The organism is Streptomyces aurantiacus (genome assembly GCF_001418335.1).
In the GTDB taxonomy this organism is placed as follows: domain Bacteria; phylum Actinomycetota; class Actinomycetes; order Streptomycetales; family Streptomycetaceae; genus Streptomyces; species Streptomyces aurantiacus.
Map to the genome: position 1 here is coordinate 1 of NZ_LIPP01000235.1, position 46,574 is coordinate 46,574.

39 protein-coding genes and 3 pseudogenes are annotated in these 46,574 nt (G+C 71.6%); 23 read left to right on the forward strand and 19 right to left on the reverse strand.

Translation table 11 applies throughout. The features are described 5' to 3' along the window. Positions 1-37: 37 nt before the first annotated feature. Positions 38-970 (forward strand): glutaminase, encoded by a 933-nt coding sequence (locus tag AOK01_RS28260; protein WP_055516605.1) that lies wholly within the window; start codon positions 38-40, stop codon positions 968-970. A gap of 109 nt (positions 971-1,079) precedes the next feature. On the opposite strand, the gene AOK01_RS28265 is transcribed toward AOK01_RS28260, so the two are convergent. Continuing rightward, on the reverse strand, positions 1,080-2,363 hold the full coding sequence (locus AOK01_RS28265; RefSeq protein ID WP_055516607.1) for a D-alanyl-D-alanine carboxypeptidase family protein: 1,284 nt from the start codon (positions 2,361-2,363) through the stop codon (positions 1,080-1,082). A gap of 210 nt (positions 2,364-2,573) precedes the next feature. Beyond that, the gene (gene rho / locus AOK01_RS28270) at positions 2,574-3,716 is read right to left on the reverse strand and encodes a transcription termination factor Rho (protein WP_055516608.1); all 1,143 of its coding nucleotides are present in this window, start codon (positions 3,714-3,716) and stop codon (positions 2,574-2,576) included. 452 nt (positions 3,717-4,168) lie between these two features. Here rho and AOK01_RS28275 point away from each other — a divergent pair, with 452 nt between their 5' ends. The 7 genes from AOK01_RS28275 (at position 4,169) to AOK01_RS28300 (ending at position 11,039) form a co-directional block, all read left to right on the forward strand. Continuing rightward, the gene (locus AOK01_RS28275) at positions 4,169-5,356 is read left to right on the forward strand and encodes a flavin-dependent monooxygenase (RefSeq protein ID WP_055516611.1); all 1,188 of its coding nucleotides are present in this window, start codon (positions 4,169-4,171) and stop codon (positions 5,354-5,356) included. An 80-nt stretch (positions 5,357-5,436) separates the two neighbouring features. Beyond that, positions 5,437-6,171, forward strand: coding sequence for a class I SAM-dependent methyltransferase (locus tag AOK01_RS28280; protein WP_055516612.1), 735 nt, complete (start codon positions 5,437-5,439; stop codon positions 6,169-6,171). 116 nt (positions 6,172-6,287) lie between these two features. Continuing rightward, complete coding sequence (locus AOK01_RS43740) at positions 6,288-6,464, forward strand: hypothetical protein (RefSeq protein WP_157871512.1); 177 nt, start codon at positions 6,288-6,290, stop codon at positions 6,462-6,464. Further along, positions 6,461-6,550, forward strand: coding sequence for a K(+)-transporting ATPase subunit F (gene kdpF, locus AOK01_RS28285; RefSeq protein WP_037896654.1), 90 nt, complete (start codon positions 6,461-6,463; stop codon positions 6,548-6,550). The genes AOK01_RS43740 and kdpF overlap by 4 nt, the downstream gene beginning before the upstream one ends. Before the next feature lie 8 nt (positions 6,551-6,558). Next, a complete protein-coding gene (gene kdpA, locus AOK01_RS28290; RefSeq protein ID WP_055516614.1) occupies positions 6,559-8,259 on the forward strand; it encodes a potassium-transporting ATPase subunit KdpA in 1,701 nt (566 codons plus the stop codon). 29 nt (positions 8,260-8,288) lie between these two features. Then, entirely contained in the window at positions 8,289-10,385 is a 2,097-nt protein-coding gene (gene kdpB, locus AOK01_RS28295) for a potassium-transporting ATPase subunit KdpB (protein ID WP_055516615.1), read from the forward strand. A gap of 24 nt (positions 10,386-10,409) precedes the next feature. Further along, the gene (locus tag AOK01_RS28300; RefSeq protein WP_055516664.1) at positions 10,410-11,039 is read left to right on the forward strand and encodes a potassium-transporting ATPase subunit C; all 630 of its coding nucleotides are present in this window, start codon (positions 10,410-10,412) and stop codon (positions 11,037-11,039) included. A gap of 47 nt (positions 11,040-11,086) precedes the next feature. Here AOK01_RS28300 and AOK01_RS28305 read toward each other — a convergent pair whose 3' ends face one another. Then, positions 11,087-11,680 carry a TetR/AcrR family transcriptional regulator gene (locus AOK01_RS28305; protein ID WP_055516666.1) on the reverse strand — a complete coding sequence of 198 codons (594 nt, stop codon included), beginning with the start codon at positions 11,678-11,680 and terminating at the stop codon, positions 11,087-11,089. A gap of 79 nt (positions 11,681-11,759) precedes the next feature. Here AOK01_RS28305 and AOK01_RS28310 point away from each other — a divergent pair, with 79 nt between their 5' ends. From AOK01_RS28310 to AOK01_RS28320, 3 genes are all read left to right on the forward strand, one after another. Then, a complete protein-coding gene (locus AOK01_RS28310) occupies positions 11,760-12,485 on the forward strand; it encodes an SDR family oxidoreductase (protein WP_055516617.1) in 726 nt (241 codons plus the stop codon). Between the two features lie 158 nt (positions 12,486-12,643). After that, positions 12,644-13,057: a VOC family protein gene (locus AOK01_RS28315; RefSeq protein WP_055516618.1), complete on the forward strand. Its 414-nt coding sequence runs from the start codon at positions 12,644-12,646 to the stop codon at positions 13,055-13,057. A gap of 158 nt (positions 13,058-13,215) precedes the next feature. Then, positions 13,216-14,301, forward strand: coding sequence for a magnesium and cobalt transport protein CorA (locus AOK01_RS28320; protein WP_055516620.1), 1,086 nt, complete (start codon positions 13,216-13,218; stop codon positions 14,299-14,301). 12 nt (positions 14,302-14,313) lie between these two features. Here AOK01_RS28320 and AOK01_RS28325 read toward each other — a convergent pair whose 3' ends face one another. Further along, entirely contained in the window at positions 14,314-16,422 is a 2,109-nt protein-coding gene (locus AOK01_RS28325; RefSeq protein WP_055516622.1) for an ATP-binding protein, read from the reverse strand. Between the two features lie 170 nt (positions 16,423-16,592). Between AOK01_RS28325 and AOK01_RS28330 the strand changes: the two genes are divergently transcribed. Together AOK01_RS28330 and AOK01_RS28335 are read left to right on the forward strand one after the other, a co-directional pair. Beyond that, on the forward strand, positions 16,593-17,498 hold the full coding sequence (locus AOK01_RS28330; protein WP_157871514.1) for an MEDS domain-containing protein: 906 nt from the start codon (positions 16,593-16,595) through the stop codon (positions 17,496-17,498). Further along, positions 17,495-18,496 (forward strand): sensor histidine kinase, encoded by a 1,002-nt coding sequence (locus tag AOK01_RS28335; RefSeq protein WP_055516625.1) that lies wholly within the window; start codon positions 17,495-17,497, stop codon positions 18,494-18,496. Before AOK01_RS28330 ends, AOK01_RS28335 begins: the two co-directional genes overlap by 4 nt. Here AOK01_RS28335 and AOK01_RS28340 read toward each other — a convergent pair. The 3 genes from AOK01_RS28340 to AOK01_RS28350 all read right to left on the reverse strand — a co-directional run bounded on the left by AOK01_RS28340 (position 18,441) and on the right by AOK01_RS28350 (position 21,184). After that, on the reverse strand, positions 18,441-19,205 hold the full coding sequence (locus AOK01_RS28340; RefSeq protein ID WP_055516627.1) for a GntR family transcriptional regulator: 765 nt from the start codon (positions 19,203-19,205) through the stop codon (positions 18,441-18,443). The two genes, AOK01_RS28335 and AOK01_RS28340, sit on opposite strands and share 56 nt — an antisense overlap. A gap of 235 nt (positions 19,206-19,440) precedes the next feature. Beyond that, positions 19,441-20,409 (reverse strand): acetylxylan esterase, encoded by a 969-nt coding sequence (locus AOK01_RS28345; RefSeq protein ID WP_055516629.1) that lies wholly within the window; start codon positions 20,407-20,409, stop codon positions 19,441-19,443. A 175-nt stretch (positions 20,410-20,584) separates the two neighbouring features. Beyond that, positions 20,585-21,184 (reverse strand): Rv1733c family protein, encoded by a 600-nt coding sequence (locus tag AOK01_RS28350; RefSeq protein ID WP_055516630.1) that lies wholly within the window; start codon positions 21,182-21,184, stop codon positions 20,585-20,587. Positions 21,185-21,430: 246 nt separating this feature from the next. On the opposite strand from AOK01_RS28350, the gene AOK01_RS28355 reads away from it, so the two are divergent. Next, entirely contained in the window at positions 21,431-23,797 is a 2,367-nt protein-coding gene (locus AOK01_RS28355) for a phosphoketolase family protein (protein WP_055516632.1), read from the forward strand. A 21-nt stretch (positions 23,798-23,818) separates the two neighbouring features. Here the strand turns inward: AOK01_RS28355 and AOK01_RS28360 are convergent, their stop codons facing one another. Beyond that, positions 23,819-24,628, reverse strand: coding sequence for a ferredoxin reductase (locus AOK01_RS28360; RefSeq protein ID WP_055516633.1), 810 nt, complete (start codon positions 24,626-24,628; stop codon positions 23,819-23,821). Between the two features lie 7 nt (positions 24,629-24,635). Further along, on the reverse strand, positions 24,636-25,253 hold the full coding sequence (locus tag AOK01_RS28365; protein ID WP_055516635.1) for a sulfite oxidase-like oxidoreductase: 618 nt from the start codon (positions 25,251-25,253) through the stop codon (positions 24,636-24,638). Between the two features lie 212 nt (positions 25,254-25,465). Between AOK01_RS28365 and AOK01_RS28370 the strand changes: the two genes are divergently transcribed. Together AOK01_RS28370 and AOK01_RS28375 are read left to right on the forward strand one after the other, a co-directional pair. Further along, a complete protein-coding gene (locus AOK01_RS28370) occupies positions 25,466-26,386 on the forward strand; it encodes a quinone oxidoreductase family protein (RefSeq protein WP_055516636.1) in 921 nt (306 codons plus the stop codon). Continuing rightward, on the forward strand, positions 26,383-27,102 hold the full coding sequence (locus AOK01_RS28375; RefSeq protein WP_055516638.1) for a GNAT family N-acetyltransferase: 720 nt from the start codon (positions 26,383-26,385) through the stop codon (positions 27,100-27,102). Before AOK01_RS28370 ends, AOK01_RS28375 begins: the two co-directional genes overlap by 4 nt. Before the next feature lie 79 nt (positions 27,103-27,181). Here the strand turns inward: AOK01_RS28375 and AOK01_RS41750 are convergent. After that, positions 27,182-27,510: pseudogene (locus AOK01_RS41750) on the reverse strand (hypothetical protein); the annotation flags it as partial. Between the two features lie 231 nt (positions 27,511-27,741). Between AOK01_RS41750 and AOK01_RS28385 the strand changes: the two are divergent. From AOK01_RS28385 to AOK01_RS28395, 3 genes are all read left to right on the forward strand, one after another. Then, the gene (locus tag AOK01_RS28385) at positions 27,742-28,524 is read left to right on the forward strand and encodes a putative protein N(5)-glutamine methyltransferase (RefSeq protein WP_055516641.1); all 783 of its coding nucleotides are present in this window, start codon (positions 27,742-27,744) and stop codon (positions 28,522-28,524) included. 182 nt (positions 28,525-28,706) lie between these two features. After that, positions 28,707-30,722, forward strand: a complete 2,016-nt coding sequence (locus AOK01_RS28390) for an NADPH-dependent 2,4-dienoyl-CoA reductase (protein WP_055516643.1) — start codon at positions 28,707-28,709, stop codon at positions 30,720-30,722. 40 nt (positions 30,723-30,762) lie between these two features. Continuing rightward, positions 30,763-31,320, forward strand: a complete 558-nt coding sequence (locus AOK01_RS28395) for a PadR family transcriptional regulator (protein WP_055516644.1) — start codon at positions 30,763-30,765, stop codon at positions 31,318-31,320. A gap of 5 nt (positions 31,321-31,325) precedes the next feature. Here AOK01_RS28395 and AOK01_RS28400 read toward each other — a convergent pair whose 3' ends face one another. Both AOK01_RS28400 and AOK01_RS28405 read right to left on the reverse strand, forming a co-directional pair. Then, positions 31,326-31,874: a hypothetical protein gene (locus tag AOK01_RS28400; RefSeq protein ID WP_055516646.1), complete on the reverse strand. Its 549-nt coding sequence runs from the start codon at positions 31,872-31,874 to the stop codon at positions 31,326-31,328. Between the two features lie 207 nt (positions 31,875-32,081). After that, positions 32,082-33,095, reverse strand: coding sequence for a fibronectin type III domain-containing protein (locus AOK01_RS28405; RefSeq protein WP_055516648.1), 1,014 nt, complete (start codon positions 33,093-33,095; stop codon positions 32,082-32,084). A 369-nt stretch (positions 33,096-33,464) separates the two neighbouring features. On the opposite strand from AOK01_RS28405, the gene AOK01_RS28410 reads away from it, so the two are divergent. Further along, positions 33,465-34,175, forward strand: a complete 711-nt coding sequence (locus tag AOK01_RS28410) for a glycoside hydrolase family 75 protein (protein WP_055516649.1) — start codon at positions 33,465-33,467, stop codon at positions 34,173-34,175. Positions 34,176-34,197: 22 nt separating this feature from the next. On the opposite strand, the gene AOK01_RS28415 is transcribed toward AOK01_RS28410, so the two are convergent. From AOK01_RS28415 to dhaK, 3 genes are all read right to left on the reverse strand, one after another. Beyond that, on the reverse strand, positions 34,198-34,647 hold the full coding sequence (locus AOK01_RS28415; protein ID WP_245702446.1) for a PTS sugar transporter subunit IIA domain-containing protein: 450 nt from the start codon (positions 34,645-34,647) through the stop codon (positions 34,198-34,200). Beyond that, positions 34,640-35,239 carry a dihydroxyacetone kinase subunit DhaL gene (dhaL, locus tag AOK01_RS28420; RefSeq protein WP_055516651.1) on the reverse strand — a complete coding sequence of 200 codons (600 nt, stop codon included), beginning with the start codon at positions 35,237-35,239 and terminating at the stop codon, positions 34,640-34,642. The genes AOK01_RS28415 and dhaL overlap by 8 nt, the downstream gene beginning before the upstream one ends. 100 nt (positions 35,240-35,339) lie before the next feature. Further along, positions 35,340-36,332: a dihydroxyacetone kinase subunit DhaK gene (gene dhaK / locus AOK01_RS28425; protein ID WP_055516653.1), complete on the reverse strand. Its 993-nt coding sequence runs from the start codon at positions 36,330-36,332 to the stop codon at positions 35,340-35,342. Between the two features lie 319 nt (positions 36,333-36,651). Here dhaK and AOK01_RS28430 point away from each other — a divergent pair, with 319 nt between their 5' ends. Both AOK01_RS28430 and AOK01_RS28435 read left to right on the forward strand, forming a co-directional pair. Continuing rightward, complete coding sequence (locus tag AOK01_RS28430; RefSeq protein ID WP_079103826.1) at positions 36,652-39,120, forward strand: tetratricopeptide repeat protein; 2,469 nt, start codon at positions 36,652-36,654, stop codon at positions 39,118-39,120. Continuing rightward, entirely contained in the window at positions 39,117-39,641 is a 525-nt protein-coding gene (locus tag AOK01_RS28435; RefSeq protein WP_055516657.1) for a hypothetical protein, read from the forward strand. Before AOK01_RS28430 ends, AOK01_RS28435 begins: the two co-directional genes overlap by 4 nt. Here the strand turns inward: AOK01_RS28435 and AOK01_RS28440 are convergent. The 4 genes and pseudogenes from AOK01_RS28440 to AOK01_RS28450 all read right to left on the reverse strand — a co-directional run bounded on the left by AOK01_RS28440 (position 39,549) and on the right by AOK01_RS28450 (position 45,792). Beyond that, positions 39,549-41,909, reverse strand: coding sequence for an ATP-binding protein (locus AOK01_RS28440; RefSeq protein WP_055516659.1), 2,361 nt, complete (start codon positions 41,907-41,909; stop codon positions 39,549-39,551). The genes AOK01_RS28435 and AOK01_RS28440 overlap by 93 nt on opposite strands. Before the next feature lie 92 nt (positions 41,910-42,001). Further along, positions 42,002-43,330, reverse strand: a complete 1,329-nt coding sequence (locus AOK01_RS28445) for a phosphatase PAP2 family protein (RefSeq protein ID WP_213862165.1) — start codon at positions 43,328-43,330, stop codon at positions 42,002-42,004. A 298-nt stretch (positions 43,331-43,628) separates the two neighbouring features. After that, positions 43,629-43,972 (reverse strand): annotated as a pseudogene (locus tag AOK01_RS41755) (helix-turn-helix domain-containing protein); the annotation flags it as partial. Between the two features lie 482 nt (positions 43,973-44,454). After that, positions 44,455-45,792: a glycoside hydrolase family 43 protein gene (locus AOK01_RS28450; protein ID WP_055516670.1), complete on the reverse strand. Its 1,338-nt coding sequence runs from the start codon at positions 45,790-45,792 to the stop codon at positions 44,455-44,457. A gap of 381 nt (positions 45,793-46,173) precedes the next feature. Here AOK01_RS28450 and AOK01_RS44485 point away from each other — a divergent pair. After that, positions 46,174-46,461: pseudogene (locus tag AOK01_RS44485) on the forward strand (four-helix bundle copper-binding protein); the annotation flags it as partial. Positions 46,462-46,574 lie beyond the last annotated feature (113 nt).

The following is a 46,574-nucleotide window of genomic DNA, read 5'->3' on the forward strand; positions in this document are numbered from 1 at the left end:
CCACCGCACCCCGCGGAGCGCCCCGCGCCCCGGCACAATGGCGATCATGAGCTCGCCCCTGACCTTCCAGCCGGTCCTCGACCGCATCGCCGCCGAGATCGGGCAGACCCCCGACCGCGGCCACCCCGCCGACTACATCCCGGCGCTCGCGGCCTGCGACCCGCACCGGTTCGGCATGGCCGTCGCGGAGCTGGACGGCACGGTGTACGGCGTCGGCGACTGGCGGCAGCCTTTCTCGACGCAGTCCCTCACCAAGGTCTTCACCCTCGCGCTGGACCTGGCCCGCGAGGCCGACGAGCTCTGGGAACACGTCGGCCGCGAGCCGTCCGGCAACCCCTTCAACTCCCTCGTCCAGCTGGAGTACGAGAACGGAATCCCCCGCAACCCCTTCATCAACGCCGGCGCCCTCGTCGTCACCGACCGCCTCCACTCCCAGACCGGCGACGCGGCGGGCACCCTCCTCGACTTCCTGCGCGCGGAGAGCGGCAACGACGGCCTCGCCATCAACGAGGACGTCGCCGCCTCCGAGTCCGCCCACGGCGACCGCAACGCCGCCCTCGGCCACTTCATGGCGTCGTACGGGAACATCTGCAACCCGGTCCCGGTGCTCCTCGACGAGTACTTCCGCCAGTGCTCCGTCGAGGCCTCCTGCGCCGACCTCGCCCTGGCCACCGGCTTCCTCGCCCGCCACGGCATCCGGGCCGACGGCACCCGCCTCCTGACGATGAGCCAGGCCAAGCAGGTCAACGCGGTCATGCTCACCTGCGGCACGTACGACGCGGCCGGAGAGTTCGCCTACCGGGTGGGCCTGCCCGGCAAGAGCGGCGTGGGCGGCGGTGTCATCGCCGTCGTCCCCGGCCGCTGCACGCTCTGCGTATGGAGCCCCGGCCTGGACGAGCACGGCAACTCGGTGGCCGGAGTCACGGCCCTGGACCGCTTCACCACCATCACGGGCCTGTCGGTGTTCTGAGCACCCACGTAGCACCGCCTTGGCACGCTGACCGAGTGTCGGCCAAGGGTTTCACCGTCGATCTGCGTCGCTGTCAGCTGCTCGGGCCAGCCGGCTCGGTCGTCCTTGCTCAGCCCCGGGTGGACCGCCCGTCGTGGAAGCGGAGGACCAGCGCCACGGCACCCGCGCCGAGACCGGCGGCCCCTGTGAGCGCACCCGCCACCATCATCCAGTCACCGGAGTCCTCGGAGCCGCCGGAGCTGTCGGAGCGGGCGGCGGCCGGGCCCGCGGGCGGCGTCGCCGGACCGGAGCTCGACGTCTCCGGACCGGGGGTCGACGTCGCGGACTTCGGGCCGGGCGCGGGCCGGGACACGGGACGCGGCAGGAGCGACCCGACCGGATCGACCCGGCCCGCGGCCTCGAAACCCCAGTCGAGCAACGAGCGCGCCTCCTCGTACACGGCGAACGCGGCGCCCTCCTGCGGGTCCATCACCGTGACCACGTAGGTGTGCCCGTCCCGGCGCGCGGCGGCGACGAGCGTGTTGCCGGCCTGGGAGGTGTAACCGTTCTTGATGCCGACGAGCCCTGGATAGGGCGCGACCCCGTCCGCGCCGGTCAGCAGCCGGTTGGTGTTCTGGATCTCGTACGCCCCGCCGGCGCCGGGGAATTCCGCGTGGGCGGTGGCGCAGTAGCGGGCGAAGTCCGTGTTGCGCAGTCCCGCGCGCCCGAAGACGGCCAGGTCGTACGCGGACGACACCTGCCCGGGCATGTCGTAGCCGTCGGGCGAGACGACCCGGGTGTCAAGGGCGCCCAGCGACTGAGCCTTGGCCTGCATCTGGGCGGCCGTGCCGCGCCAGCCGCCGTTCATCTCGGCGAGGACGCGCACGGCGTCGTTGCCGGAGTTGAGGAAGACGCCCCGCCACAGGTCGGACGCCCGGTAGGTACGCCCCGCGCTCACTCCGACCAGGCTGCTGCCGGGGCCGATGCCCGCAAGGTCCGCCTCGGTGACGGTGTGCCGGACCGCCGGTGGCAGCGTCGGGAGCACGGTCACGGCGAAGAGGGTCTTCAACGTGCTGGCCGGCGGCAGTCCGACGTGCGCGTTGTGTGCCGCCAGCACCTCGCCCGTGTCGGCGTCGGCCACCAGCCACGACCGCGCGGAGATGTCCCGTGGCACTCCGGGCGCCCCTGCCCGGAGCCGGGCCTGGGTCCCGGGCCGGTCCAGTGTCGAAGGGGGCGGGTTGGCGGTGCTCGGAGTGGGCCGGGTGTGCGCACCGCCCGTCCCGACACGGGAGCCGGTGGAGGCCGTGGCCGCTCCGCCGAGGACCGCGGCCGGTACCGGCGCGAGGGCGAGCGCCCCGACGGCGCAGAGGGCGGAACAGGAGACGGCAGTGCGGGCAGAGAATCCGATAGTCATACCGCAAACGTAGGAACGCCCAGGTCGCACGGCATGCTGCCCCCGCCGAACGGGGCTGTCGAACACCCGGATGCCGCAGCGACCGCTCGCCGACCGGCCTGAGGACGAGATCAAACGACGCGGGGCCGGGAAGGCGGGCCGGGAACGCGGGGCCGGGAACGGCCCGAAGGCGGATGCCTGAGCGGAGCCCGGCAGGCAGGATCTCGGGATCTACTGGCTCCCCGGCACGGTCTGCTGGACCTGCCTGAGGAACGTCGCGTTGTCCGGGGTCTGCCGCATCCGGTCCAGCAGGGTTTCCAGACCTGCCTGGCCGTCACCACGGGAGTGCAGTGCGCGCCGCAGACCGCGCAGGGCCGTCAACTCGCTTGCGGGAACGAGGAGTTCCTCGCGGCGCGTGCCGGACGGGGTGATGTCGACGGCGGGGAAGACGCGGCGGGAAGCGAGGGCGCGGTCCAGGCGGAGCTCCATGTTGCCGGTGCCCTTGAGCTCCTCGAAGTAGAAGTCGTCGGCGCGCGAGCCGGTCTCCACCAGAGCCGTGGCGAGGATGGTGAGCGAACCGCCCTCCTCGGCGAGCCGCGCGGCGCCGAAGAGCCGCTTGGGCCCGTGGAGCGACGCGGCGTCGACACCGCCGCTGAGGGTGCGACCACCCGCGGCGGCCGCGTTGTTGTGCGCCCTGCACAGCCGGGTGAGCGAGTCGAGGAGGATCACGACGTCCTGGCCCGCCTCGACGAGCCGCTTGGCGCGCTCTATGGCCAGCTCGGCGAGTGCGATGTGCTGCTTGGGGCTCTGGTCGAAGGTGGACGCGAGCACCTCACCGCGTACGGAACGGCGCATGTCGGTCACTTCCTCGGGACGTTCGTCGAGGAGCACCACCATCAGATGGGCTTCGGGGTGGTTGCCGGCGATGGCGGCGGCCAACTGCTGGAGCAGCACGGTCTTGCCGGTCTTGGGCGGGGCTACGATCAGGCCGCGCTGGCCCTTGCCGATCGGCGCGACCAGGTCGACGAGGCGGGTGGTCAGACCGCCCGCGGGGTGTTCGAGCCGCAGCCGCTCGCGCGGGTGCAGCGGGGTCAGGTCACGGAAGTGCGGGCGGCCGCGTGCCTCCTCGGCGGGGCGGCCGTTGATCCGCTCGATCTCGGTGAGGGCGCGCTGCCGGCCGCGTACGCCGTCGACGCGGTCGCCCTTGCGCAGGCCGTACCGGCGGATCAGCGCGGTGGAGACCTGAAGGTCGCCCGCGCCGGGGAGCAGTCCCTCGGCGCGCAGGTGGCCCTGTCCGTTCGAGGTGATGTCGAGTACGCCGGTGGCCTGCTCCTGTGTGACGGGAGTGGGCGGGCGTTCGAGTGTGGTGGTCATGATGGGTGTCCTTTCGCGGACGGGTGGTTCGCGTTCATGGGGTCATGGGATGGAATTGAGTGGGGGAGAGGCCGGAGCAGGGGCGGTGTTGTCGCGCCCCGCACGGCGGGAAAGCGTCACCTCTCGCGCCGTTGCCCGCCGGGGGCGGGCCAACGGCCGTACCGCTCATGCACGACGCACGACGCACGCTGTACGACGTACGCGGAGACGTAGAACGTCCCGGGGATGTACGTGACCTACATGCCGTACGGAGATGAGGTGGTGCGCAGAAGCTGTTGTGCCGGTCGGAATCGACGGGCTGATCAGCTGAATGAGAGGAACTCGGCACCGGCGCCTGGAAGCAGGCGTACACAAGTGCTGATGGCACTGTAGCACTGTCCCGGCCTGCGGTGGCCGATCGGCCGGATCCCGTGGCGTTGACAGCGGTGGTGCCTCGCGCCACGGTGGTCGGCATGTCCGATGCCGGGATCGTCGAACGCGTACGGGAACTACGGCCGTTGATCCGGGAGAACGCGGTGCGCGCCGAGCGTGCACGGCGCGTGCCGGACGAGGTCGTCGCCGCACTGACCGGCACGGGTGTGCATCGGATGAACGTGCCCCGGCGGTACGGCGGTTACCAGACGCCGCTGCACACCCAGATCGACGCCTTCACGGAGATCGCCGTCGAGTGCGCCTCCACGGCGTGGGTGACCCTGGGGCAGGCGGGGGTCTCGTACATCGCGGCTCTCTTTCCCGACGAGGCACAGGACGACTTCTTCACCGGACCGAGTGGCCCGGACGTCAGGATCGGCGGCACGCTGGTCCCCGGCGCCACGGTGGTGCCCTGCGACGGGGGCTATCGGGTGGACGGCGCCTCGGGTTTCGCCACGGGCTGTCACCACGCCGACTGGCACCTGCTGACGGCGGCGGTCGCCCCGGCCGACGGGCGGCCGCAGGAAGGGCCGCCGGAGATGCTCTGGGTCGCGGTGCCGATGTCCGAGCTGGAGATCCTGGACGACTGGGACGTCACAGGTCTCGCCGGTACCGGTAGCAACACGGTGGTGGCCCGGAACATTCCCGTCCCCGCACACCGGGTGCTGCCGGTCGGACCGATGCTCGCCGGGTGGACCCCGTCGAAGGCCAACGCGGACGACCCCTTCTACCGCATGCCGGTGCTCCTCCTGTTCTGCGCCTGGGCGGCGTCGGCGGCGCTGGGCCTGGGGCGGGCGGCGATGACGGAGTTCACCGGGCGCATCCACTGGCGCGGCATCACGTACACCTTCCACGAGCGGCAGAACGAGGCCACCGTCACCCATCTCCAGGCCGCCGAGGCGCAGATGAGGATCTCCGCGGCCGAACTGGTGGCCGCCCGGCTGATCGCCGAGATCGAGACCAAGGCCCGCGACGGCAGCGCGTACACCCCGCGGGAGCGGGCCAGGATCCGCGCCGAGAGCGGCTATCTCACCCGGCTCTGCAAGGAGGCAGTCGACCTGCTCGCCTCGGCCGCCGGCGCGTCCTCCCTCCGGCGGGATGTACCCATGCAGCGCATCGCCCGCGACATCCAGGCCCTGTGCCTGCACTCCTTCGTCAACCCCGCCACCAACCTGGAGATCTACGGCCGCGTACTCTCCGGCGTCGATCCCGGCACCCCCTTCCTGTGACAGCTTCCTGCGACGGCTTCCTGTGACAGCCCTCACGCGTCGGAGCGGTCCTGGGGGAGCAGGCCCTAAGCTGAGCCGCGATGTTCACCCCGCAAGGTCCCACGTTCCGCGAACTCGCCGTGCAGGCGTTGTCGTCCGTCGAGCACGGCTACGACCTGCTCGCGCCGAAGTTCGACCACACCCCGTTCCGTACGCCGGACCCGTTCCTCCGGTCCGTCGCGCGGGCCCTTGAGGGCATCGGTCCTTTCGAGAGCGGGCTCGACCTGTGCTGCGGCACCGGCGCGGGCATGGACGTGCTGGGGGCGGTGTGCCGCGAGCGCGTCACCGGCATCGACATCAGCGCGGGCATGCTCGACGTGGCGAGGCGGCGCGAGAGGTCCGGCGGGCCGCCCGCCACCTGGGTGCGCGGTGACGTCCGCGCCCTGCCGTTCGGCCCGGCCTTCGACCTGGCGGTGAGCTTCGGGGCGTTCGGCCACTTCCTGCCCCGTGAGCTGCCGGGTCTTTTCACGCAGGTCCACTCGGTGCTCCGGCCCGGCGGGCGGTTCGCGTTCCCGATCGTGGCTCCGGCCCGCCCCGGCTCGCTCGCCTACTGGGCCCTGCTCGGCTTCGACGCGGCGATGCGGGTGCGGAACGCGGTGTGGCGTCCTCCGTTCGTCATGTACTACCGGGAGTTCCGGCTCGGCGACGTCCGGCGGGAACTGGCCCGCGCCGGCTTCACGGTCGACCTGCACGTGCTGCCCGAGTTCGGCAGCCGGGACGACGGCAGCCCGCGCTGCCGGATGGTGGTCGCCACAAGGCCGGGACCAGCGGTTTAGCCCACTGACGGCCGAGATTTCGGCACCAGTGCGGCGCATCCGTGTATGAGATCCGTCAAGAGCGTGCGAAGCGGCGTCAGGGAGCCGTCAACGAACGCCGCGGGTGGTTCCCGCGGATGTTTCCTGAAGAGGTCAACGCGATCGACCTGGGCCCGGCGCAGTGCGTCGGGGCCCCGGCGCCGCATCCGCACCTCATCCAGGAGCTCACGATGGCCGATGTGGCCTTCGTCGTCACCACGATCGCTCTCTTCGCGCTGGTGGCCCTCGTCGCCAAGGGGGTGACGAAGCTGTGACCGCCGAGAACGTAGTCGGCCTGATCGTGGCCGTCGCCCTGCTGGGCTATCTCGTCCTCGCCCTTGTGTTCCCCGAGAGGTTCTGAGCGCAGACATGAGCCCCGTACTCGCCGGCGTGTCGCAACTGCTGGCTCTCGTGGCGGCGCTGGCGCTCGCCCACCGCCCCCTTGGCGACTACATGGCCAGGGTCTACTCCTCCGACAAGCATCTGCGCGTCGAGAAGTGGATCTACAAGGGCATCGGCGCCGACCCGGACACCGGGATGCGCCGGTCCGCGTACCTGCGCGGTGTCCTCGCCTTCTCGGCCGCCAGTGTCCTGTTCCTGTACCTGCTGCAGCGCCTCCAGGGTGTGCTGCCCGGTTCGATGGGCTTCTCATCGATCGACCCGGACCAGGCGTTCAACACCGCCGTCTCCTTCGTCACGAACACCAACTGGCAGTCGTACTACGGCGAACAGGCCATGGGCCACGTCGTGCAGACCGCCGGCCTCGCCGTGCAGAACTTCGTCTCCGCGGCCGTCGGCATCGCGGTCGCCGTCGCTCTCGTACGAGGCTTCGCGTCCTCCGGATCCCGGACTGCTGCGAGCGGAGGCACCCCCGTCCGCGCCGGTGAGCTCGGCAACTTCTGGGCGGATCTGGTACGCGGTGTCGTCCGCATCCTGGTACCGCTGTCCGTGGTCGCCGCGGTCGTGCTGGTCGCCTGCGGAGTGATCCAGAACTTCTCCGGCATCCACGAGGTCGGCCAGTTCACGGGCGGCTCGCAGCAGTGGAACGGCGGCGCGGTCGCCTCCCAGGAGGCCATCAAGGAGCTGGGCACCAACGGCGGCGGCTACTTCAACGCCAACAGCGCCCACCCCTTCGAGAACCCCACCCCGTTCTCGAACCTCTTCGAGATCTTCCTGCTCCTGGTCGTCCCGTTCTCGCTGACCCGCACCTTCGGCCGCATGGTCGGCAGCCTCCGGCAGGGGTACGCGATCCTCGCCACCATGGCCACCATCTGGCTCGGCTTCGTCGCCCTGATGATGTGGACCGAGTTCGCCCACCACGGTCCGGCCTTCGATCTCGCGGGCGGCGCCCTGGAGGGCAAGGAGACCCGCTTCGGCGTCGGCGCCTCGTCGATCTTCGCGGTGTCCACGACCCTGACCTCGACCGGCGCGGTGGACTCCTTCCACTCCTCGTTCACCGGACTCGGCGGCGGCATCACCATGCTGGGCATGCAGCTCGGCGAGATCGCGCCCGGCGGCACCGGCTCCGGTCTCTACGGCATGCTGATCATGGCGGTCATCGCGGTGTTCATCGCCGGTCTGATGGTCGGCCGGACACCCGAGTACCTGGGCAAGAAGATCGGCACCCGCGAGATCAAGTTCGCGGCCTGCTACCTCCTCATCACCCCCGCCCTGGTGCTCGTCCTGACCGCCGCGGCCATGGCCCTGCCGACCCCGGGCGACTCGATGACCAACAGCGGGGCGCACGGCTTCTCCGAGATCCTGTACGCCTACACGTCGGCGGCCAACAACAACGGCTCGGCGTTCGCCGGTCTGAACGCCGACACCCAGTGGTTCAACAGCACCCTGGGCGTGGCGATGCTGCTCGGCCGGTTCCTGCCGATGGTGTTCGTCCTCGCGCTGGCCGGCTCGCTCGCCGAGCAGCGGCCCGTGCCGGTGACCGCGGGCACCCTGCGTACGGAGAAGCCGCTGTTCACCGGGTTGCTGGTGGGCGCGATCCTCATCATCACCGGCCTGACGTACTTCCCGGCGCTCGCGCTGGGCCCGCTCGCCGAGGGGCTGGCGTCATGACGACTCGTACAGGGAAGCAAGAGGGCTCCATGTCCACAGTCACTCCGTCCCGGGCGCCGCACAGCGACGTACCGGCCGGCCCCAGGACCGACGAGAAGCGGGTCGGCGGAGGTTTCTTCGACCCGAAGCTGCTGCTCACGTCGTTGCCGGACGCCTTCCGCAAGCTCGACCCGCGGGTGATGGTCAAGTCTCCCGTGATGTTCGTGGTGCTGGTCGGCTCGGTCCTCACGACGGTCTTCTCGTTCAAGGACCCGGGCGACTGGTTCGGCTGGACGATCAGCGCCTGGCTCTGGCTGACCGTCGTCTTCGCCAACCTGGCGGAGGCGGTGGCGGAGGGCCGCGGCAAGGCGCAGGCGGACACGCTTCGCAGGGCCAAGGCGGACACCATGGCCAGGCGCCTCGACGGGGCCACGGAGGAACCCGTCCCCGGCACCGCCCTGCGCGTCGGCGACCTGGTCGTCTGCGAGGCCGGCGACACCGTCCCCGGCGACGGTGACGTCGTCGAGGGCGTGGCGTCCGTGGACGAGTCGGCGATCACGGGGGAGTCGGCCCCGGTCATCCGCGAGTCCGGCGGCGACCGGTCCGCGGTCACCGGCGGTACGAAGGTGCTGTCCGACCGCATCGTCGTCAAGATCACCACCAAGCCGGGCGAGACCTTCATCGACCGCATGATCAACCTGGTCGAGGGCGCCGCCCGCCAGAAGACGCCCAACGAGATCGCGCTGAACATCCTGCTGGCCTCGCTGACGATCGTCTTCCTGCTCGCGGTGGCCACGCTGCCGCCGTTCGCGGACTACGCGGGCACGCACCTCAGCATGGTCGTGCTGGTGGCCCTGCTGGTCTGTCTGATCCCGACGACGATCGGCGCGCTGCTCTCCGCGATCGGCATCGCCGGCATGGACCGCCTGGTGCAGCGCAACGTCCTGGCGATGTCCGGCAGGGCGGTCGAGGCCGCCGGTGACGTGTCGACGCTGCTGCTCGACAAGACCGGCACCATCACGCTCGGCAACCGTCGGGCGGCCGAGTTCGTGCCGGTCGGCGGCGCCTCCGAGGCCGAACTGGCCGACGCCGCCCAGCTGTCCTCGCTGGCCGACGAGACACCCGAGGGCCGCTCCGTCGTCGTCCTGGCGAAGGAGCGGTACGGGCTGCGCGAGCGCCACCGTGGCGAACTCGCGAACGCCGAGTGGATCACCTTCACCGCCCAGACCCGTATGTCGGGCGTGGACGTCGAAGGGCGCAAGGTCCGCAAGGGGGCGGCCGGCTCGGTCGTCGCCTGGGTGAAGGAACGGGGCGGCACGGTCGCCGAGGACGCGGCCACCCGGGCCGACCGGATCTCGGAGGCGGGCGGCACCCCGCTGCTCGTCGCCGTCGAGGACACCGAAGGCGCCCGGGTGCTGGGTGTCGTCCACCTCAAGGACGTCGTCAAGGACGGGATGCGCGAGCGGTTCGACGAACTGCGCCGCATGGGCATCAGGACCGTCATGATCACCGGCGACAACCCGCTCACGGCCAAGGCGATCGCCGAGGAGGCGGGCGTCGACGACTTCCTCGCGGAGGCCACCCCCGAGGACAAGATGGCGCTCATCAGGACCGAACAGGCGGGCGGCAAACTCGTCGCGATGACGGGCGACGGTACGAACGACGCGCCGGCGCTGGCTCAGGCGGACGTGGGCGTGGCCATGAACACGGGCACCTCGGCCGCCAAGGAGGCCGGGAACATGGTGGACCTGGACTCCGACCCGACCAAGCTCATCGAGATCGTCGAGATCGGCAAGCAACTCCTCATCACCCGGGGCGCGTTGACGACGTTCTCGATCGCCAACGACGTCGCCAAGTACTTCGCGATCATCCCCGCGCTGTTCGCGGCGGTCCACCCGGGCCTCGACAAGCTCAACATCATGCAGTTGTCGTCGCCGGACTCGGCGATCCTCTCCGCGGTCGTCTTCAACGCGCTGGTCATCATCGCGCTGGTGCCGCTCGCCCTGCGCGGGGTGCGGTACCGGCCGGTGAGCGCGGACCGGCTGCTGCGGCGCAACCTCGGTGTCTACGGGCTCGGCGGGCTGATCGCGCCCTTCATCGGCATCAAGATCATCGACTTGATCGTCTCCCTCGTCCCCGGGCTGTAACGTCCTGAAAGCGTGCTGATCGTCATGAACAACTCGGTCGCGAACACCGCCCGGTTGCTGGCAGCGGGGCTGCGTGCGCTGCTCGTCCTCACCGTGGTCTGCGGGGTGATCTACCCGCTGGCGGTGACGGGCGTCGCCCAGGCCTTCTTCCACACGAAGGCGAACGGATCGGAGGTCACGTCGGGCGGCAGGGTCGTCGGCTCGTCCCTCATCGGCCAACAGGGGCCCGGGCTCGACTACTTCCAGCCGAGGCCGGCCAACGGCCTGGGTGAGAACTCCGTCAACACCCAGTACAGGCTGATCCTCTCGGGCGCCACGAACCGCTCCGGCGACAACGCCGAACTGATCAAGTGGGTGAAGGAGGCCAAGGCCGCGGTCGTCAAGGACAACTCGACGGCCGACTACAAGGTCAGGCCCTCCCAGGTCCCCGCCGACGCGGTGACGTCCTCCGGATCGGGCCTGGACCCGCACATCTCCCCGGCGTACGCCGACCTCCAGGTGCACCGGGTCGCCGAGCGGAACGGTCTGCCCGTGGCCCGGGTCCAGAAGCTCGTGGACGAGCACACCGACGGCCGCACGCTCGGCTTCATCGGCGAACCCCGGGTGAACGTCCTCGAACTCAACATCGCGCTCAGGGGCATGGCCACGGGCTGAGACCGGCGCGCGCGACCGCGGTGCTCCTGCCAGTGCCTGTCACGGCACTACGCGAAGATGCCCGCGGTCGCGACCCGCACGCGCCTGCGGGCGGTCTCCTTGTCGTCACCGAACCGGTCGACACCCCATGACAGCGCCGTGATCAGCTCGAACACCTCGTCGACCGTGACGGCGTCGAGGGCGTCCCCCGAGGACTTCGCCTCGTCGAGGAGGACACCGGTCCGCATGAGCAGGGGGTTGCGCACGGCGTTCATGGACGATGCCGGGTCGCCATGCGCGGTCGTGAGGCAGTACGGCAGGTCGTGCCAGATGCGCAGTTGCCAGGTCAGCTGGACCAGCCATTCCGCGAGGGCCTCACGCGGACGCAGGGTGCGGGCCAGTTCGTCCGCCTCGGCCAGCGCGAGGGCGATGTTGGACTCCATGACCGCGGCCAGCAGATCGTGCCGGGTCGGGAAGTTCCGGTAGAGAGTCGCGTTTCCCACTCCCGCACGCAGGGCGATGCCGTCGAGCGAGGCGAGTACGCCCTCTTCCTCGAAGGTCTCGCGCGCCGCGAGAAGGATCGCGTCGCGGTTCCGCTGGGCGTCGGCGCGCAGCGGTCGTGACCCTTTCACGTTCACGGCAGCACCTTGAGCTGCAGCCATGACCATCCTTCCTTGACTAACCGGGGAGTGTCCCCACATACTCATTTCGGGGAGAGTCCCCACTTAGTCGGGAGTATAGATGAACCAGTCACTCGATGGCCGGACCGTGCTTGTGACGGGCGCGAACGGCGGGCTCGGGGAAGAGTTCGTACGGCAGGCGCTGGCACGCGGCGCCGGCAAGGTCTACGCCGCCGCGCGCACGCCGAAGCCCTGGGACGACGAGCGGATCCGGTCGCTGTCCCTGGACGTCACGGACGCCGGTGATGTCGCCCGCGCCGTCGCGGAGGCGCCCGATGTCGACCTGTTGATCAACAACGCGGGTATCGCGCCCGCCGGCGATTACGTCTCGGGACCGGAGGACGAGCTCCGCCGGATCTTCGAGACGAACTTCTTCGGAACGCTCCGCGTCGCGAACGCCTTCGCTCCGGTGCTGGCCGCCAACGGCGGCGGAACGCTCCTGAACATCCTGTCCTCGGCGAGCTGGGCCAACGTGCCGACCGGCTACGCGGCGTCGAAGGCGGCGACGTGGTCCGCGACCAACGCGCTGCGGGTGCTGCTCCAGGGGCACGGCACGCAGGTGATCGGCCTCCAGGTCGGCATGATCGACACCCCGATGGCGACGCGGTGGGACGTGCCGAAGGTCAGCGCCGAGAGCGTGGTCGCGCAGGCCTATGACGGAGTCGCGGACGGCTCGATCGAGGTACTGGCCGATGAGCAGACGCGCGATCTGAAGTCCCGCCTGAGCACGAGGGCCGAGGAGTTCTACCCCTGGCTCGACGAACAGCTCGCGTCGTTCAAGCCGTAACGCCGCCGGCGAGCCGTAACGCTGGTGGCTCACGCCTCCCGCCGCAACGTCGCTCACGGGGAACGACCTCCTGGTCGGCCGCCTGAGCCGGGCCGTTGTCAGTGGTCCGCGCTAGTCTGCGGAGCGTCTGATCGATTGGTCCGATCTGGGAGGTTTTCATGGTTTCGCGCCTCAACCCCTACATCAGCTTCGACGGCGACGCCCGGCCGGCGATGGAGTTCTACAAGGAGGTCTTCGGCGGCACACTCGCGCTCAACACCTTCGGTGAATCCGGTGCGGCGGGCACCCCGCAGGCCGACAACATCATGCACGCCCTGCTGGAGACCCCGAGCGGCTTCACGCTGATGGCCGCCGACACCCCACCGGGCATGGAGTACTCGAAGGGCGGCAACTTCTCGGTGAGCGTGAGCGGCGACGACGAGGCGGAGCTGCGCGGTTATTGGGAGAAGCTGTCGGCCGGCGGCACGGTGTCCGTTCCGCTGGAGAAGCAGATGTGGGGCGACGTCTTCGGGATGTGTACGGACAGGTTCGGCATTCCCTGGATGGTCGACATCGTCCAGGCGAAGGCATAGGGCCGAGAGCGGGCACAGGGCCGAGCGGGCCCACGAGTGGGCGGCCCCGTCGAGGGCCGCCCCTTCCCTGCTCCGGCCGACCGGTGGTACCTGTGGGCGGAGTCGGCGCGGACCGGTGGCACACTGACCCGGTCACCGAAGGAGCCCAGCCAGTGCCCATGATCCGCAAGCTGAGCAGAGCGGTTCGCCGTGCCTACCACCGCACCGTGGACCTCAGCCATCCCGCCCGTTCCCCGCTCGGCAGCGCGGTGGAGAACTGCGTGGTCTACCAGGAGGGCGGACGGCAGCCCGGCGACTGGGCGCCGGACGAGGCGATCGGCCGGACCCGCGAGAGCGGCCGGGACGGCTTCGTGTGGATCGGCCTCCATGAGCCCACCGAGGACGAGTTCGAGGACCTCGCCAAGCTGTTCGGCCTGCACCCGCTGGCCGTCGCGAACGCGATCCACGCGCATCAGCGACCGAAGGTGGAACGGTACGACGACACGCTGTTCGCCGTCTTCAAGACCGTCCGGTACGTCGAGCACGAGCAGCTCACCGCGACCAGCGAGGTCGTGGACACCGGCGAGCTGATGGTCTTCGTCGGCCGGGACTTCGTGATCACCGTCAGACATGGCAGCCACGGCTCCCTCGGTCCGCTCCGCGAAGCCCTGGAGAGCCTGCCCGGGCAACTGGAGAAAGGGCCGTCGGCGGTCCTGCACGCCATCGCGGACCAGGTGGTCGACGACTACCTCGCCGTCACGGACGCCGTGCAGAACGACATAGAGGCCGTGGAGACCGCGGTCTTCGCCGAGCGCACCGCCCGCGGCGACGCCGGCCAGATCTACCAGCTCAAGCGCGAACTCCTCGAACTGAAACGGGCCGTGATCCCCCTGCACCGGCCCCTGCAGATCCTCGCCCACGAACCACCGGCCGCCGTATCCCCGGAGATACAGCCGTACTTCCGCGACGTGGCCGACCATCTGGCCCGCGCCACCGAGCAGGTCAACGCCTACGACGGCCTGCTCGACTCGATCCTCCAGGCCCACATGGCCCAGGTGACGGTCGCCCAGAACGAGGACATGCGCAAGATCACGGCCTGGGCCGCCATCGTGGCCGTACCCACCATGGTCTGCGGCATCTACGGCATGAACTTCGACCACATGCCGGAACTGCACTGGACGTACGGCTACCCCCTGGCCCTCGGTGTCATCGCCACTCTCTGCCTCGTCATCCACCGCGGCTTCCGGCGCAACGGCTGGCTGTGAGACCCCGGCCGGTCAGAGGTCCGCTCCGCCCGGCGCACTGTCCCGGTCGCCGTCCGGGGCGCCGTCGGGCGTGCCGTCCAGCGCGAGCCGTATCGCCGCCTCCGGACTCAGCCCCCGGCCCTCCCGCACCGCCTCGGCGAACGCGGTGTCGCCGAGGACCGCCCGCAGGCGGCGTGCGTACTCCCTGCGGAAGACGGTCGTCTCGATGTCGCCCAACTGCGGGAGCCCGGCCGCGTACCAGAGGCGGGTGCCCACGCCCAGGAGGCGGGCGGCGCGTTCGGGCTCGCCACCGGCGGCCTCCGCGGCGATCAGGAGGTCGGCGACGGCCGCCGTGCCGAACCGGTCGTGGACGCGCCACTTGGCCTCCAGTGCCGCGCGCGCGGAAACCAGCGCGTCCTGAGGCCGCCCGAGCCCGATCCCGGCGAGGGCGACGAAGAAGTCGCCCCAGGCCCGCATCCACAGCTCCCCACGCTTCGCGCAGGCGGCACGCAGCCGCTCCGCGACCACCGCGCACCGCTCGAACGCGCCCTGCCCGGCCAGGAGATACGCCTGCACGGCCAGCGTCAGCAACTGGAAGAACTCCGCGCCGCCCCCGCCCCCGGGCCCCTGCGTGCTGCTGCCGTACAGCAGGGCGGAGCGCGCGGACTCCCCGCGCACCGCGAGGCTCGCCCCCGTCAACGGCAGCGCGGGGACGGGGAGCTGGCGCTCCTGTGCCAGCCACACGTACGCCGCGCTCACGGATTCGGCCGCGTCCACGTCGTCCGGCGCCACGGTGACCAGGCGGTGCGCCCAGGTCGCCAGGGTGTGCCCGGGGACGTGCTCGGGCGCCCGGCGCAGCGCCCGCTCCAGATAGCCGCGCCCCTCGTCGGCGAAGCCGCACGCGAACCAGAAGTACCAGAGCGTGCCGGTCAGTTCGAGCGCCGTCTCGTGCTCCGGCGCCGCCAGGCTCTGCTCAAGGGCGACCCGCAGGTTGGCGTGCTCCACACTCAGCCGCTCGGCCCACATCCGCTGGCCGGGGCCCAGCCACTCGGCCTCCCCCTGGCGGGCGGTCCAGCGGAAGTAGTCGAGGTGACGGGCGCGTACGGCGTCCTGTTCGCCGAGGCCCGTCAGCCAGTCGGCGCCGAAGGTCCGGACGGTGTCGAGCATGCGGTAGCGCCCGGCCACGCCGTGGCTCTCGCGGGTGACGATCGACTTCTCGGTGAGCGACGCGAGCAGCGCGAGGATCTCCTCGGCGTCCAACGGACCGCCGTGGCAGACGAATTCGGCGGCCTCCACGTCCCAGCCTCCGGCGAACACGGACAGGCGGGCCCACAGCAGCCGCTCCAGCGGGGTGCACAGCTCATGGCTCCAGCCGATCGCCGTACGCAGTGTCTGATGCCGGGCGAGCCGCGGCCGGGCGGGGGAGACGAGCAGGTCGAAGCGGGAGTCGAGGCCCCGCAGAAGGCGGTCGATGGGCAAGCCGCGCAGTCGTACCGCGGCCAGTTCCAGGGCGAGCGGGATTCCGTCGAGCCGGGCGCAGATCGCCGCGACGTCGGCACGGTTGGCGTCGGTCAGCGCGAACGACGGCACGGCGGCCGTGGCGCGGGCCGTGAACAGCCCCACCGCGTCGTCGTGTTCGCCGAGCGGCAGCGGGGTCACCGACAGCAGCTGCTCACCGGGCACGCCCAGCGGCTGCCGGCTGGTGGCCAGCACGCACAACCCCGGCACGTGCGCGAGGAGTTCCTGCACCACCCGGGCGCACTCGTCGAGTACGTGCTCGCAGGTGTCCAGGACGAGCAGCAGCGGCCCGTCGTCGAGGTGCTTGCAGACCGCCACCAGGAGCGGGCGGAGTGTCTGCTCGGTCAGCCCCGTCGCCTCGGCCACGGCGTTCGTGAGGAGGTCCGCGTTCCGCAGGTCGGAGAGTTCCACCAGCCACACCCCGCCGGGGAACGCCGCCTGCGCCGCGTGCGCGGCCCGCACCGCCAGCCGGGACTTGCCGACCCCGCCGGGGCCTGTGAGGGTCAGGAGCCGACTCGATCCCCACAGGGACGAGATCCGGGCGAGTTCGGACCCGCGGCCGACGAACGTGTTGGACTCGGAGGGCAGGTTTCCCCGCCTGCTGTTGCGTACCGAGGCGCCCATCGCTCCCCCTCACCCAACCGGTGGCGGTCACCCTAACGCTCCCCGACGCCTGTGTCCGACCCCCGGCCGGGTGACCGGTAATCGGGCCTTCGCCCTCACGCCGCCGTGCCGACCGGCGTAGCGTGGAGGCGTTCCGGCACGCCGAGCGGGAGACCTGGGAGGTGCGGGAAATGGACGTTGTGCCCGCGCTCAGAGCGGTCGGAGAGATGCGTGCGGGCGACCATCTGCTCCTCGGCTACGACGCGGACGAGGAGCGCGAGACCGTGGTCGCCGCGTTCCTCCTCGACGGGCTGGCCAGCGGGCACCGGGGCCTGGTGCTGGGCCCGGCCGACCTGCCGGCCGAACTCGCCCTCACCTTCCTGGAGTCCCGTGGCTGCGCCGTCGACGACGAACTCGCCGCCGGGCGGCTGACGGTGGACCCGCACCTCGCGACGCCCGAGGGACTGTGGGACCTCGACGAGGTGATCCGCCGTGAGGCGCGCCGCGCGGTCTCGGACGGCTATCTCGGCCTGCGCGTCAGCATGGAGATCATGCGCGGCCAGGCGGGCAGGGGACTCAAGACGCTGCACGACAGCGAACTGTTGCTGGAACCCGTCTTCGCGTCCCTGCCGGTCCTCGGCATCTGCCAGTACGACCGCCGGGTCTTCGACGACGTCGAACTGGCCCCGCTCGACGGGCTGCACCACGGGCGGGTCGCCGCCGACCTCGTGTGGCGCGACGAACTGCTCTCCATCACCCGCACCTTCGCGCCGCCGGGACTGGCGCTCGCCGGCGAGGTGGACGACTCGAACGTGACCGCCCTGGCCCGTGCGCTGCAGGCCGAGACGGCCCGCGTCCGAGCCCATCAGGTCGACGGCGCGAGTATCCGGCTCGACCTGCGGGATCTGGCGTTCATCGACGTCGGCGCGCTGCGCCTGCTGGTCTTCTCGGCCCTCTCCCTGCACACCTCGGGCGGCATGCTCGTCCTGCACGGCGTCGCCCCGCACGTGAGGCGGCTGATGCGCGTCACCGGCTGGGACCGGATTCCCGGCCTGCGGCTCAGCAGAGGGGATGTGCGGCAGGGAGCGCTTCCATGACCCGTACGGGCTTCGTCCACCGGGCGCTGTGCTACGGGTCGGACGACGAGTTCCTCGACGGAACGCTCACCTTCGCCCTCGACGGGCTCGCCGCCGGCGAGAAGGTCCTCGCCGTCGTCGCGACCCGGAACATCGACCTTCTCGGCCGGGCGCTCGGCCGGCGCCGTGACGAGGTCGAGTTCGTCGACGCCGACGACTGGTACGGCTCCCCGTCCCGCACCCTGGGCCGCTACAACGCCTACTGCGCCGACCACGACACGGACGGGGCTGGCCGCCCGTCCCGGATCCGGATCATCGGCGAGCCCGTCTGGCCGGGCCGTACGGAATTCGAGACGCGTGAGTGGATGCGCTACGAATCACTGCTCAACGTCGCTTTCGCGGGCACCGGCCACCGCATCCTCTGCCCGTACGACACGCGCGCCCTGCCGCCCGGAGTGGTCCGCTCCGCGACCCGCACCCACCCCGAACTCGCCCTGGCGGCAGGTGACTCGGCGGCCAGCGGACACTACGCCGATCCCGCCGACTTCTACGCCGAGTGCGACGCGGCGCGGCCGTACGGGCTGCCCGCCGGCCGCGACGACATCCCCTTCGGCCGCGGCCGGTCGGCGCACGTACGGCGGGCCCTGCGCAGCTACGCCCTCGACCTGGGAGTGTCCGAGCACCGGTTGGACGACATGGTGGCCGCGGTGCACGAGGTGGTGGTCAACTCCGTGCGCCACGGCGGCGGCCGGGGTGTTCTGCGGCTGCGCAACGACTTCGAGTACGTGATCTGCGAGGTCTCCGACGTCGGCACGGGGGCGTCGACCGTCCCGCCGCTGTTTCCGGGACACCTTCCGCCGGACCGACGGGCGGTGAACGGGCACGGGATGTGGGTGGTGCGCCAGCTGAGCGATCTGCTCACGGAGACGCTCGACCCCGCGGGCTCGGTCGTGCGCCTGTACTTCAAGAGGTGCGCCCGGGGACCGACCCGGGCGGCCTGTCCACCGCCGGCAGTGTGAACTCGTAGACCAGCGCGTCCTGATGGGCGTTCACCAAGAGGTCGGTGATCTCCAGGGGACGGGCGTACTGGTCGTGCACCCGCCGCGTCACCCGCACCGAGGCCGCGTCGCCGGGCCCGGTGATGGAGTCGCGGTGGTGCAGCGTCAGCCCCGCCCGGCGCATCCAGTCGTACACGCGCCGCAGCTGGGCCGACGACGTGTCGTTCGCGCGGGCACGGTAGCGGGCGAGTTCCTCGACCTCGGAGAGGGCGACCGCCGAGAACGACGTCAAGGCCGTCCGCCGCCCGTGCCCGTCCGGCGCGGCGGACTCGTAGCGGTGGACCAGCGTCGGCCGCCGCGGGGCGAGTCCGAGCGCCGCCGCGTGCTCCGGCGGAGGGGTCTCCCAGGCCACGGTGGCGCGGTCGACGGCGCAGGGCTCGGCCGTCTGCGCGCCGAGTGGAAAGCCGAGTGACGGGAGGTGCCCGACCGGCAGGCCGGGCAGCTCGGCGTGGGTGCCGCGCCGGTCGGTGGAGACCAGGCCGTTGCGGCGCAGGATGTCGAGCGCCTGCCGGACCGTCTCCCGGCTGGCTCCGAACTGGGCGGCCAACTGCCTCTCGCCCGGCAGTCGTTCGCCGGGCGGAATGGTTCCGTCCCGGATCGCCCCGAGCAACTCCGAGGCGATCCGCGAGTACAGAGGCTGAAGGTCGTGTTGCGTGGTGCTGCGGGCCATGTCCGCGCTCCCCTTGTGACAAGACGTAGCCGTGCGGGCCTGGGCCCACGCCCCGTGGCCCTGGTCGTGGGGCCGGGGACGCGGTCCCTCGTACGGGACCATCTCTAGCATTGGTCTAAACCATGCTGGAAGTGCGTACCGGCGGTTCGGCCGATTTGAGGCCGAATACAGTCTGCGGGTCCGGGGCGGGTGGCCGCCCCCGGCCGCCCCCGACTCAGGCTCGATCGGCGGGGCCTCAGAAGTGCGCGGGCAGCCAGGCCAGCTTGACCGCCTCCTGGTACGGGCCGCCCCCCTCATGGTCGTTGAAGTCGTACACCTCGATGCTCTTGTCGTCGTGCTCCCACGCGTTGAAGGCCGCGAAGACCGTCGACGGCGGGCAGGTCTGGTCCTCCAGGGCCGCCGAGAACAGGGCGGGCGCCCGGCCGCGTGCCGCGAAGTGCACCCCGTCGAAGTACGAGAGCGTGCGCAGTACCTGCTCCGTGCGCCCGCGGTGCGTCTTGAGGTAGTTGCCGATCTCCCGGTACGGATCGCGGTCCGTGAGCCTGGTGGCGCGCGGGAAGTCACAGAGGAACGGCACGTCGGGCGCGACCGCCACGAGATCCGGCACCAGACCGCCCACCGCGATCGAGATGCCGCCGCCCTGGCTGGTACCGACCACCGCGGTGCGCGAGGCGTCGACGAGCGGATGGGAACGGGCGGCCTCCACGGCCCGCACCCCGTCGGTGAACACCCGGCGGTAGTAGTAGCTCTCGGGGGCGTCGATGCCCCGCGTCATGAATCCGGGATACGCGGGCACGCTGCCCACCGGGTCGGGGGTGTCACCGCCGCCGCCCCACGCGCCGCCCTGGCCCCGGGTGTCCATCACGAAGTGCGCGTAGCCCGCCGAGGCCCACAGCAGGTGCGTGTGCGCGAGGCCGCGTCCGCCGCCGTACCCGATGAACTCCACGACCGCGGGCAGCGGCGCCTGGGCCCCGGCCGGGAGAGTCAGCCAGCCCCGCACCGGGTGACCGCCGAACCCGGCGAACGTGACGTCGTACACCGTGACGTTCCGCAGCCGCGCCTCGACCCGCTCGAAGCGGGCGTCCAGGCCGTGCTCGCGCGCCTCCCACAGCGTCTGCTCCCAGAAGGCGTCGAAGTCCTCGGGCTCGACGGACGCGCTGCGATAGTCCCGGAGTTGATCGAGAGGAAGGTCGAACAAGGCCACGGAGGACCGCCTTTACTGCGCGTTGCGCTACAAAATCGGGGAGCGGATGGGGATACGGGTCGGGATGCGGACGGATCGGGATGCGGATGATCACACCGTACGGGTGCAGTCCGACGGCCGCCAGGTCGTGTCCAGGGAACGGCTCGCCCCTCGGTCCCGCCACCGTGCCGGGCCGTCAGGTGCTGTGCCGCGCCCACTCCGGTCCCGTACGGGCCCAGTCCTGTTCCCACTCGGCCATACGACGGCGAGCGGCGGCCCGTCGTACCAGGGCGTGCAGGGCCAGGACACCGGCCGCGGCCAGCCCAGCACCACAGGCACCCACCGCCAGCGTGTGCTGCCAGATCACCGTGTCACTCGTCGGAGCGGGGACGATCCGGTGCCGGTCGTCCAGCCAGATGTACGTGTGGTCGCCGGCCCCGGTGCCGGCGGACACCCGGGTCTCACCCGTGCGCGCCCGCTCTCCGGGCTCGGTCCAGCGGACGGTCACCCGCTGTACCGGCCGCCGGTCTCCCGCGGCGCCCGGCGCGGAGGCGGGCGTGCCGTGGAGGACCTCGGCGAGCACCCTGTGGCGTTCGGCCCGCTGCTCCGTCGCCGTGGCCCGCGCCCCGTCGTGCGCCCACCAGCCGGCGGCGAGCCCGGCCAGTGGCGCGCCGGCCCACAGCACGACGGCGACGACCAGCGCGGTCCACGCCTCCACCGCGTCCGAGCGGCGGCGCAACGGATTGTGCCGCTGCCACCGCCCGATCACCCGCGTCCGCTTCTCCCGCGTGCGCATGTCCCGCCTCCTCAGCACTCGCGACCGATGCCCGGCACGTACGAACGTCTTTGCACCGCTGTACTTCGTTCATGTGCCCCGCAAAAGCCCGGTGGACCCCTCCGAGAGTCGAGAACGACGACCGCCACCTCACACGTACGGCCGAAGAACGTGTCCTGCCACGACTGATCGGTGCCCCGTGTGGAACCCGCCTCCCACCCTCGAACCCGCCGCCCGCCCTATCCCTCGGAACAGGAGCCCCTCACCATGGCCAAGGACCGCATGGCAGCGCTCGACGCGCACTGGCGTGCCGCGAACTACCTGGCCGTCGGTCAGATCTACCTGCTCGCCAACCCGCTGCTGACCGAGCCCCTGACACCCGAGCACATCAAGCCGAGGCTGCTCGGACACTGGGGCACCTCGCCCGGCCTGAACCTGGTGCACACCCACCTCAACCGTGTCATCGCCGAGCGGGACCTCGACGCGATCTGCGTGTGGGGGCCGGGCCACGGCGGCCCCGCCGTCCTGGCGAACTCCTGGCTGGAGGGCAGCTACACCCAGACGTATCCGGACGTCACCCGGGACGCCCCCGGCATGGAGCGGCTCTTCCGGCAGTTCTCCTTCCCCGGCGGAGTCCCCAGCCATGTCGCCCCCGAGACCCCGGGCTCCCTCCACGAGGGCGGTGAACTGGGCTACTCGCTCGCCCACGCGTACGGGGCGGCCTTCGACAACCCGGACCTGTTGGTCACCTGCGTGATCGGGGACGGCGAGGCCGAAACAGGCCCGCTCGCCGGGTCCTGGCACTCCAACAAGTTCCTCGACCCGGTGCACGACGGCGCCGTCCTGCCCGTCCTGCACCTCAACGGCTACAAGATCGCCAACCCCACCGTGCTCGCCCGGCTGCCGCGCGCCGAACTCGACGAGCTCCTGCGGGGGTACGGCCACGACCCCCTCCATGTGTCCGGCGACGATCCCCGCCGTGTGCACCGGGAACTGGCGAAGGCGATGGACCAGGCGCTGGACCGCATCGCCCGTATCCAGCAGGAGGCCCGCACCGCAGGAAAAGGCCGGGCAGGACGGGCCGAGCGCCCCCGCTGGCCCATGATCGTCCTGCGCACCCCGAAAGGCTGGACCGGTCCCGCCGAGGTCGACGGGGAGCCGGTCGAGGGAACGTGGCGTGCCCACCAGGTCCCGCTGTCCGGCGTCCGCGAGAACCCCGAGCACCTGCGGCAGTTGGAGGCCTGGCTGCGCTCGTACCGCCCCGAGGAACTCTTCGACGCCGAGGGCCGTCCCGGCCGCCTGGTCCTGGACTGCGTTCCCGAGGGCTCCCGCCGCCTCGGCGCCAACCCGCGGACCAACGGCGGCCTGCTGGTGAGGGCCCTGCCCATGCCGGGCACGGGGGACTTCGCCGTCCCCGTGGACAAGCCCGGCGCGAGCATGCACGAGCCCACCCGGGTCCTCGGCGGCATGCTGGCCCGGATCATGGCCGACACCGCCGAGCGGCGCGACTTCCGTGTCGTGGGCCCCGACGAGACCGAGTCGAACCGGCTGGGCGCGCTGTACGAGGCGACGGGCAAGGCCTGGCAGGCCGAGATCGTCGACACCGACGAGCACCTGGCCCGCGACGGCCGCGTGCTGGAGGTGCTGTCCGAACACCTCTGCCAGGGCTGGCTGGAGGGCTATCTCCTCACCGGCCGGCACGGCCTGTTCTCGTCGTACGAGGCGTTCGTGCACATCGTCGACTCCATGGTCAACCAGCACATCAAGTGGCTCAAGACCGCACGGGAGTTGACGTGGCGGGCACCGCTGGCCTCCCTCAACTACCTGCTGACCTCGCACGTCTGGCGCCAGGACCACAACGGCTTCTCGCACCAGGACCCGGGCTTCGTCGATCACGTCCTCAACAAGAGCCCGGAAGTCGTCCGGGTCTACCTGCCGCCCGACGCGAACACGCTGCTGGCCGTGGCGGACCACGCCCTGCGCAGTCGCGACTACGTGAACGTGATCGTCGCCGGCAAGCAGCCCTGCTTCGACTGGCTGTCCATGGAGCAGGCCCGCGCCCACTGCGCCCGGGGCGCGGGCATCTGGGAGTGGGCCGGGACGGAAGGCCCGGACCGCGAACCGGACGTGGTGCTGGCCTGCGCCGGCGACGTACCCACCCAGGAAGTCCTCGCCGCGGCCGGGCTGCTCCGCACCCACCTGCCCGACCTGGCCGTCCGGGTCGTCAACGTCGTCGACATCGCCCGGCTGATGCCCCGGGGCGAACACCCGCACGGGATGGCCGACTTCGAGTACGACGCCCTCTTCACCGCGGACAAGCCGGTGATCTTCGCCTACCACGGCTATCCCTGGCTGATCCACCGGCTGGCCTACCGGCGCACCGGCCACGCCCACCTCCATGTGCGCGGCTACCGGGAGTCGGGCACCACCACGACCCCCTTCGACATGGTCGTCCGCAACGACCTCGACCGCTACCGCCTGGTCATGGACGTCATCGACCGTGTCCCGGGCCTCGCCGTGCGCGCAGCCGCCGTACGGCAGCGGATGGCCGACGTACGCACCCGCCACGAGGCCTGGATCCGCGAACACGGCACCGACCTGCCCGAGGTCGCCGAGTGGTCCTGGTCCGGGTGATCAGCCGAAGCGACCGGGTGATCAGCCGAAGCGTTCGATGCGGATGCGGTCCACCGGCTGGCCCGCGTCCACCAGCAGCCGCGAGGCATGCTCGGCGAACCCGTTCGAGCCGCACACATAGGCTTCCCACCCACCATCGGGGCCACCACCGGAGCCACCATCGGGCGGGTCGGCCAGGAGTCGCTCCACATGTGTGGCCGCCATACGTCCCACGGGCACACCCGCCGGGGCGCTGCGGGTGAACACCGCGGTGGTCTCGGCGCCGTACTCCGACGCGTAGATCAGTTCCTCGGGGCCGCGGGCCGACACGAGCAGCCGCAGCGGCACCCTCAGGTTCCGCGCTCGGTGGTGGCGGACCATCGACATCAGCGGTACGACGCCGGAGCCCGCGCCGATGAGCAGGGCGGGCCGGTCACCGGGCCAGGCGAAGAAGCCGCTGAGCGGTCCGCGCAGCTCGACCTCGTCACCGGGCTTCGCGACCGTGTGGAACCAGCCGGACACCTCACCGCCGTCGACGTGGTCGAGGGTGAGCTCGACGTGTCCGTGGTCGTCGGGGGGCGACGCGATCGAGTAGTGCCGCTGGGCGGCGTAGCCGTCCGGTGCCCGCAGCCGGAGCATCAGATGCTGGCCGGGCAGATGGCCCGCCCACTCGGGCACCGCGAACCGGAACGTCGCCGCGTGCGGTGTCTCCCGGCGGATCTCGGTGAGGGTGGCGCGCTGCCAGGTGGCCGCGGCGCGGTTGCTCACGGCGATCCGGCCGGGCACGGCGAACCGTGTCGACCGTGTCGACGGAGCCCGGCCCGCGGGGGCGGAGGTGGTCGTCGAGGGCATGGAGGTCTCAGTCACCGGAGTAGCGCTGCTCTTCCCAGGGGTTGCCGCGGTGGTGGTAGCCGTTCTGCTCCCAGAAACCCGGCTCGTCGTGGTCCAGGAGACGGACGCCCGCGATCCACTTGGCGCTCTTCCAGAAGTACAGGTGCGGCACGAGCAGCCGCGCCGGACCACCGTGCTCGGCGGGCAGCGGCCCGTCCCCGTACTCCCAGACGATCCAGGCCCGGCCGCCCGTCAGATCCGCGAGAGGCAGGTTCGTGGTGTAGCCCGTGTGCGAGTAGGCGACCGCGTGGGTGGCCTCGGCGGCCGGCCGGGCGAGGTCGAGGAACGCGTCGAGCGACACACCCGCGAAGCGCACCCCGAACTTGGACCAGCTCGTGACGCAGTGGATGTCGCCCTCGTAGACGGACGGCGGCAGCGCGTGCGCCTCGTCCCAGGTCCAGGTGCGCGGCTCGGCGACAAGGCCGTCGACGGCGAACGTCCACTCCGAGGGCGCCAGCTCCGGCGTGACCTCCGCGGACAGGACGGGCCAGTCGTCGCGGGCGTCGTACTGGCCGGGCGGCAGCCCGTCGTTCCGGACGCGCGGACGCCCGGTGAAACCCCGGGTGGCGTTGGCGTTGACGTTCATGCGCGTGGTGCCTCCAGGCCGGCCGGACGGCGGCCCTTGATCGTCGTGTACGTCCTCCACGGTACCGGGCCCGCCCCGGCGCCCCGCCCCGGGATCATTGCCGCCGTATGAACACTCGACCGCCCCGGGAATAGCGGCACCCGCGCTCCTCCTTGCCGATAGTGCCCACCCGGGCAGTGGCCACATCGGCGTGAATGGAGAGTGACGGATCAATGCCCAAGGCGTACGTCTTCACCCAGTACGGCGGTCCGGAGACCGAGGCCCTCGTCGAGCAGGACCGGCCGAGCCCGGGGCCCGGCCAGTTGCTGGTGGCCGTCCGGGCGGCGGGCGTCAACCCCGTCGACTGGAAGCAGCGCGTCGGATATCAGCGGCCCGGTCAGCAGCCGCGTGAGCTGCCCGCCGTCCTCGGCAACGAGGCCGCCGGTGTCGTCGAGGAGATCGGCGAGGGCGTCACGGGGTTCGAGGTCGGTGACGAGGTCTTCGGCAACCCCGTCGCCGGCGGATACGCCCAGTACGCGCTGTTCCCCGTGGCCGTGACCGCGCACAAGCCCGCCGGTGTCTCCTTCACCGACGCGGCGGCTCTGCCCGTCGCGGCGGCCACCGCCTACGACGGAGTGCGGCAACTGGCCCTGCCGGCCGGTGCGACCCTGCTGGTCACGGGCGCGGGCGGCGGTGTGGGCGTCGCGGTCGTCCAGATCGCCCGCACCGACGGACTGAACGTCATCGGGGTGGCGGGCGAGGGCAAGAAGGACCTGGTCGAGTCGCTCGGCGCCGTCCACGTGCCGTCCGGCCGCGACTTCGCCGACGGCGTCCGGGCCGTGGCGCCCGACGGTGTGGACGCGGTGTACGACCTGGTCGGCGGTGAGGTCCTGGAGTCCGCGGCCGAGCTGGTGACGGACCGCACGAAGCTGATCACCGCGGGCGGCAAGGACATCGTGGAGGGCCTCGGCGGCTCACCCGTCGTACGGGCCCGTACCGCCGCGGTGCTCGACGAGGTGGCCCGGCTCGTCGTCGACGGCACACTCGACCCCTTGGTGACACAGACCTTCCCCCTCGAACAGGCCGCCGACGCGCTGCGTACCGTCGAGGAGGGCCACGCCCGTGGCAAGGTCGTGATCGAGGTCGCCGCATGAGCGCCACGCCCCACATCCTGGACAACCCCGCGCGGGCGTCGCTGACCGGCCCGCACGCCCACTTCGCCGAACGGCACGGCCGAGTGCTGCGCTACCCCGTCGACGTGTCGCCCTGGCTGGCCCTGCCCGACGAACCCGACGCCGACGACTGGGCGGACATCGCGGCGTTCGCGGGACCGGGCCAGGAGGTCCCGCTGCCCGGCTACCGCGGCGAGATCCCGGCCGGCTGGGAGGTGACCTTCCACGTGGACGGCGTGCAGTTCGTGGACGACGGCCTGGCCGCGGCGCCGGACCCGGAGGCCGTACGGCTGGGCCCCGCCGACGTACCGGAGATGCTGGACCTCGTCGAGCGCACCCGGCCGGGCCCGTTCCTGCCGCGCACGATCGAGCTCGGCACGTATCTCGGGATACGCAGGGAGGGCGCGCTGGTCGCCATGGCGGGGGAGCGGCTGCACCCGCCGGGCTGGACCGAGATCAGCGCGATCTGCACCGATCCCGACTTCCGCGGCGAAGGCCTGGCCACCCGGCTGACCCTGGCGGTCGCCCACGGCATCCGCGCCCGGGGCGAGACCCCGTTCCTGCACACCGGAGCGGGCAACACCGATGCCATCAGGCTCTACGAGTCGTTGGGCTTCCGGCTGCGGCGCAGGACCACGTTCCTGTCGGCGCGGGTGCCGGAGCGGTTGGAGGACGGACAGACGGTGGGGGTCGGCTGACGGCTCGGTGGCGGGTTCGGGGGCCGGCCCGCCGACCCGACCGGTCCGTCGACTCGCCGATCCGCGCTTGCGGTCTTCCTCAGCTGTCCGTGGGCGAGGCGTCCGTGGGCGAGTCCTCCACGGACGCGGGCGCGGGGGCGGGCGCGGTCACGGCCCGGCCGTCGACCGTCGCGTTGTACCGCAGCAGGTAACCCGCGAACCGCCGGAGGTCCTCCTCGGGCCGGCCCGCCGGCCGCTCGTGGAAGGCCACCCGGCGGCTCGCGGTCACCTGGGCGAGGATCTCCGTCCCGGCCGCCGTGAGGTGCAGCACCTGGACTTGTCGAGGGCGTAGTGCACGGCGAGGTCGGTGGCGCGGCAGCCGCCGCGCTCCTCCAGGTGCCCGAGAGGCGTGTACGAGACCAGGGACAGCCCTTAGTTGTGCAATGCAACCAATTGTTGTACGAGGCAACCACCCGGTACCCGACCGGAGGTCGTGGCCGTGTAATGTTGCCGTCCGGCTGAGGACCGCCCCAGCCGTGACGGACCAAGGAGGTGAGCCCCATTACCGCTGTGTCAGCTCGGGTGCTCTCGCCTCAGGGTTTCACCGGCATCAGGTGACCTGGAGGGCGCCCTTCGGTTCCCCGAAAGGCTCTCGGCTCCATGCCACCTTCGTACGCCCACGCTTCCTACGACCATGTCGTCACCACCCTCCGGTCCGCGGGCTGTGTCTTCGCCGAGGACGAGGCGCGACTGATCCTGTCCAGCGCCCGCACCCCGGCCGAACTCGCCTCCGTGCTGGACCGCCGTGCCGCCGGCCAACCCCTCGAACACGTCCTGGGCTGGGCCGAGTTCAGCGGACTGCGGATCGCCGTGGAGCCCGGCGTCTTCGTGCCCCGCAGGCGCACCGAGTTCCTGGTCCGGCAGGCCGTCGCCCTCGCCTCCGATACTCCGGTCGTCGTGGACCTGTGCTGCGGTTCGGGCGCGGTGGGTGCCGCGCTCGTGGCGTCGCTGCCCGGCGCCGAACTGCACGCCGCCGACATCGACCCCGCCGCGGTGCGCTGCGCCCGCCGGAACGTCGGCGTACGCGGCCATGTCTACGAGGGCGACCTCTTCGAGCCGTTGCCGCGCGGCCTGCGCGGGCGGGTCGCCGTCCTGGCCGCCAACGTGCCGTACGTCCCCACCGAGGAGGTCGGTCTCCTGCCACCGGAAGCCCGCGACCACGAACCGCTCGTCGCGCTCGACGGGGGAGGGGACGGGCTCGACGTGCTGCGGCGCGTGGCCGTCGAGGCGCCGCGATGGCTGGCGCCGGGCGGCAGCCTGCTCGTCGAGACGAGCGAGCGGCAGGCGGACCGGGCCGTCGCGGTCTTCGCCGCTGCGGGGTTGCGGGCGCGGCTTGAGGTGTCGGAGGAGTTGTACGCGAATGTGGTCATCGGCACGAGGTAGCTCCGCTGGGGTGCGGGGTTGTGTGGTGCGGGTTCGTCGGGGCTTCGTCGGGGCTTCGTCGGGGCTGGAGTGTGCGGTTCCTCGCGCCCTGGGCGGATGGGGTGCTGTGTTGTGCAACTAGTTGCATAAAGGGGGCCTGTCGTTTAGAACTGGGGGAACCGCATTGCGTACGGAGGGGTCCGATGAGTCGTTATCCGCACCTGCTGGACCCGCTCGACCTGGGGTTCACCACCCTGCCGAACCGCGTGCTCATGGGCTCCATGCACGTCGGTCTGGAAGAGGCCGAGCGGGGCTTCGAGCGCATGGCGGCGTTCTACGCGGCCCGGGCGCGCGGCGGTGTCGGGCTCATCGTGACCGGCGGCATCGCCCCCAACGAGGTGGGACGGCCCTACGAGGGCGGCGCCAAGCTGACCACCGAGGCGGAGGCCGCGAAGCACGCCGAAGTCACCGCCGCGGTGCACCGCGAGGGCGGGCGGATCGCCCTGCAGCTCCTCCACTTCGGCCGCTACGCCTACCACCAGGACCTGGTCGCGCCGAGCGCCCTCCAGGCACCCATCAGCCCCCACACGCCGCGCGCCCTCACGGACGACGAGGTCGAGCAGACCGTCGACGACTACGTCCGGGCCGCCCGCCTCGCCCGGAGCGCGGGCTACGACGGCGTGGAGATCATGGGCTCCGAGGGCTATCTGATCAACGAGTTCATCGCCGCGCGGACCAACCGGCGCGACGACCGCTGGGGCGGCTCGTACGAGAACCGCACGCGGTTCCCCCTGGAGATCGTCCGCCGGGTGCGCGAGGCGGTCGGCGAGGACTTCATCGTCATCTACCGGCTGTCGATGCTGGACCTGGTCCCGGGCGGCTCCTCGCTCGACGAGGTGATCACCCTGGCCCGGGCCGTCGAGGCCGCCGGGGCGACCATCATCAACACCGGCATCGGCTGGCACGAGGCACGGATACCGACCATCGCGACCTCGGTGCCGCGCGGGGCGTACGCCTGGGTGACCAAGAAGGTCATGGGCGCCGTGTCGATCCCGCTCGTGACGACGAACCGCATCAACACCCCTGAACTGGCCGAGCAGTTGCTCGCCGAGGGATACGCCGACATGGTGTCGCTGGCCCGCCCGATGCTCGCCGACCCCGACTTCGTGCGCAAGGCGCGGGCCGGGCGGCCCGAGGCCATCAACACCTGCATCGGCTGCAATCAGGCCTGCCTCGACCACACCTTCAGCGGGAAGATCACCTCCTGCCTGGTGAACCCGCGGGCCTGCCACGAGACGGAGCTCGTCCTCGCGCCGACCCGGGTGCGCAAGCGGGTCGCCGTGGTGGGCGCGGGCCCGGCCGGCCTCGCCTGCGCGGTCGGCGCCGCCGAGCGCGGCCACGACGTCACGCTCTACGACGCCGCGAGCGAGATCGGGGGCCAGCTCAACGTGGCCCGCAAGGTGCCCGGCAAGCAGGAGTTCGACGAGACGATCCGCTACTTCCGCACCCAGCTCGAACTGCACGGCGTGAACGTCCGGTTGAACACCCCGGTCGCCGCCGAGGACCTCTCCGCGTACGAGGAGGTCGTCGTCGCCACGGGCGTCGGCCCGCGCACCCCCGAGATCCCCGGCGTGGACCACCCCAGCGTCGTCGGATACCTCGACGTGCTGCGCGACGGAGCGCCCGTCGGGGACCGGGTCGCGATCCTCGGCGCCGGCGGCATCGGCTTCGACGTCGCCGAGTACCTGACCGACAGCGGCGACAAGGCGAGCGAGGACCCGGCGGCGTACTTCCGGCACTGGGGCGTCGACATGGACTACCGGGCACCCGGCGGCCTCGGCGCCCCCGAGCGGCCGGCCCCGCCGCGCAGCGTCCACCTCCTGCAGCGCAAGACGTCCAAGGTCGGCGTAGGGCTCGGCAGGACCACCGGCTGGATCCACCGATCCGAGCTCAAGCAGCGCGGCGTCACCATGGTCCCGGGCGTCCGGTACGACCGCATCGACGACGCCGGGCTGCACCTCACCGTGGACGGCCACAGCTCCGTCCTGCCGGTCGACACCATCGTGCTCTGCACGGGCCAGGAACCACGCCGCGACCTGTACGAGTCACTGCGTGCCGCGGGCCGCTCCGTACACCTCATCGGCGGCGCCGACGTGGCGGCCGAACTGGACGCCAAGCGGGCCGTCAAGCAGGGCACCGAGGTGGCGGCGGCGCTGTAGGCCGTGCCGGGGTGCCGTTTCCCGTTTCTAGGATGACTCCATGTCCCTCCCGCACGCGATCCTCACCGCCCTGCTCGAAAAGCCGTCGTCCGGGCTGGAGCTGACCCGTCGCTTCGACAAGTCGATCGGCTACTTCTGGTCGGCGACACATCAGCAGATCTACCGCGAGCTGGGAAAACTGGAGGCCGACGGCTCGATCAGGGCCCTCACCCCTCAGCAGCCGGCCCGCGGGCAGAAGAAGCGGTACGAGGTCCTGCCGGCGGGCCGCGCCGAACTGGCCCGCTGGACCGCCGAGTCCCAGGACCCAAAGCCCCTGCGCGACCCGCTGCTGCTGCGGCTGCGGGCGGCCGCGGTGGTGGGCACCGCGGGCATCGAGGCGGATCTGCGCCGCCATCTCGATTCGCACCAGCGGCAGTTGGCGGAGTACGAGGAGATCCAGGGGCGTGACTTCCCGCCCGGCAAGGACGCCCCCACCGACCGGCTCCAGCATCTCGTCCTGCGTGCCGGGATCGACCTGGAGACCTTCTGGACGGGGTGGCTCACCCACGCGCTCGCGGAGTTCGGACGGCTCCCGGCCGATGACGACTCCGCGTCCTGACTCCTTCAGAGCCGGTTCGGCTTCGCGCGTCGGCGCAGGACCCAGACCGTGGCCCCGAGCCCTGCGGCCACCAGGACCCCGCCCGCCGTGTAGGTGACGGTGCCGTAGTCCTTCGTGGTGCTTCCGGTACCGCCCATCACCCCGCGCGACGGTGACGCCGTCGCGGAGATCGTGGGGGTCGAGACCGGCGAGACGGTGACGGACTGGGTGCCCGCCGTCGAGCCGTCGGCGCAGACCACGATGACGGTGTAGGTGCCGGAGGTGACGCTCGACCAGGCGGCGGACTGACTGGCGCTGGTGCCGGACAAGGTCACCTGGCGCCCCTGGGCGAAGTTCGTCTGGCCGCTGGAGAGCAGCGAGGCGTTCCCCATTGATCCGTTGGCCCTGGTGACGCAGGCGGTGGTGGTCACCTGCACGGTCGCGCCACTGGTGGTCACGTTGATCCCCGTGCCCGCCGCGGCGGCCACGCCGGGCAGGCCGGCGGTGAGGGCCAGTGGCAGCGCGGCGGCCGCCACGGCCGGGCCGGAGCGGACGAGTGTCTGAGTGATACGCATAGGACTGCCCTCCGACGGCACGGTTGGCGGTACATCCCATGAGCCGCCGAGGGTCGGGGAACGACCGTGCTGCCATCGGACCGAGCCAATGCGAAGGTCACCGATTCCGCATGCGGCCAGGACCGTGCAGGTGAACAATTCCTTCGTCCGGCCGACCACCGGTGGCACACCCGCGGAACCCGTCCGTCTCTGTGGGCCGGGCAGGGTTCACGGGCCTCCCGTCGTCACCGTCCGCTCCGTCGAGAAGGCGCCCCACGTTCCGTCCGGGAGCTTCGCCCGGATCCGCACCCGCTGGGTGAGCCCGGCCTCCCGGCCCACGTAGAAGCTGTACGTGGCCTTCCCGCGGGGAGGCGTCGCGCCCCAGACGAGCGAGGTGACCGGCTTCCTGTCGAGCTGGATCTGGTACTCCGTGATCACTCCGTCGACGGCGGGCGGCGTCCACGACAGGTCGAGGTAGTGGGCCCCGTCCTTGCGATGCGTCGTGGCGCGGAACGCGGTGGGCGCCATGCCCGTGCCGGTGTTCGTCCCCGCGCCGGCGTCCACGTCGGCGTCGGCGGGGCCCGCCGGGGTGGTGATCCGGACGGACCGGCTCGCGGACGAGATGTTGTCCGCCGCGTCGCGCGCCCGGACCGTGAAGGAGTAGCGCGTGCCCGGCCGTAGCCCGGTCACCACGGTCGCCGTCTGTGCGCCGCCCACACTGTGGATCTTCGTGGGGCCCTGATAGACGTCGTACGAGGCCACGCCCCGGTCGTCGGTGGACCGAGCCCAGGACAGCTGCGCGGCCCGGCTTCCGGCCGCCTTGCCGCGAGGGTTCTCCGGGCGGCTCGGGGCCCGCTCGTCGGCGGCCGTCGCGGCGGGTGTGGTGGCCTGCACCCGCTCGCTCGACGGCCCGAGCCTCCCGTCGGCGTCCCGTGCCCGTACGGAGAAGGCATACATGGTCGACGGCTTGAGCCTGGTGACGTTGACCATGTGGTGTGACCCGGGTACTTCCTTCACTTTCGTGGTGCCGCGGTATACCTCGTAGTGGGCGACCTCGGGCTTTCCGGAGGCCCGGTTCCACATGACGTGCACGCTGGTCGCGCTGCCCGCCGCCGCGGTGACACCGGCCGGGGCCGCGGGCGCCGGACCGTCCCCGCGCGCGCTCTGTCCGTTCAGGCCGCAGGACACCAGCGTGAGCAGCGCGCCCCAGACCACGGCGGCTCGCAGGAGTACGCGTCGCACAGTCCTGCCCTCCCTCGCCCTCCTCGACGGGAATGGTCCGGACCAATATGGCGCCGTCGGCGCGACCACATCAAGAGGGCAACCGTTCGCGATTTCGACCACAGGTTACGTATGCTGATCCTCTTCGCGGCTGAACGCGCCTGTGTCACAGGGGAGTTCATGCCGACGGTGCGGAACGCTGTCGTCGCTGATCCCGCGCCGGCGAGGGCGGCCGGATGGCCGGAGTCATCGCTGATCCGGCCGTCCGGCCCCCGACGGCATGTCATCGGACGTGCTCCGTACGGCCCCCCAGCGGTGGCCCCCTGCGCGGACCCCTACCAGATTGGGCCGAGTGTTCGGCACTGCCCACTCAAGAGAGGGTCTTTTATCGTGCGTGTCCGGTCGCTGATGCTGGCCGCGGCCGGCATCGCTCTGATCGCTCCCACCGCAATTCCCGGTGCCGCCCCGCCGCCCGAGGCCGGGCACGGGCCGGAGGCGCGGCGGATACAAGGCGCGCGCACCGTCCGGGCCGCCGAACTCCTGGCCGCGGTGCGTGACTGCGCCCCCGTCTCCAGCGACCGCTTCAGCAGCGACGACGGCGAACCCGCGGACATCGACGTCTGCGGCAAGCGCAATGCCGTCTTCTGGAAGGCGGACCTGGACATCGACTGCGACGGCAGACCGGGCCCGCACTGCAACGAACGTACCGATCCGCTCTTCAGCGACACCACCGCCTACCAGCAGTCCGACGGGCGCCAGTTGAGCGCCGAGCGACTGCCGTACGTGGTCGTGCCCGCGCCGAGCCACCGGTGGAACCACCAGGAGCACGACGTCCGGCGCGGGACGGTCGCCGCCGTCATCCACCGCGACCGTGTCCGGTACGCGGTCGTGGGCGATGTCGGCCCCGACGACATCATCGGCGAGGCGTCGTACGCCCTGGCCCGGGACCTCGGTGTCCGCTCCGACCCGCGGGGCGGCGGGGCGGCGTCCGGCGTCACCTACATCCTGTTCAAGGGCTCCGGCGCCTCTCCCATCGAGAGCCGCCGGGCGGCCACCGCCCAGGGAGAGCGACTGGCTCGCCGGTTCGTCGGACGGAACTGACCCCGGACACCGGACGGGCGCGTCACACCTTCCGGTACGTGTACGCCTCGGCGGCAGCCGCCTCCACCGCAGCCAGGTCCGCTCCGGCGGACGCGGTGACGACCGCCGCCACCGCGCCCTCGACGAACGGTGCGTCCACCAGGCGGGTGTTCGACGGGAGTTCGTCGCCCTCGGCCAGCAGGGCCTTCACGGTCAGGACCGCGCTGCCGAGGTCGGTGAGCACGGCGACACCGGCGCCGCGGTCCACGGCGGCTGCCGCGGCGGAGATCAGCTCGGAGCTGGTGCCCAGGCCGCCGCTCCCGTCACCGCCGGCCGGGGCCACCGGCGCGAGGGTGCCGCCGCCCGCGAGCCCCGTCGCCAGCTCGGCGACCGAGACGGCCACCGCGGCGCTGTGCGAGACGAGGACGATGCCCACGAGCTTCTCGCCCTCGGCCCGAGCCGTGTCCGGTGTACTGCTCACGACGTCACTCACCGGCCGTCTCCGCGAGCGCCGCGATCAGGAGTGCCGAGGAGGTGGCACCCGGATCCTGGTGTCCGATGCTGCGCTCGCCCAGATAACTCGCCCTGCCCTTGCGCGCCTGCAACGGCGTGGTGGCGACGGCGCCCTCCTCGGCGGCCGTCCGCGCCGCGGCGAAGGACCGGCCGAGCGCGTCGACCGCCGGAACCAGCGCGTCGATCATCGTCTTGTCGCCGGGCGCCGCCCCGCCGAGCTGCATCACCGCGTCCACGCCGGTGCGCAGCGCCTCGGCGAACTGCTGCTCGTCGACCTCGGCCGCGTCACCGAGTGCCTTGCCCGTGCGGCGCAGCAGAGTCCCGTACAGCGGCCCCGAGGCGCCGCCCACCGTCGAGATCAACTGGCGTCCGGCGAGGGTCAGGACCGCGCCCGGCGTGCCCGGCTCCTCCTTCTCCAGGGTGGCCGCCACGGCCCGGAAGCCGCGCTGCAGATTGCTGCCGTGGTCGGCGTCGCCGATCGGTGAGTCGAGGTCGGTGAGCCGCCCCGCCTCGTGTTCCACGGACACGGCGGTCGCCGTCATCCAACGGCGGAAGAAGTCGGCGTCGAGCACTGGTTCTCCTTGCGTTGTGGAGGTGTTGACCGGTCGCGGCGATCGCCCCGGTCACTCGGAACGCTCTGGTCGCTCCGGCGGAACGGGCGGGGACCGCGTCTCACATGCCCCAGCGCAGACCCGCGGTACGCACCGGCGCGTCCCACAGCCGCAGCAGGTCCTCGTCGACCTGGCACAGCGTCACCGAGGCACCGGCCATGTCGAGCGAGGTGACGTAGTTCCCGACGAGGGTGCGGGCCACCGGGACCCCGCGCTCGACCAGCACCCGCTGCACCTCCGCGTTGAAGCCGTACAGCTCAAGGAGCGGGGTGGCGCCCATGCCGTTCACCAGGACCAGGACGGGGTTGCGCGGGTTCAGGTCCTCCAGGACGGCGTTCACCGAGAAGTCGGCGATCTCCCGCGAGGTCATCATCGGCCGCCGCTCCCGGCCCGGCTCGCCGTGGATTCCGACGCCCAGTTCCAGTTCCCCGGCGGGCAGGTCGAAGGTGGGGCTGCCCTTGGCGGGCGTGGTGCAGGCGGCGAGCGCGACACCGAAACTGCGCGAGTTCTCGTTGACCTGGCGGGCCAGTGCCTCGACCCGCTCCAGCGGCCGGCCCTCCTCGGCCGCGGCGCCCGCGAGCTTCTCCACGAACAGGGTGGCGCCGGTGCCGCGGCGGCCGGCCGTGTAGAGGCTGTCGGTGACGGCCACGTCGTCGTCGACGAGGACCTTGGCGATCTGGATGCCCTCGTCCTCGGCGAGCTCGGCCGCCATGTCGAAGTTGAGCACGTCACCGGTGTAGTTCTTCACGATGAACAGCACGCCGGCGCCGCTGTCCACGGCCGCGGCGGCCCGTACCATCTGGTCCGGCACCGGGCTCGTGAACACCTCGCCGGGGCAGGCGGCCGACAGCATCCCGGGGCCCACGAATCCGCCGTGCAGCGGCTCGTGCCCCGATCCGCCGCCCGACACGAGCCCCACCTTTCCGGCCACCGGGGCGTCCCGCCGTACGATCACCCGGTTCTCGACATCCACGGTCAGCTCGGGATGCGCGGCGGCCATGCCTCGCAGCGCGTCCGCGACAACCGTCTCCGGGACGTTGATGAGCATCTTCACGGGGTACCTCCTGGTGAGACCGGCAGCCTGCTCTGGGCAGTATCAGTCCTGCGGAGCCGATGGTCACGTGTAACGACGTCGCCGGCCGCGCGGGTCGCGCCGCCGCTCCCGCGCGCCGTCGAGGAGGTCCGGGGGACGGGTACCGAGCAGACGGGAACTCCGATCGGTCCTGTTTCGCCATTTCCGTGTCGGACGCTCTCACGGTCTTGCGACGCCGCCCGGATTCCGATGGGATGCGTCCACCCCGCCGGGGGGTGGGTGTCCGGTTCGCGGCGCGCTCGTGCCCGGGCGGCCGTCACGATGAGCCCGAGGACCCCAAGTGACCGTGCACCACGGTGGTGTTGCCCCAGGCCCGGATTCCCTGTACGACGTTTTTCTCTGCTACACGTGGGCGGACGGCAAGGAATGGGCCGACGACATGTGCACCGCCCTGCGCGCCAAGGGGCTGGACGTCTTCCAGGACGACCTGTCGGTGCCCGAGTGGGACGAGTACGAGATGCTGCCGTCGGTGAAGGCGGCCCTCCTCGGCTCACGGGTCCTCGTTCCGCTGCTCACCCCGTGCTTCGACGACAGCGACCACTGCTGGTCCGAGCTGCACCTCGCCCTGTCCTGCGCGAAGGCCCTGGGCGAGACCGAGATGCGCCGGGTCAGTCCGCTGACCTGGAAGGTGCCGCCCAAGAAGGTCAGGCCCAAGGCGCTCAAGAAGCGCAAGCTCATCCGCGAGGGCCGCTCGGTCGCCGAACTGGCGGACCACGTCGTACGTGTGGTCGGCGACGTACGGGAAGGCGACGACCGGCGCTTCGGCGCCGCAGTGACCGACAGGCCGAGTTGGCTCGTCGACGACCTGCTCGGCGACTCCGGATTCGTCGGGCGGCGCAAGGAACTCTGGGCCCTGCACGACGCGCTGCGGGAGCCCGGCGGAACCGCGGACGGCGGCGCACCCGTCGTCTCCGTACGAGGACTGGGAGGCTCGGGCAAGAGCACCCTGTGCAAGCAGTACGGCCGTTGGGCGGCGCAGGACCACCCCGGCGGTGTCTTCGTCGTCGAGCTGTCCGGCAGCGACCCCCTGGGCCGGCACGACTCCGGTGCCGTACAGGCCGCCTTCCACACGGCGCTGCGGCGTATCGCGGCGCGCCTCTCCCTGCCCGAACACACGGACAGCAGCGCGGAGTTGAGGCTTGCCGTGGGCCGCCGTCTGGAGGAACTGCCGCCCTATCTCTGGATCGTCGACGACCTCCCCACCTTTGTGAGCCTGCGTGAGCACCCGTACCTGCTCGCCCCCGGCCCCAAGGGCCGGACACTCGTCACCACCCGCGGCAGCGTCCACGGCACGAGCCGCACCGAGATCCGCCTGTCCGGCCTGGGCCCGAGACCGGGACTCCGCCTGCTCACCGCACGTCGCGAACCGGCCCGGGAGGACATCGACGAACGCAACGCCGCCCGCGACATCGTGGCGGACCTGCGGGGACACCCGCTCGCACTGCGGATCACCGCCGGGCTGACGACGACGCAGGGATTCACCGGCTACCGCTCCCTCCTCGCGGACCTGCGCGAGGACGCCCGGCCCGCGCTCGAACTCGCGGAACACCTGCGCCACGACCTGCCGGCGGAGACCGCCCGCCCGCTCAGCGGAGTCCTGCTGCGCGCGTTCGACGCCCTGCCCGCCCCCGCGGTCCGCCTACTCACCGCCGCGAGCGTACTCGCCGCGGCGCCCGTCCCGCACGACCTCCTGACGGCCGTACTGCCCGGCGCGGACGGCGCGGACGACGACCCGCACGCCGCCGCGACAGCAGTGACAGAAGGCGTCCGCGCTCTCGACGGCCGAGGACTCGTCGAGGAGACCCAGGACGTCTCCGGCGCCACCTACCTCGTCCACGCGCTGGTCGCGCGCGCGGCACGCGTCCTGCTGCGCGACGGAACGCGACGACAGGCCTCCCACCGGGCCGTGCGCGCGCTGGCCGACCTGCTCGACCGGACAGGAACCGACGCCGCGTCGAGGCTCCGTACGCTCGGCCTGCTGGCACACGTCCAGGCCGCGGCGAACCTGGCGGCCTCCGAAGGCTGGGGCGTCGACCACGGCCAGTGGTCCCTCGTCGCGCGGTCCGGACAGCTGCGCTCGGAACTGGGCGACAGCGCGGGCGCCGTCGACGACTTCCGGGCTCTGTACGCCTCGTGCCGCGACTCGCCGCTCTGCGACCCGTACACCACGCTGTGCGCGCTGGTCGGGCTCGGCGCCGTACTGCAGGAGAACGGAGCACTCACCCAGGCGCGCGAACTCCAGGAGCAGGCCGTCGAGGAACTCGACGCCCTGCACGGCCGCGACCGGTTCGACCGACCCCACCCCGACACCCTGTGGGCGATGAACAACCTCGCCAACACCCACCAGGCACTCGGCGATCACCGGACGGCCCGGGCACTGCTGCGGGAGACCTGCCACGGCTGGCACGGACGCCACGGCCCGTCCGCCCGGGAAACCCTGACGGCTCTGAACAACCTGGCCATAGCGGTCGGCCGGGGACCCGGCCGGTACGCGGCACCCACCGCGCTGCGCATCGCCACCTTCGCCCACGAACGATGGACCAACACGGCCGGACCTGACGCCCGGGGCACGGTGGACAGCCTGTTCAGCATCGGCGCCAACCACCTGCGCATCGGTGACACCGCGGCGGCGCTCACCGCGTTCGAGGAGGTCTGGCGGCGACGCAGGGCCCACCTGGGCGACGACCACCCCGACACACTCGACGCACGCGAGAACATCATCACCGCACGCAGGAGGACCGACTCGTGACCGCTGCTCCCGACGACTGGAGCCACTACGCCCTCTACGCCGACCGGCTGCGCGTGCAGGGGCCCGATCAGCCGGCCACCGTGACGACCCTGTGGGCCCTGCTGCACGGAGGCCTCACCGACCTGCCCGCGCCGGAGGGCGCCGGCGCTGCCGTCGGCGAGCCGAGCGACCTGCCCGACGGCGTCGCCCCCGAAGACGTACATCTGGAAGGCGATCACGACGAACTGCTTGCCGAACTCCTGGTCGCCGCGGTCGACTTCCAGGGGCGGCAGGTCGCGCGGTACGGCCCGGACGCCCCCGAGACGCTGCGCGCGACCCTGGGCCTCGCCCACGCGATGGCCGCGGCCGACCAGTACGAAGGGCAGCGCGACGACGCCCTGGTCCTGGCGCAGGACGCCCGGGAGGGCATCGACGAATGGGCGGTACGGTCACCCGAGACCATCGGCGCCCGGGACCAGGAGGTCGCCCGGATCCTGCACCACTGGATCCTCGACCTGTTGGGCGAGGACCCCACCTATTGAACCGGGCCGCCCGTCGCCCGAGCCGGGCCGCCCGTCGCCCGAGCCGGGCCGCCCGTCGCCCGAGCCGGGCCGCCCGTCGCCGAGGCCGGCCAGTTGCGCGGCCACAGCGCCGGCGTCCGGCGCGCCCAGCGACGTGAACAGCTCCAGCGACGCCTGCCACCGGTCACGGGCCGCGTCGACCCGCCCCGCGGCGGCGTCCAGGAAGCCGAGCTGCCGCAGGGCCCGCGCCTCCTCGTACCGGCTTCCGGCCCTGCGGCCGAACTCGATGGCCTGCTCGTAGGCCCGGGTGGCCGACACCTCGTCGCCTCCCCGCTGCCGGGCCAGACCGAGCGTGTACGCGGACTGGGCGATGTCGAGGTCCAGGCCCAGCGCGGAGAACAGGGTCGTCGCCTCGGTCGCGTGACCCGTCGCGTCGGCGGTGCGACCCAGCTCGGTCTCGGTCTTGGCCATGCTGCGCAGGGTGATGCCGACCTTCCGCGTCGCCCCGGTCCTGCGATAGACGTCCAGGGCACGCAGCTGAAGGTCCAGCGCCTCGGTGTGCGCGCCCTGACGCCGGTGGAGCGAGGCGAGGTTGGCCAGGGAATCACTGAGGCCGTGCTCGTCGCCGAGTTCCGCGAACCGGTCGTGCGCCAGCCGGTACTGCCGGGCCGCCTCCGCCGTGCGGCCCGCCTCCAGCAGCGCACGCCCGAGGTTGTTGCGCGTCATCGCCTCGGCGCGGCGGTCGCCGATGCGTGCACACCCGGCCAACGCCAGGTAGTGACTCTCCGACCAGCCGTCCAGGTGTTTGGCCAGGTAGAAGTAGTCCCGCAGGGTGTAGGCCAGCTGCCAACGGCGTACGTCGAAGACGGGGTCGTCCAGCCGGCACAGCGCCACCAGGGTGCGCCACTCGGCGTCCATCCAGCGCAACGCGTCGGCCCTGCTCGCCATCGGCGGCTCGACCGGGATCGGACGCCCGCCGGTCGCCAGGGCGAAGCGGTGGCGGTACGGCATGATGACGCGTCCGGCCCTGTCCGCCATGGACAGGTAGTAGTCGTACAGGCCGCCGAGCGGGTGCGGGTGCGGCTGCGGGTTCGGGTTCGGGTGTACGTGCGTCTGCGGGGCGTGCGTCGGCGGGTCGGCAGCCGTGTGCAGTTCGCGACCGTAGGAGCGCAGCAGGTCGTGCATCGTGAACCGGTCCCCGCCCGTGTCGTCCACGAGGTGCGAGTCGGACAGCCGGCGCAGCAGACGGACCGCCTCGGCGCCCGACGTCCCGAGCAGCGCCGTGGCCGAGGGGAGGTCGAACGTGTCGCCGGGGTGCAGCGCGAGGAGCGCGAAGGCGCCGCGTACGGCCGCAGGCAGGTCCCGGTAGGACCACGAGAACACACCGCGCAGGGTGGAGCGGGTGTCGTCGTCCGCGTCGAAGAGGTCGAGCCCCGTGCCGATGCCGTCCAGCTCGCCGACAAGCGAGGCGATGCTCCGGGCGGGACGCGCGGCGACCCGCTGCGCCGCGATGCGCAGAGCCAGCGGCAGGCCCGCGCAGTGGGCCGCGAGCCGGCCGACGCTCTCCTCCTCGACGGCGGCCCGCTCCCCGATCGCGGCGTTGAGCAGCGCCCGGCTCTCGGCGTCGCCGAGCACGCCGAGTGCCACGGTCCGTACCGCGTGGTGCACACCCAGTCCGCTCAGCTTCCGTCGGCTGGTGACCACCACGGCGCAGGTGGCGGAGCCGGGCAGGAGGGGGCGGACCTGGTCGGTGGAGGAGGCGTTGTCGAGGACGACGAGCACCCGGCGACCGCTCAGTGCCGTACGGAAGGTGGCCGCCCTTTCCTCCAACGGTCCGCTCTCGGCGGCGAGCGACCGCCCCAGAGCGCGCAGGAAACCGCTGAGAACGGTGAGCGGGGAGAGCGGTTCGTCCGGGCCGAAACCCCTCAGGTCCACATAGAGCTGGCCGTCCGGGAAGTGGAGGGCGGCCCGGTGCCCCCAGAACACGGCGAGCGTGGTCTTGCCCGTGGCGGCGGCGCCGGAGAGCAGCACGATTCTCGGCTGCCCGGCCGTGGGTGGCCGGAGCAGGCTTCCCAGTTCGTCCAGTTCCGCGGCGCGCCCCACGAACAGGCCCCCGCTCACCGGAAGCTGGCGGGGCGTCTCCGCTCCCGGCACGCTGCCGGTCGTCACCTGGACACCGCCGTCGATACGGCCTGCCTGGACCACCACGCCGACGGAGGCGCCGGCGACCGCGTTGGCGACCTCATACCGTTGAGCGGTGTGCGGGGGACGGTCCGAGTGATCGGTCATGCGGTTCCCCCTCGGCACCCGCTCGCGTATCGCCTCCTTTCCGAGAGTAACCACCAGTGGCCTCGGCGGACACCGGGCCTCGACGCACGTGGTCACGCCGGTTCGGGTTGGGGGTCGGGCTGTGGTTTCGGCTGCCGCGCCGGTGCGGTGCTCGCTTCCCGCGGGGCGATGGTCCCCGCGTAGCCGTAGACCACCGCGGCCATCGCCAGCAGGAGCAGGGGGCCGAACACCCACGGATACGTCGCCATCTCCACCGGCAGATAGCGATAGGACACCAGGAGAGTGGCGAAGACGGCTGCGCCGGACACGACCAGCCGGGTCCCCGCTCGGTCCCAGCCATGGTCGAACAGGCGCAGAGCCGCCTCCACGGTGAGGGTGAACACCACACCGGCGATGAGATCCACGCCGTAGTGATAGCCGAATCCCAGCGTCGCGCAGAGCGTGGCCACCAGCCAGAACGTGCCGGCGTAGCGCAGCGTCCGCGGGCCCTTCCGGGAGTGGATGAAGATCGCGGTGGCCCACGCCGTGTGCAGGCTGGGCATGCAGTTCCGCGGGGTGATCGCGTCGAACGGCACGGGGTGCGGGACGCCGACCGGCGGCGGTGTCTGCGGCCAGAGGTCGGCCACCGCCCATTGTTCGCTGGGCGGCGTCGGCGACCACATGCTGACTGCCGCCCAGTGCTCGGCGCCGGTGCCGTACGCGAAGACCGGTCCGACCACCGGGAAGATCATGTAGATGGCGGGTCCGAGAAGGCCGATCACCAGAAAGGTGCGCACCAGATGGTGGCCCGGGAAGCGGCGCTCGACGGCCACATGCCGCAGTTGGTACAGCGCGACGACGACCGCGGCCACCGCGAGCTGACCGTAGACGATGTCGAGGAAGTTGAAGCCGATCGGGCCGGTGGCCGTGACCAGCCGGCCCGCCAGCCACGACGGGTTGCCCAGCGCGTGATCGGCGGTTGCCACGTACTGGTCGAGCACCATCGGGCGCGTCTTGGACGTGATGAGAAGCCAGGTGTCGCCGGTTTTGCGGCCGGTCACCAGCACCAGGCCCAGCCCGACCCCCTTCAGCAGCAGGACGCGTTCACGGCCGGTACGGCGAGTGACGGCGATGACCGCACAGCCCAGCATCACCCACAGGGCACCGTTGCCGAAGGGGTGGCCGTCGGCCACGTCCGCGTCGACCGCCCACCGGACCACCAGGAGGACGAGGTCGACACCGATCGCGGCACCGACCGCGACGAACCGTTGCCGCCAGGTGAGCACCACCATCATCAACGCCATGCCGGCGTACAGCAGAAAGCCTGATCGGGGAGCGAACACCACCTCCCGCGCCTGACTGGTGATCGGCCCCGGCAGACCGTACCGACGTGCGGCGATCTCCAGCGCGACGAGGAACCCGAGGGCCACGACACCCGCCACGCCCCAGAGTCGCCCCCGCGGACGACGCCACACGGAGATCAGGATTCTTCGGTCTATTCGCGCTATTCGCGGAGAACCCTGCGCTGGCACCTGTCTCAACTTCCCGCCAATGTCCACTGTGTCGCGTCGAGCCCCGGGTGGGTGTCGCTCGCCTTCCGTCGGGGCCGGTTTCCCCTCACGAAGAGCGAAGAGTAGAACACCCTGCGGGGAAGACGGAAAGATCGCTGTCCGGGTTCCGTCTTGTTCCCGGCACGGCACGGGAGCGGGTCGGAACGGGTTCACGGGTACGACCGGGTGCCGTGGCTGCCCGGCAGGCTCGTCGTGTGTGAGCGGGCAGCGGGCCGCGGGACCGTCCGGTGCGACGGGCGGGACGCTTCGCGGCGCGGGCCAGGTCGTACAGGTGGGCGCGTTCGGCGTCGTCGAGCTGGAGCGCGTTCGCGACGGCGTCGAGGACTTCCTCCGAGGCTCCGGCGAGGTGGCCCCGTTCCAGGCGGACGTAGTAGTCGATGCTGACGCCGGCGTCGGCTGCCGCCGTAGGCGGGGCAGGCCCGCCTGCCGCGGGGTGATTTTCGCGCGGCGGGAGGCCAGGAATAGGCCTTGGCTCTTGTGCCCCGCGGACGGACCAGCGAGAGGAACCTTCATGACTGAGCAGGCACAGCAGATCGGTGGCGGACGCCGGACGATCGGAGACTTCGCTCCAAAATTCGCCGAACTCACCGACGACGTCCTGTCCGAGGACGTGTGGAACCGCACGGAACTGGTTGCCCGCGACCGCAGCCTGATCACCGTCGCCGGCGGCGGCGACCACCTTTCGCTGTTCGCCTCCTGGGCGGCCGGCCAGGACAGCAACGACCGCGACCGGGCCCTTCGACGCGGCACACCGCACCGCCCACACGCCGGGACCGATTCCCGAAGAAGCGGGGAGCGGGCGGGTTGTCGAGCTGCAAGTAGCCATTGGAACGGTCATCCGAGGCCTCCCCGGTCTCGAACTCGCAGGCCCGGTGCAGGAACTCACATGGACCAGCGGAAGCCGGGTCTGCAGCCTTTCGCGACTCCCCGGCACTTGGTGGTGCGGCGCTGGGCTGTGCGTTGGCCGTGAAGGCGCACGTTGAATACCGTGCAGGTCAGAGAGGGTTGGTGGCCACGAACGAACTGTCCTGCCGGAAGAGGTCGGTGCCGTCCGACGGGTCCACGCGGAGCTGGTAGTCGTAGTGGCGCAGGTAGTAGCCGGGGTAGTTGTACGACTCCAGCCGTACGGAGCCACTGGCGCTGCCCGTCCGGGCGACGAAGGTCGCGTCCCTCGCGAACGTGGACGTGCCGTCGTTCGCGTCGAAGCGGCCCCGGAAGTTCCAGTGCCGAAGGTAGCCGCCGGCCGCGTTGCGGAAGGAGAAGCCGTTTCCGTCGGCGAGGCCCGCCACGACGGTGAACGTGGACGCCTGCTTCTCCGCGGCCGTGCTGGACGCCGTCACCACAGGGAGGTTGAGCAGGCCGGACTGGTCCTGCCAGTAGCGGGTGGTGAAGTTGCCCGACCGGAGCGAGCGGGTGACGCCCGTCGGCAGGCTCACCCCACCGGAGACCGTCTCCTTGACCACGGTGAAGTGGCGCGCGGTGCCGGAGATGCCCGGCAGCGCCCTGGGCGCGCTCCAGGTGGTGAAGCTGTCGTAACTGTCGCTGCAGTAGTAACTGCCGTCGCCGTATCCGTCGAAGAAGATCCGCCACGCGCCGTTGTCGAGCTGTATCAGCGCCGCGCCCTCCCGGGTGCCGCCCCAGCCCGCCCAGTTTCCGGTCCGGCTGATGGTGTAGGGCCCGGTGAGCGCGGTGGCCGTGGCGTACTCGATGTACTTCGACGTCTCGTTCTTCGTGAAGGCGTGGTACGTCGAGCCGGTCCTCACCACGAACGTGTCGATGTGGTTGGCGCCGATGCCGGACAGTGCGACGGGCGAACTCCACGTGGTGAGCGCCGAGTTCGTCGCCCTCAGCCGATACGGAGTGAAGATCCACTCGTCGTCGGCGGTCGAGCAGGACACCAGGATGTGCACGCTGCCGTCGCTGTCGACGAACCACTCGGGCGCCCAGGCACGCGACAGGTTCGCGATGGGGACCGTGTAGTCGTACAGGAACGTCCAGTTGGCCCGGTCCGGACTGCGGGCGAAGCCGATGGTGGTGCTGGTGTCCTGCCAGGTGTGCGTGGTGTAGGTGATGTAGTAGTAGCCGTCGGTGTGCTTGAGGATGCTGGCGTCCCGGATCCGGCCCGCGGGCGGGGTGTACGCGGACGCCTTGAGGAGCCGGAAGTCCGTGGCGTCGTCGGACTGGTAGACGTTCACGGTGCCGTCGTTGCTGTTGAGGAACGGCACGATGGTGTAGCGGGTGGCGGAACCGCTGGGCGGCGCGGCCGCCGCGGCCGCACCGAGCAGGCCCGGCAGTCCGCCCACGGCGAGGGCCGAGACGGGCAGCGCGGCCATCGCCCGCAACAGACTCCGGCGCGAGGGCGCGAAGGGTGCGACAGGCGCGAAGGGCCGGAACGCGCCGGGCGCGTCCGGCGTGGCAGTGGAATCGACGGGGCTGTCAGGCGTGGTCATGTGCGGCTCTCCTCGGTGGTGGGGTCCTGCGCTGCGTGTTCCTGTGTGGCGTGTTCGTGCTGCGTGTTCATGTGCTGCGCGCCGGGTGCGTGCTGTCCCGGCACACCCGTCCCGCTGGTCGATATTTCGTACAAGGTTCGACGAGCCGGTCAGAACGTAGATTGTCGTCGTGGCCACGTCAACGACTTCGACGTGCTCGACCCGAGGTGAGTCGCTTATGTCCCCTGTGGGTTTGGCGTCGCGGCGTCCGGCTACCCGGACCGTGTGTCAGTAACAGAGCTTCAGGAACTCGTTCGTTTCCTTGAGGACCGGTTCGCCTGCGCGCAGGCATGCACCGAATGTGCGCGGGCGTGTGCCCTGCGTGCGAGCCTCGCCGATCTCGACGGCCCCGCGGACCAGCAACTGATCCGGCGCAAGGGCATCCTGTGTGCGGAGGTCTGCGACACGACGTGCCGTCTTCTGGCGGAACAGGTCACGGAGTCCGAGGACGTGATGCGGACCCAGGTCGAGTGGTGCCGCGCCGTCTGCCTCGAAACCGCCGACGTCTTCGACCTTGGCCGTGACGGTGGCCGCGACCGCGACCGCGGCCTCGGTGCCGGTCCCGGTCTCGGCCCCGAAGCCCAGGTCGAGGCCCACGTCGGGGCGGAGGCAGGGGTGGAGGCAGG

Bases quoted from the DNA above. Each gene is read 5' to 3' on its own strand.
- AOK01_RS28260 (WP_055516605.1), top strand. From the start codon at position 38: ATGGCGATCATGAGCTCGCCCCTGACCTTCCAGCCGGTCCTCGACCGC.
- AOK01_RS28265 (WP_055516607.1), bottom strand. From the start codon at position 2,363: ATGACTATCGGATTCTCTGCCCGCACTGCCGTCTCCTGTTCCGCCCTC.
- rho (WP_055516608.1), bottom strand. From the start codon at position 3,716: ATGACCACCACACTCGAACGCCCGCCCACTCCCGTCACACAGGAGCAG.
- AOK01_RS28275 (WP_055516611.1), top strand. From the start codon at position 4,169: ATGTCCGATGCCGGGATCGTCGAACGCGTACGGGAACTACGGCCGTTG.
- AOK01_RS28280 (WP_055516612.1), top strand. From the start codon at position 5,437: ATGTTCACCCCGCAAGGTCCCACGTTCCGCGAACTCGCCGTGCAGGCG.
- AOK01_RS43740 (WP_157871512.1), top strand. From the start codon at position 6,288: ATGTTTCCTGAAGAGGTCAACGCGATCGACCTGGGCCCGGCGCAGTGC.
- kdpA (WP_055516614.1), top strand. From the start codon at position 6,559: ATGAGCCCCGTACTCGCCGGCGTGTCGCAACTGCTGGCTCTCGTGGCG.
- kdpB (WP_055516615.1), top strand. From the start codon at position 8,289: ATGTCCACAGTCACTCCGTCCCGGGCGCCGCACAGCGACGTACCGGCC.
- AOK01_RS28300 (WP_055516664.1), top strand. From the start codon at position 10,410: ATGAACAACTCGGTCGCGAACACCGCCCGGTTGCTGGCAGCGGGGCTG.
- AOK01_RS28305 (WP_055516666.1), bottom strand. From the start codon at position 11,680: ATGGCTGCAGCTCAAGGTGCTGCCGTGAACGTGAAAGGGTCACGACCG.
- AOK01_RS28310 (WP_055516617.1), top strand. From the start codon at position 11,760: ATGAACCAGTCACTCGATGGCCGGACCGTGCTTGTGACGGGCGCGAAC.
- AOK01_RS28315 (WP_055516618.1), top strand. From the start codon at position 12,644: ATGGTTTCGCGCCTCAACCCCTACATCAGCTTCGACGGCGACGCCCGG.
- AOK01_RS28320 (WP_055516620.1), top strand. From the start codon at position 13,216: ATGATCCGCAAGCTGAGCAGAGCGGTTCGCCGTGCCTACCACCGCACC.
- AOK01_RS28325 (WP_055516622.1), bottom strand. From the start codon at position 16,422: ATGGGCGCCTCGGTACGCAACAGCAGGCGGGGAAACCTGCCCTCCGAG.
- AOK01_RS28330 (WP_157871514.1), top strand. From the start codon at position 16,593: ATGGACGTTGTGCCCGCGCTCAGAGCGGTCGGAGAGATGCGTGCGGGC.
- AOK01_RS28335 (WP_055516625.1), top strand. From the start codon at position 17,495: ATGACCCGTACGGGCTTCGTCCACCGGGCGCTGTGCTACGGGTCGGAC.
- AOK01_RS28340 (WP_055516627.1), bottom strand. From the start codon at position 19,205: ATGGCCCGCAGCACCACGCAACACGACCTTCAGCCTCTGTACTCGCGG.
- AOK01_RS28350 (WP_055516630.1), bottom strand. From the start codon at position 21,184: ATGCGCACGCGGGAGAAGCGGACGCGGGTGATCGGGCGGTGGCAGCGG.
- AOK01_RS28355 (WP_055516632.1), top strand. From the start codon at position 21,431: ATGGCCAAGGACCGCATGGCAGCGCTCGACGCGCACTGGCGTGCCGCG.
- AOK01_RS28360 (WP_055516633.1), bottom strand. From the start codon at position 24,628: ATGCCCTCGACGACCACCTCCGCCCCCGCGGGCCGGGCTCCGTCGACA.
- AOK01_RS28365 (WP_055516635.1), bottom strand. From the start codon at position 25,253: ATGAACGTCAACGCCAACGCCACCCGGGGTTTCACCGGGCGTCCGCGC.
- AOK01_RS28370 (WP_055516636.1), top strand. From the start codon at position 25,466: ATGCCCAAGGCGTACGTCTTCACCCAGTACGGCGGTCCGGAGACCGAG.
- AOK01_RS28375 (WP_055516638.1), top strand. From the start codon at position 26,383: ATGAGCGCCACGCCCCACATCCTGGACAACCCCGCGCGGGCGTCGCTG.
- AOK01_RS28385 (WP_055516641.1), top strand. From the start codon at position 27,742: ATGCCACCTTCGTACGCCCACGCTTCCTACGACCATGTCGTCACCACC.
- AOK01_RS28390 (WP_055516643.1), top strand. From the start codon at position 28,707: ATGAGTCGTTATCCGCACCTGCTGGACCCGCTCGACCTGGGGTTCACC.
- AOK01_RS28395 (WP_055516644.1), top strand. From the start codon at position 30,763: ATGTCCCTCCCGCACGCGATCCTCACCGCCCTGCTCGAAAAGCCGTCG.
- AOK01_RS28400 (WP_055516646.1), bottom strand. From the start codon at position 31,874: ATGCGTATCACTCAGACACTCGTCCGCTCCGGCCCGGCCGTGGCGGCC.
- AOK01_RS28440 (WP_055516659.1), bottom strand. From the start codon at position 41,909: ATGACCGATCACTCGGACCGTCCCCCGCACACCGCTCAACGGTATGAG.
- AOK01_RS28450 (WP_055516670.1), bottom strand. From the start codon at position 45,792: ATGGCCGCGCTGCCCGTCTCGGCCCTCGCCGTGGGCGGACTGCCGGGC.